This is a genomic window from Variovorax sp. J22P240, assembly GCF_030316855.1.
In the GTDB taxonomy this organism is placed as follows: Bacteria; Pseudomonadota; Gammaproteobacteria; order Burkholderiales; family Burkholderiaceae_C; genus Variovorax.
Map to the genome: position 1 here is coordinate 1 of NZ_JASZYR010000008.1, position 55,863 is coordinate 55,863.

Sequence of the window (55,863 nt, forward strand, 5' to 3'; positions counted from 1 at the left end):
AACGCCCACGCTTATCGGCTGTATATTTTTAACGAACTGCGCTCAACACTTCCCGTCTTGCGCCTTGCTCGCTGCGATCAGCGAAGCCTTCGATTATGCCACGTTTTTAGAAGAACAGGCAAACTTTTTTTCATCCTCTCGCTTCGATTTGCACCTGACTTCTTTTCAGAAACTTCAGCGCGCTTCGTTTTGAGCGGAGCCTTCGATTATGACACGATTTTTTCAATCCCGTCAAGCCCGAAGGACTTTTTCTCAACCTCTTCCGACTCCCCGCAACCCCCTCTTCAGGAGCCACTCAGCGAGTCGTTTTCTGCTGAGCCTTGGATTATGACCTGCTTTTGACGCCCCGGGCAACTACCTACGAAAAATTTCCGCGTACGGCTGCGCAGCCCTCATTGCCGCGCCGTACGCGTGTTCGCAGGAAGCGGCTGAGGCCAGCTCGTTCGAAACGGGTTGATGTCCAAGCCGCCCCTGCGGGTGTAGCGCGCATACACGGCCAGCTTGGTGGGCTGACAGCGACGCCAGATGTCCGTGAACATGCGTTCCGCACACGGCTCGTGAAACTCGTTGTGGTTGCGAAAGCTCACGATGTATGCGAGCAAGCCAGCTTGATCTATCGCGGGCCCGCTGTAGCGAATCTGGACGCTGCCCCAATCGGGCTGCCCAGTAACAAGGCAATTGCTCTTGAGAAGGCGGCTCGTCAGCGTCTCCGTCACAGGCGCCTGCGTCGCGTCGCTCGAGAGGAGTTCCGGCGTCGGCTGATACTGCGTGCACTCAATATCTAGGCGATCCAGGTCCAACCCCTCGAGTTCGTGCACCGGTTGGCGATCGAACTCACCTGGAGCGACAAGCCTGACGCCGATGCTGGCGGATCGATCACTGCCACGCCAAACCGCTTCGCTCAGATCGGCCTTCAGACGCTCTCGCACGGCTTCGACGTCAGTGAACACGGTGCCGTTGAAGCTATTGAGGTAGAGCTTGAAAGACTTGCTTTCGACGATGTTTGGCGTCTCGCACGGGATCGTGAAATGCGCGATGACCAATTGCGGCTTGCCGCGCGGATTGAGCCAGCTCAACTCGAAAGCAGTCCAGAGATCGGCGCCGAAGAACGGCAATGCATGGCCGGCGATACCGATGGCTTCGCGCTGCGTCGAGCGCGGAATCGGGAACAGCAGGCTGGCGTCGTAGTGATCGGCATACGTCGACTCACGGCCCAGTTGCGACTGTTCGGGGGTGTTATCGAGGCTCATGTGCGCTTTCGACTGTCTGCAGGAAGGGAACCATGTGCTGCAAGAGGATGTCCACGACCTGCGGCGGCAGGTCGTGGCCCATCCCCGGCACTGCGACAAAACGAGCGCCAGGGATGCGCCGCGCCGTGTCCTGACCGCAAGCCATGGGAACCAGTGGATCGGCATCGCCATGCAGCACGAGCGCGGGGCTGGCAATTCGCCCCAACATCGATGCGCGGCCGCTGTCGGCGCCGATGGCCAACATCTGGCGCACGACGCCGGCGGGGCGGTACGCACGACGCAGTGCGCGTCGGATACGTTCGCTCACCACATGATCGTCCTGTGGGTAGGCCGGACTGGAAATCAGGCGGACGAAACCCAGGCCGTGCGCCACGAGCGCCGCTTCCGTCCTGCTGGGTGGACGTCGAATGAGAGCGGCCGCCACATCGGGCCGCGGCCCCGGAAGATTGCGCGCACCGCTCGAACTCATGATGCTGACGAGACTCGCCATCCGCTCCGGCGCGCTGGCGGCGAGCCGCTGGGCGATCATTCCGCCCATGGAGACGCCGACCACGTGGGCATGCCGGACGCCCAGGGCGTCCAGCACACCCAGCGCGTCGTCCGCCATGTCTTGCAAGGTGTAGGCGGAACGCACCGGCAAACCGATGCGCTGCCGCACGCTCTGCCAGATCAGGTTGCCGGTCCCCGCCTCGTCGAAGCTCTGGCTCAGACCGATGTCGCGATTGTCGTGGCACACCACGCGAAATCCCGCGTCGACCAGCGCTTGCACGAACTCATCCGGCCAGGCGATCAGTTGCATACCGAGCCCCATGATGAGCAGGACCACCGGTCGGTCTTCACCTCCCCTGTCCTCGACCTCGATCTGGATGCCATTGGCGGTGATCTTCATAAGGATGTCCGGATGCTGGGTTGATTCAGATGAACTCGCGCTCGCGAAGCCACTTGGTCGCGACCCACTTCTCCCCCGCAAGCACAGGTGCTCCGCCGTGCAAGGTGCGCGTTGCCGGTTCGGGCCGGTCATAACTGAAGAAGACGCCGGTCCCGCGCTTGGGCGCCACTTCGAGCCCGACGTCAGGGAAGGTGGTGCCTCCGCCTTGTTCAGGTTCCTGCAGATACATCACCAGCGTTGCGACGCGCTGGCCGCCGCGACGCAGGATGGTCGGGGTGCCGGGCTCGCCAGGATCGAAGTAGTCGAAGTGCGGGCGGTATTGCGCGCCCGGCGAATAGCGCAGGATCTGCAGCCCTTCGCCGAATTCGAGCGGCCATTGCAGAAGCGCTGCGATACGTTGCTCCAGCCGGGCGACAACCGCGTTCTCGCCGCGTTCGAAAAACATGCCATCGCTGGTCCGATCGACGTTGAGCGCCTCGCCGCCCGTCTGCGTCTCGACCGTGAGCGAGCGCGCAAGCCGCAGGCGTGCAGCGGCGATCAGTGCCTCGCACTCGTCGTCGGAAACAAGATCACCGAACACGATGACGCGCGGGTGCCGCATCGTCTGAAGCACCTGGACCCGGCGATCGCCGGCATCTATATAGAGAGGCGAACCCGACAAGTCCGGCCCCGGCATGTTCTTGCGCGGCGGCTCCGCAACCGCAGCGATCCCGGCGGCACGCGCCTCGATCTCGCCCAAGACGACGTCTGCCACGTTGTCGTGCCACCCGGCGGCGCGCATCGATGCCCGCAGGTTCGGCACGGAATGACCGGCAGCGAGTTGGGCAGCAACCCATTCGCGCAACTCGGGACTGATTTCCTGACTCAGGCTCATGCGGATCTCCTGCGAAATACGAGTCGCTCGGGCTCCGATGCAGCGCTATCGAATGCGTAGCCCTCGAGGTCGAATTTTTCCAGTGCCTTCGGCGTGACGACCTTGTGCAGCACCGCCCAGCGCGCCATCAGGCCGCGCGCGCGCTTGGCAAAGAAGCTCACGATCTTGTAGCCTCCATGATCGCCCTTGGCACCGGTGGCGCCCTTCCATTCCTGGAATACGCATTCCACTACGCGGGCCTTGAGCACCGACTGGTCGACCGACTTGAAGTATTCCTGCGAGGCCAGATTGACGACCACCGGCGTGCGATCGGCAGCCAGCCGTTCATTGAGGTGCTCCGCAATCCGCGGCCCCCAGAAGGCATAAAGGTCCTTGCCATGGCGGTTGGCGAGTTGCGTGCCCATCTCCAGCCGGTAGGGCTGCAAGAGGTCGAGCGGACGCAACACGCCATACAGCCCGCTCAATATGCAGATGTGGTCCTGCGCCCAGGCCAGTTGCGCCTTGGTGAGCGTCTTTGCCTCGAGACCGCCATAGACGTCGCCATCGAAGGCCAGTGCGGCCTGCTTGGCATTCTTCTCGGTGCCTTTGGAGGTCCAGGCAGCGTAACGCGCCACATTGAGTGCCGAGAGCTTGTCCGACAGGTGCATGAGTTCGGCGATCTGCTGAGGCGACTTGTCACGCAGGATCTTGATGAGTTCGGCCGCGGGGCTCCTGGAGCCCTCGAAATGGGGCTGCGTGGCCGGCACCGCATCGGGCACCGCGGTCTCGTAGTCAAGTGATTTGGCAGGGGAAAGCAGAAAAAGCATCGCCGAATTATCTGCGGCAAGGGCTCTCGCGCTGGCAAACCGGGCGAAGCGCTCTGCAGTCGAATAAAATCGTCTCCACCTCCACCCCACAAGCGGCATCCTGCGGGATGCCGTTCGTCTTTGTACCGCCATGAGCGACACCTTGCCCCAACCCGGCCTCGAGAGCCTTTCCAAATCCTTCGAACCCGTTGCCATCGAGGCGCACTGGGGGCCCGAATGGGAGCGGCGCGGCTATTCGGCTGCGGGCTTCCGCGGCACACAGATACCCAAGAACGGCGCGCCCTCCTTCGCGATCCAGCTGCCGCCACCGAACGTCACCGGCACGCTACACATGGGGCACGCGTTCAACCAGACCATCATGGACAGCCTGACGCGCTACCACCGCATGGCCGGCGACAACACGCTCTGGCTGCCGGGCACCGATCATGCGGGCATCGCGACGCAGATCGTCGTGGAGCGCCAGCTGCAGGAACAGAAGGTCAGCCGCTACGACCTGGGCCGCAAGAACTTCGTCGCGCGGGTCTGGGAGTGGAAGGAAAAGTCGGGCGACACCATCACGAACCAGATGCGCCGCATGGGCGACACGGTCGACTGGAGTCGCGAGTACTTCACGATGGACGACAAGCTCTCGAAGGTCGTCACCCAGACCTTCGTGCAGCTTTATGAAGAGGGCCTGATCTACCGTGGCAAGCGCCTGGTGAACTGGGACCCGGTTCTCAAGACTGCGGTCAGCGACCTCGAAGTCGAAAGCGAGGAGGAAGACGGCTTCCTCTGGCACATCGCTTATCCGCTGGAAGACGGTTCCGGCTCGCTCACCGTGGCAACCACCCGCCCCGAGACGATGCTCGGCGACGTGGCGGTGATGGTCCATCCCGAAGACGAACGCTACAAGCACCTGATCGGCCACCGCGTCCGGCTGCCGCTGGTCGACCGGCTGATCCCCGTGATCGCCGACGACTACGTCGACAAGGAGTTCGGCACGGGCGTGGTCAAAGTCACGCCGGCGCACGACCACAACGACTATGCCGTGGGCCTTCGCCACGGCCTTCAGATCATCGGCGTGCTGACGCTCGACGCCGCCATCAACGACAACGCGCCCGAAAAGTACCGCGGCCTCGACCGATTCGTTGCACGCAAGGCAGTGGTCGCCGACCTCGAGGTCCTGGGCCTGCTGATCGAAACCAAGAAGCACAAGCTGATGGTGCCGCGCTGCGCGCGCACCGGCGCCGTGGTCGAGCCCATGCTGACCGACCAGTGGTTCGTCGCCATGACCAAGCCGGATGTCAACGGTCAGTCGATCGCGCAGAAGGCCATCGAAGCGGTTCGCTCGGGCGAAGTGAGCTTCGTCCCCGAGAACTGGGTCAACACCTACAACCACTGGATGGAGAACATTCAGGACTGGACCATCTCCCGCCAGCTGTGGTGGGGCCACCAGATTCCCGCCTGGTACGACGAGGACGGCAAGGTCTACGTCGCGCAGAGCGAAGCCGAGGCACAGGCCCAGGCACCGGGCAAGACGCTCAAGCGCGACGAGGACGTGCTCGACACCTGGTATTCGTCGGCGCTGGTGCCCTTCTCCTCGCTGGGCTGGCCCGATAAGACGCAGGACCTCGACCTGTATCTGCCTTCCAGCGTGCTGGTCACTGGCTACGACATCATCTTCTTCTGGGTCGCCCGGATGATCATGATGACCAAGCATTTCACCGGGAAGGTGCCGTTCAAGCACGTCTACATCCATGGCCTGGTGCGCGATTCGCACGGCAAAAAGATGAGCAAGTCCGAGGGCAACGTGCTCGACCCGGTCGACCTCATCGACGGCATCGCACTGCCCGAACTGCTCGACAAGCGCACCCAGGGCCTGCGCCGTCCCGAGACCGCGCCTGCCGTGCGCAAGAACACGCAGAAGGAGTTCCCGGAAGGGATTCCCGCCTTTGGTGCAGACGCACTGCGCTTCACCTTCGCATCGCTCGCATCGCTGGGCCGCAGCATCAACTTCGACCCCAAGCGCTGTGAGGGCTACCGCAACTTCTGCAACAAGCTGTGGAACGCCACCCGATTCGTTCTGATGAACTGCGAAGGCCAGGACTGTGGCCTCCGGGAGCACACGAAGGAAGAATGCGCCGTCGGCGGGCCGGCCCACGGCTACCTGAAGTTCAGCCAGGCCGACCGCTGGATCGTCTCGCAGCTTCAGCGCGTCGAGGCCGAGGTGACGAAAGGCTTCGAGGAATATCGCCTCGACAACGTCGCCAACGCCATCTACCAGTTCGCCTGGGACGAGTTCTGCGACTGGTACCTCGAGATTGCAAAAGTCCAGATCCAGCAGGGCGACGACGCGCAGAAGCGCGCCACACGCCGCACGCTGATCCGCACGCTCGAAACCCTGCTGCGCCTGGCGCACCCGGTCATTCCCTTCATCACTGAAGAGCTCTGGCAGAAGGTGGCGCCGGTCGCCGGCCGCGAGGGCGCGTCGGTCATGGTCGCGGCCTACCCCCAGAGCCAGCCAGAGAAGATCGACGAGGCCGCCGAGGCCCACGTCGCAAGGCTCAAGTCGCTGGTGGACGCCTGCCGAACGCTGCGCGGCGAGATGAACGTCTCGCCGGCCACGCGCCTGCCGCTCTACGCGGTCGCAGACGACGCAGCAAGCAGCGCGTTCCTGCGTGACGCGGCGCCCGTGCTCCAGGCACTGGCCAAGCTCAAGGAAGTGAAGGTCTTCGACGATGAGGCCGCATGGTCCGCCGCCGCCGAGGCGGCGCCGGTGGCCGTGGTGGGCGATGTCCGCGTCTGCCTGCACATGGAAATCGACAAGGCCGCCGAAAAGGTCCGCATCGGAAAGGAACTCGCGCGCGTCGAGGGCGAGATCGTCAAGGTCAATGGCAAGCTTGGCAACGAAGCCTTCGTTGCCAAGGCGCCGCCGGCGGTGATCGAACAGGAACGCAAGCGGCTGGCGGATTTCAGCGCCACTGTCGAGCGGCTTCGGGACCAGCTTGTGCGCCTCGGCTGACATACGACGAACACAGCGGCCTTTAGTATTCGGGTGCGGCGTTCGCAACGCCGCCCTTCTTCGATTCACCTCCCCTGATCTGACGAAAAACCCATGTCCACCTCCCCGACGCGCATTCGCAAGGCCGTGTTTCCCGTAGCCGGCTTTGGCACCCGTTTCCTCCCTGCCACCAAGGCGCAGCCCAAGGAAATGCTCCCGGTGGTGGACAAGCCGCTGATCCAGTACGCGGTCGAGGAAGCCTATGCCGCCGGCATCCGCGACATGATCTTTGTGACCGGGCGCAACAAGCGCGCGATCGAGGACCACTACGACACGGCCTACGAACTCGAATCGCAGCTCGAAGCCAGTGGCAAGCGCGAACTACTCGATATCGCCCGCTCGGTCATGCCCGACGACATGACCTGCTCCTATGTACGGCAGCCTCGCATGCTGGGACTGGGACACGCCGTGCTGTGCGCGGAGCATCTCGTCGGCGACGAACCTTTTGCGGTCCTGCTGGCCGACGACTTGATGGTCGGCCCGGACGGCGGCGAGCCGATCCTTGCGCAAATGACGCGCGCCTTCGACAAGCTGCGCAGTTCGGTGCTGGCGGTACAGGAAGTGCCACTGGAGCACGTCAAGCGCTACGGCATCGTGGCCGGCGACACGATCGAGGAGGGACTGGTCAAGGTCAATCGCATGGTCGAGAAGCCGAAGCCGGAGGATGCGCCCTCACGCCTCGGCGTTGCGGGCCGCTACATCCTCACGCCCGGTGTGTTCAGTGAGATCCGCAATCAGCCCAAGGGCGCCGGCGGCGAAATCCAGCTGACCGACGGCATCGCCGCGCTGATGAAGAAGGAATCGGTCTACGCCTATTCGTACAAGGGCATTCGCTACGACTGCGGCAGCAAGGAAGGATTCCTGCAGGCCACCGTCGAACTCGCGCTGGCCCACCCCGAAGTCGGCGGCCAGTTCCGCGACTACCTCAAGAGCCTGGAACTGTAGGCGGGCTGACCAGCGGATCGAGGAAGCGAAGCAGTTCTTCGTCGCTGACGGGCGTGAGCGGCAGGCCGAAGGCCTCCTTCAGGTAGGCCACCAGCGTCTGGGCCCACAAGGCGTTCGCGACCACCCCGACATGGTGATCTCCGAGCAGGAGATTGCTGGGCTCGTCTCCGGCAGTGTTCGTGATGCGAAGTGGCCCGAATGCAAAAGTCTTGTCGGAAGGCTTGCCTGACGCGTCGCGAGTGCCCCACCGACTCTCGAACCACGCGAAATCGTCGAAGAAGGCCACGTGCGGATTGCCTGCGGCAATGTCGCGAATCGCCGAATTGAAGTTGTCCAGTGCGATCCTGATGTTGGTCGTGTCCCCAGCAGAGCGCCAACGCTCGAAATTGGCCGGATCGTCTGCTTCGTTGGGGATGCCGATCAGCAGGATGCGCGTCGATGGGTGCGAGGCATGGATCATCTCCACGGCTTTGCGAATCTCGCCCGCGCAATAGGCGATGGTGGCGGGCAACTCCGGGGCCATGGGATCGGCAGCCTGGAGATCCAGCAGACCGGACCAACTGTTGATCCCGATTCGAATCACCACCACCCCGCGCGTCCAGCGCTCCGGATCCTCGTTCATCAGGTCGACAAGACGTGGACCCTGGCGAAAACGGCCGCCCATGAGGTTCGTGCACGCAGCACCGGAATTCGCGAAGTTGTAGAGGTAATCCTCTTTCTCGGGGGCTCGACCGCCGCTCAAGCCGATCCATTCGCGCGCACGTGCCACAACACCGGGCCGCCCCCAGCGAACCCAAGGGCCCAGATCCAGTTCATGCCCTCTCAGGCGGGCCAGCACCTCCGTCCATTGAAAGGTGCGTGCGCGCAAGGGGCCGCCGCGTTCGTTCGAAGTGGCGGGGAACCACTTGTAGTCCTGGTAGGCCTGGCTGTTGGAATCCCCCAGCACTGCAAGAGGGATGGAAGCCGAGGGCGGATTTGGATTTTTAGGGGCCGAACCCATTCCGTCGCTCCACATCGTCAGAGTCAGAACCGCAGCGAGCACGCTCAGCACGAGGGCGCAGGCAGCGATGCGATTGCGTCGCTTCATGGCGGCGGGCCACTTAACGGCGCCGCAGAACGTGAATGAAATCTGTACCGATGGTCTGCTGTTCGACGAGATCGTTGCCCGTCTGGCGCGCGAACGCCTGGAAGTCGCGCACCGAGCCTGCGTCGGTGGACACCACCTTCAGCAGTTCACCGCTTTGCATCTCGTTGAGCGACTTCTTGGCCTTCAGGATGGGCAACGGACAATTGAGTCCGCGGGTGTCGATTTCTTTGTGGATGTGCATGGCGAGTTCCTCCGGCGGCCGAATTCTAGGTGGCTGCCGCATCGGGCATGGGCGCGGCCGGACGCGGCCACTCCATGAATCGAGGCTCGTGGCCGCGCGTACGCAGCCAGTCGGCCAAAGCGTAGCCGGTTCCAGCCGGCCAGCACCGGAGCGCTTCGAGGTCGTAGAGCCGGTAGTCGACCAGTTCGGGCGAGAGCCGCACCTCGCCATCGGCGACCGCATGGTAGGCGATGATCACTTGGTTCATGCGCTGGAAGTCGTAGACGCCAACGAGGTTCAACGCGCTCGCATCGAGATTCGTTTCTTCCTTGATTTCACGCGCGATGCCTTCCTGCGGCGTTTCGCCCGCCTCCATGAAGCCGGTGATCAAGGCGTACATCTTGTGCGGCCATGCGGCGTTGCGCGCCAGAAGCACCTGGCCACGGTATTCGATGATCGCAGCCAGCACGGGCGTCGGATTGTTCCAATGGGTCCAGCCGCAGGAGGGGCAGCGCAGGCGCGACTTCGGGCCGCCGTCTTCCTGCAGTTGGATGTGCGCGAGCGGTGTTGCGCAAGCCGGGCAGAACTTGTGATCGCTCATGGCAGTCAGGCGGGGAACACGCCGGTCGACAGGTATCGGTCGCCGCGGTCGCACACCACGAACACGATGGTCGCGTTCTCGACGGTCTTCGCGATCTCCAGCGCAACCCACAACGCGCCCGCAGCGGAAATGCCGCCGAAGATGCCTTCCTCGCGGGCCAGCCTGCGGCACATTTCCTCGGCGTTGTCCTGGCTCACGTTCACGACCTGATCGACCCGGCTGGGGTCGTAGATCTTGGGCAGGTATTCCTCCGGCCATTTGCGAATGCCCGGTATGCGCGAGCCTTCGTCCGGCTGCGCGCCGACGATGCGCACCGAGGGATTCTTTTCCTTGAGGAAGCGCGAAACGCCCGTGATGGTCCCGGTCGTGCCCATGGCGCTCACGAAATGCGTGATCCGGCCCCGCGTGTCGGCCCAGATCTCCGGGCCGGTGGTCTCGTAGTGGATGCGGGGGTTGTCGGGGTTGGCAAACTGGTCCAGCACCCTCCCCTTGCCCTGCTGCACCATCTGCTCGGCCAGATCGCGGGCGTATTCCATGCCGCCGCTCTTGGGCGTGAGCACCAGTTCGGCGCCGAAAGCCTTCATGGTCTGCGCGCGCTCGACGGAGAGGTCCTCCGGCATGATGAGGACCATGCGGTAGCCCTTGATGGCTGCAGCCATGGCGAGTGCAATGCCTGTGTTGCCGGAGGTTGCCTCGATCAAGGTATCGCCGGGCTTGATCTCGCCGCGCTCTTCGGCGCGCTTGATCATGGAGAGGGCCGGCCGGTCCTTGACCGAGCCAGCGGGGTTGTTGCCTTCGAGCTTGCCAAGAATCACGTTGCCGCGCTTCGCATTGGCATCCGCATCGATGCGTTGCAACGCAACCAGGGGCGTCTTGCCGATCGCGTCTTCAATTGTCGGGTATTGCATGGAGCCACTGTGCCATAATTTTGGGCTGCCTTCCTTCCGTGCCCGGGTGGTGAAATTGGTAGACGCAGGGGACTCAAAATCCCCCGCCGCAAGGCGTGCCGGTTCGATTCCGGCCCCGGGCACCACGGTTCTCATGCCGTGACTCCAGGAAGTATTTCGCGCAAAGGGCGAGTCGCATGCCGGCTCGACGGCGCGGCGCGGCACTTGAATCGCGCGCAAATCTACAATCGTCCGATGGTTTTTCATGATCCCGATTACGCGCCGGACGCGTTCGAAGTCAAGGTTTCCGAACTGCTGGTCGCCACCCCCGAGGGCAGCGACGCACTCATCGACGAGTCGGTCTCCGAGGTCTTGCGCCTGCTACGTGAGCATCTGAGGATGGACGTGGTGTTTGTCTCCGAGTTCGTCGACGGACGGCGCGTTTTCCGGCGCGTCGATACGAGCCCGGAGTCCCGGGTCATCGAGCCGGGCCAGTCCTCGCCGCTGGAAGAATCTTTTTGCCAGCGCGTCATCGACGGGCGCCTGCCGCGCCTGGTCCGCGATGTGGCTGCGCTTCCGACGTTCAGGGAACTGCCGCCGACGGACTTTCCGCTGGGCGCCCATCTGAGCACCCCCATCATCCTCAATGACGGTCGAGTCTATGGCACGCTGTGCTGCTTCAGCTTCGCACCCAATGAGCAATTGACGCAGCGCGACCTCAAGAAGCTGGAAATGTCCGCCCAGCTCACGGCCAAGAAAATCAACGCGCGTCGCGCACGCGATGCAGAAAAGGCCATGGCCGACTGGTCACTCCAGCCGCAGGACGGATCAGCCCGCCAGCGCTGATTCAAGCCCTCGGACGCGGCCGATCAGGAGCCGGACCGAAGACCCGTCTCCACCGTCGGATGGCGCAGGTGCACGCGCAACTCGCGCTTGAGCCGCGTGTTGTCGAGGCGCCGCGATTCGCCCATGAAGCTCAATAGCGACAGTGGAAGCTGTGCCTGCGCCTCCGCGCGCGCGATGCGTGGCGGCCTCGGAAAACCGTACAGACGGGCGGCGAGATCAACGTAGTCGCCCATCTTGAGTTCGCTGTCGTCGCTTGCGTGAAAAACGCGCTGCGGGCCGCCGCGCCACAACGCCGCCACACACGCACGCGCGAGGTCGTCGGCGTGAATGTGATTCGTATAGACGTCATCCTCCGAGCGCAGCACCGGTGTGCCCTTCTTAAGCCGTTCGCGCGGTGTGCCCCCGTCGCGGTCGGGCGCGTAGATGCCGGGAATACGCAGGATGCGGGCCGATACGCCCGCCCGGCCGAGCCAGCGAACGGTGCGCTCGGCATCGACGCGACGGTGTGCCCGGGGCGTATCGGGCCGCACGGCACGCGTTTCGCTGATCCGCGCCCCTCCGCAGTCGCCATAGACGCCACTGGTCGAGCCATAGACGAATGTGGAAGGCAGCGAGCGCAAGCGCAGCACACGCGCCAGGGCCAGAGTCCGCGCATCACGCCACCACTGCGCACCTTCGACGCGAGCGGGCGGCGCGAGGTGCAGCACGCGGGTCGCGAGCCCTGAAAGACGCCTGAGCGTTGTCGGCGCGTCGAGATTCGCAATGATCGGCGTGACGCCCGCCTGTCGCAACAGCGGCGCGCGCGCTGGCGAAGACGTCAGCGCCATCAACCGCATACGGCCCCGCAGAAGGCTGACGGCCCGCAGCCCCACGTCGCCGCAACCGACGATGAGCACGCGCTCGCGGCGGAAGCGCGAGGGCCTCGCGCCGAGAGGGCTGTTGATTGAGGGCAAAATCCATCTCCCTTTTGAAGCAGATTCGAAGAATAACCATGACCAGCGCAGCGCCGAGCGAAGCGGGCTTTCACATTACCGTCGAGCCCAGCGGGCGCCATTTCACCGCACACGCGGACGAAACCATTCTCGCGGCCGGCATTCGCCAGGGCATCGGCCTTCCCTATGGCTGCAAGGACGGCGCCTGTGGTTCGTGCAAATGCAAGAAGCTGTCGGGCACCGTGACGCTGGGCCTGCACCAGAGCAAGGCCCTGAGCAACGAGGAAGAGCTGGCCGGTTTCGTCTTGACCTGCTGCGCGCGGGCAGAGAGCGACGTGGTGCTGGAATCGCGCCAGGTGACCGAAGCCGGGGCATTCCCGATCCGAAAGATGCCGGTCCGCGTGCTCGCACTCACACGACAGTCGCACGACGTCGTGATGCTGCGCCTGCAACTCCCGGCGGGCGAACCGCTGCAGTTCCATGCCGGCCAGTACATCGAGTTCATCCTTCGCGACGGGACGCGCCGAAGCTACTCCATGGCCAATGCGCCACACACGCTGCTGGAGCCTGGCACGGGCATCGAACTGCACATTCGACATCTGCCCGACGGCAAGTTCACGGACCACGTCTTCGGTGCGATGAAGGAAAAGGAAATCCTCCGCATCGAAGGCCCCTACGGCAGCTTCTTCCTGCGTGAGGAATCCGACAAGCCGCTGGTCTTGCTGGCGTCCGGCACGGGCTTCGCGCCGATCAAGGCCCTGCTCGAGCACATGAAGCTCAAGGGCATCGAACGGCCGGCGACCATGTACTGGGGCGGCCGGCGACCCGAGGACCTCTACATGGACGACTGGGTCCGTGCGCAACTCGCGGTGATGCCGAACCTGCGCTACGTGCCCGTGGTTTCGAATGCGGTGCCAGAGGACAATTGGCGGGGCCGCACCGGCTTCGTTCACCGCGCGGTGATGGAGGATTTCAGCGATCTGTCCGGCTATCAGGTATACGCCTGCGGCGCGCCGATCGTGGTCGATTCCGCCAAGCGGGACTACGTCGCGGAGCGCGGCCTGCCCGAGGATGAATTCTTCGCCGATGCCTTCACGACGGAAGCGGACAAAGCCTTGCCCTGACATCGCGCTCAAGCTCAGGGATAGCCATCGGCGCGACCCGGGCCGCACGAAGCACAATTGGAAACATGAAAGCCAGACATTTCCTCCTCAGCCTCGTCTCCACCGCTACGGTCCTTCTCGCCGCCCCAGCGCTTGCCCAGCAGCGCCCCATCCGTCTCGTGGTTCCGTACGCCGCCGGCGGTCCGATCGACGTCACGGCGCGCGTTCTGGCCGAGCGCGTGAAAGACTCGCTGGGTACGGTCATCATCGACAACAAGCCAGGTGCCGGCGGCAACATCGGCGCGGACGCAGTGGCGAAAGCGGCACCGGACGGCCTCACGATCGGCATCGCCGCGACGGCGACAAACGCGGTCAATCCCTGGCTCTACGCCAAGATGCCTTTCAATGCGGCCACGGACTTCGCGCCAATCACGCAGATGGTGCGCGTGCCCAACGTGCTGGTGATGAACGCCGAAACTGCACAACGCCTGAAGATCAATTCGCTGCCCGATCTCATCGCCTACGCCAAGGCCAATCCGGCCAAGCTCAACTACGGCAGCGGCGGCAACGGCAGCGCTGGACACCTCGCGGGCGAGCTATTCAAGAAGGAAGCGGGGATCTTCGCGGTCCACATCCCCTACAACGGCGGCAACCCCGCGCAGCTCGCGCTGCTGTCGGGGCAGGTCGACTTCAACTTCGACAACCTCGCCACCGCGGCGCCCAACATCCGCTCAGGCAAGCTCAAAGCCATCGCGGTGACCACCGCGGCGCGCAGCAGCACGCTGCCTGATGTGCCGACGGTCGCGGCCACGCTCAAAGGCTTCTCTATCGATACGTGGTGGGGTCTCGTGGCACCGGCCGGCACGCCGTCCGACGTGGTCGCCAAGCTCAATCACGCCTTCGTCGCCGCGCTCAACGCGCCGGAAACCAAGACGCGATTCGCGTCGCTGCTGGCTGAACCGGTCGCCAGTTCGCCCGAGCAGTTCGGCGCGTTCATGACGACCGAACTCTCCAAGTACGAGAAAGTCGTCAAGGCCACTGGCGCGAAGGTGGATTGACGCCCAGGCTAGCTCGCTGCGCGTAGCCGCCCCCCTTTCAGGGCGCAATACCTGCGGCCCGGCGGGAGCCGGTTCCGCGGTATTCCTGGACTGACTACTCTCCGAGGTACGCGGCTCTCACTTTGGGGTCGCTCAGCATGACCTTGGCGTCGCCGCTCATGGTGATCAGGCCTGACTCCATCACGTAGCCGCGATCGGCAAGTTGCAGCGCGCGGCTGGCGTTCTGTTCGACCAGAAGCACGGTGACTCCCTGGTCGTAGACCTGCTTCACCACCTCGAAGATCTTGTCGACCATGATCGGCGACAGGCCCATCGAAGGCTCGTCGAGCAACAGCACCTTGGGGCGCGCCATCAATGCCCGGCCCATCGCAAGCATCTGCTGCTCGCCGCCGGACATGGTGCCGGCGAGCTGGGTCGCGCGCTCCTTCAGGCGCGGGAAGGTCGCGAAAACCCGTTCCATGTCCTTCGCGATCTCGGCCTTGTCCTTGCGGATGAAGGCGCCGATCTGCAGGTTCTCGGTGATGGTCATGCGCGTGAAGACGCCGCGGCCTTCGGGCACCATCACCAGGCCTTCGCCGACCAGATCCCAGGCTCCGCGGCCCTTGATGCTCTTACCGAGAAACTCGATATCTCCGCCCAGGAAAGGCTGAGTGCCGGTGATGGCCTTCATCGTCGTGGTCTTGCCCGCGCCATTGGAGCCGATCAGCGACACGAGTTCGCCTTCGTGCACCTCGAAGTCCACACCCTTCACGGCCTGGATACCGCCGTAGGCCACCTTCAGGCCGCTGACTTTCAAAAGAGTTTGTGCCATCTCAGTGTCCTCCCGTGCCGAGGTAGGCCTCGATCACCTTTTCGTTTCTCTGCACGTCGGCAGGCGTTCCCTCCGCGATCTGCTTGCCATAGTCCAGCACCGTCACGCGATCGCACAGGCCCATCACGAGCTTCACGTCGTGCTCGATCAACAGGATGGTGCGATCGTCCTTGCGAATGCGGTCGATCAGCTCGCGCAGGAGCACTTTTTCGGTGGCGTTCATGCCGGCCGCGGGCTCGTCGAGCGCAATGAGCTGTGGATCGGTCGCCAGCGCGCGTGCGATTTCGAGACGGCGCTGATCGCCGTAGCTCAACGTGCGTGCCTTGTAGTCGGCAAACTTGCCGATCCCTACGTAGTCGAGCAACTGATGCGCGCGGTCGGCGATCGCCGCCTCCTCGGCCTTGAAGCCGCCGGTGCGAAAGATGGCGCCGAACACGCCCGAATGCGTGCGGATGTGGCGCCCGACCATCACGTTCTCGAGCGCCGTCATTTCCGAGAAGAGGCGGATGTTCTGGAACGTGCGCGCGATGCCGGCCTTGGCGACCTCGTGCACCGCCGTGGGTTGATAGGGCTTGCCGGCCAGTTCGAACGTGCCGCTGTCGGGCGTGTAGAGGCCCGTGATGACGTTGAAGAAGGTGGTCTTGCCGGCGCCGTTGGGGCCGATCAGTCCGTAGACCTGGCCGCGCTGGATCTTGATGCCGACATCGGACAGCGCCTGCAGGCCGCCAAAGCGCTTGGAGATGCCGTGAACGTTGAGGATGGTTTCAGTCATTGTCGTGCTCTCCTCGCTCACGGATTGATCGACATGGGACGCGACGCGGCACCCGGCACTTCATCGGCCGGAACCTCGATGCCCGGCGCTGCCGCCGGCATGCCGGATGCAGGAGCAGTCCCCTTGCGCGCCAACGACTTGCCATGCTCCGGCGAAGGCCAGAGGCCTCGCGGACGCACCAGCATGATGATGATCATCGCCAGTGCAATGAACAATTGCCGCAGGATCGAGGCGTCCAGGCGACCGTCGGTCATGGCCTGCAAAGGCCCTGCCACATAGCGCAGCACCTCGGGAAGCGCAGCCAGAAGAACCGCGCCGAGAATCACTCCGGGCAAGTGGCCGATGCCGCCCAGCACCACCATCGCCACGATCATCACCGACTCCATCAGGCTGAAGGATTCGGGAGACACGAAGCCCTGAAACGACGCAAACATCGCACCGGACACGCCGCCGAAGCTCGCGCCCATGGCGAAGGCCAGCAGCTTCATATTGCGGGTGTTGATGCCCATGGCCTTGGCCGCAATCTCGTCTTCGCGGATCGCCATCCAGGCGCGACCGATGCGCGACACCTGCAGGCGATGCGAAATGATGATGGTGAAGATCACCAGCGCCAGGAACAGGTAGTAGTACAGCGTCACCGAGGAAATGGTGAAGCCGTCGAACTTCAAGGGCTTGCCCAGGTTCAGGCCCCAGAAATGGATCGGGTCGATGGCGGTGATGCCCTTCGGTCCATTGGTGAGGTTGATCGGGTGGTCCAGGTTGTTCAGGAACACACGGATGATTTCGCCGAAGCCGAGCGTCACGATGGCCAGGTAGTCGCCGCGCAACTTGAGCGTGGGCGCACCCAGCAATGCGCCGAACAGCGCTGCCAGTCCGAGTGCCGCAGGAATCACCAGCAGCAGCGAACTGTGCAGCCCGTTCGGGAACATGGCCTTGACGGCAGGGAAGGTGTCGGTCAGGTGAGGCGACCCCAGCAGCGCGTACAGATAGGCGCCGATGGCAAAGAAGGCGACGTACCCCAGATCGAGCAGGCCCGCATAGCCCACCACGATGTTCAGGCCGAGCGCCAGCATCACGTAGAGCAACGCGATGTCCGCGATGCGAACCCAGGCGTTGCCCTGGCTTTGCAGCAGCAACGGCAGGACCAGCAGGCCGACCGCCGCAAGCAGGAAGAAGACGATGTTCTTGCTGTTCTTCATGGTGCGCTCCTCAAGCCCGGTCCGCCACACGCTCGCCGAGCAGACCCGAGGGCCGCAGCGTCAGCATGATGATCAGAACGATGAACGCGAAGATGTCGCTGTAGTGGCTGCCGAGCACATCGCCCGTGAGCGCGCCGATGTAGCCCGAGCCGATGGCTTCGATCAGCCCCAGCAGGATGCCGCCGACCACCGCGCCGGCGAGGTTGCCGATGCCGCCGAACACCGCGGCAGTGAAGGCCTTGAGGCCGGGTATGAAGCCCATCGCATGTTGCGCGATGCCGTAGTTGGAGGCGTACATGACACCCGCCACCGCGGCGAGCACAGCGCCAATGATGAAGGTGGCTGAAATGACCATGTCGGGCCGGATGCCCATCAGCGCGGCAACCCGCGGGTTCTCGGCGGTGGCGCGCATCGCACGGCCCAGCTTCGTGTAGTTGACCAGCCAGGTCAGGATGGCCAGGCAGATGGCGGTAACGCTCAGGATCATGACCTGCGTCGGCGAAATCACGGCGCCGCCCACGTGGATGGGGGTCGTCGGCAGCAGATTGGGATAGGCCTTGTTGGTGGGCTTCCAGATGATCATTGCGAGCGTCTGGAGCAGGATCGACATGCCGATCGCGGTGATCAGCGGCGCCAGCTTGGGGCTGTTGCGCAGCGGCCGGTAGGCCACCTTCTCGATGACGAAGTTCAGCGTCGCGGCGACCACGCAGGCGATGAGCAAGGCAATGATCAGAATGATCCAGCCGGGCGTGCCCGGCATTGACTCCTGCATGAGTCCGATGATGGTCCAACTGGTGAGTGCTCCGACCATGAGCACTTCACCGTGTGCGAAATTGATGAGATTGATGATGCCGTACACCATGGTATAGCCCAAGGCTATCAAGGCGTACATGCTGCCCAGAACCAGACCGTTGATGATCTGCTGCAGCAAGATGTCCATATCGAGAGTTCCCTAATTTGTGGCAGCACCCTTGAGGGGTGCCTCGACCCGGCGTACCGGATTGACGCCATGGTTTCACTTAGCAAAAAACCCGCCAGCATGTGACGACGGCGGGTTTGTGGGCGGGATTGTAGTCACGCCCGGTCGCCAATCTGGTGCGTTTGCGGCGGGGTTTTCCCGCTGGCGTGCGAGGGAAGGCAGGCGTGGAAAACGGCTAGTACTCGCCGGAGACTCCGTGGTTTCGTTTTCGCAATTCGCGCAGCTTTTCCGCAATGCGGATCTCGAGGCCGCGCTCCACGGGTCGGTAGAACGCCGGCGGGTTGAGGCCTTCGGGCATGTAGGTCTCGCCCGCCGCGAAACCGCCCTCCTCGTCATGGGCGTAGCGGTAGCCTTTCCCGTAGTCCAGTTGCTTCATGAGCTTGGTCGGCGCATTGCGCAGATGCATCGGCACCGGGCGCGTACCGTCCGACTTGATGAAGGCCCGGACCTCGTTGTAAGCCTTGTAGACCGCGTTCGACTTCGGCGCCATGGCGAGATAGACCACGCATTCGGCCAAGGCCAGTTCGCCTTCGGGGGAGCCGAGCCGCTCGTAGACCTCGGTGGCATCGAGCGCAAGGCGCAGCGCGCGCGGGTCGGCCAAGCCGATGTCCTCGCTGGCCATGCGCACCAGCCGGCGCGCCATGTACCGCGGATCGGCGCCACCATCGAGCATGCGCACGAACCAGTAGAGGGAGGCATCCGGATCGCTGCCGCGCACCGATTTGTGCAGCGCGGAGATCGTGTCGTAGAACTGCTCGCCGCCCTTGTCATAGCGCCGCATGCGCTCGCCGAGAACACGCAATAGCCACTCGTCCGCGATGTGGTCGAGCTTCTCCGCGCGGGCGGCGACAGCCAGCGTTTCAAGGGTATTGAGGAGTCGCCTGGCGTCGCCGTCGGCATAGGCCACGAGACGGTCGATGGCTTTCACCTCGATGGCTGGAACCGCCTGGATGTCCTGCGCGCGCACCACGATCTGCTTGAGATCTTCTTCGCCGAGAGGCTGCAGCACATAGACCGCCGCCCGGGACAGCAGCGCCGAGTTCACCTCGAATGAAGGGTTTTCGGTGGTCGCGCCGATGAAGGTGAAGAGGCCGGACTCCACGTGCGGCAGGAACGCGTCCTGCTGACTCTTGTTGAACCGATGAACCTCGTCGACGAAGACGATGGTGCGGCGCTGCTCGAGCCCGTCACGCGCCGCGGTGGCGCGATCGACCGCATCCCGAATGTCCTTCACGCCGCCGAGCACCGCACTGATGCTCAGGAACTGCGCATCGAACGCATCGGCCATGAGGCGCGCAATGGTGGTCTTGCCCACGCCGGGTGGGCCCCAGAGGATGCACGAGTGCGGCTGACCCGACTCGAAGGCAATGCGCAACGGCATGCCAGGGCCCAGCAAATGTTGTTGGCCGATGACCTCGCCCAGGTTCTTGGGTCGCAGGCGTTCGGCAAGGGGTTGGTGAGTGGAGGTAGCCATCGGAAGCGGATAGTTTCGCCCCGCATCCTAAGTTGCCGCGGACATGCCCGGGGTCAGGCGATTCGACGCTTCCTCATTGCCGGACCACGTCAGCGCCGGCGGGTGTCTTGAACACGAAGGTGCTGCCGGGGAGAGCGGGATTGACCTCTACGTTGCTGAACTTCAGCACCGAGCGTTGCCCGAAGCTGTCCAGGATTTCAAGCGATGCCAGCGCCTCGCCTTGAAAGCCGATCTGCACGCTCTGCAACTGCCCATCCTTGGTCTTGGGGGTCGCCTTGACCCACTGCAGACCATCACGCTCAGGAGCGGCATCCAGCGTGAAGTCGGCCTGCAACGCCCGCAGATCCGGAGCCGCGGCGATCAGCGCTGCCGGCGTCGAACCGAGTGCATGTGCCTGCTTGCGTTGCGTGACCTGGTTCAGGTCGGCGTCGTAGAGCCACAGGGTCTCGCCATCCGCAACGATGGTCTGGACAAAGGGCTTCTTGTAGTCGAACCTGAATTTCCCAGGCCGCTGGAATTCGAAGGTGCCCGTCGACACCTTGGCGCGCGAGGTCTGTCCGTCCTTGGGCGGCGAAGTCACGGTCTGCGTGAATTCGGCGCGGCCCGACTTCACTGATTTGACGAACGCTTCGAGGCTCTCCATTCCACCGGCCCAGACGACCGCCATCCCCAAGGCAAGCAAGCCACCTACGATCAGTTTCTTCATCACCATCGCAATTCTCCGAGGCCGATGTGGCCAGGCCCGATCATTCGGTCCGCGCGGGTACCAGGATCTCGCGCTGGCCGCTGCCGCTCATCGCGCTGACCAGGCCGGCGTTCTCCATGTCTTCGACCAGGCGCGCGGCGCGGTTGTAGCCAATCTTCAGATGACGCTGCACGAGCGAAATACTGGCCTTGCGGTTCTTGAGCACCACCTCGACCGCCTGGTCGTACATGGGGTCCTTTTCACCGCCATCGCCGCTGCCTTCGCCGAGCAGGTCGCCGTCACCGTCGACAGTACCGCCTTCGAGCACCCCTTCGATGTAGTCCGGTTCCCCTTGCGACTTGAGGTAGGCCACGACCCGATGCACTTCCTCGTCGCTCACGAATGCGCCGTGCACGCGGACCGGCAGGCCGGTGCCGCTCGGCATGTAGAGCATGTCCCCCATGCCCAGCAGCGCCTCGGCCCCCATCTGGTCGAGGATGGTTCGTGAGTCGATCTTGCTCGACACCTGGAAGGCGATGCGAGTCGGGATGTTGGCCTTGATGAGGCCGGTGATCACGTCCACGCTCGGACGCTGGGTCGCCAGGATCAGGTGTATGCCGGCCGCGCGCGCCTTTTGCGCCAGGCGGGCGATCAGTTCTTCGATCTTCTTGCCGACGACCATCATCAGGTCGGCGAGTTCATCGATCACCACGACGATGTGCGGCTCCCGCGCGAGCGGCTCGGGGCTGTCGGGCGTCAGGCTGAAGGGGTTGTAAATGAACTCCTCGCGCGCCTTCGCCTCGTCGATCTTGGTGTTGTAACCCGCCAGATTGCGCACACCCAGCTTGCTCATGAGCTTGTAGCGGCGTTCCATCTCGGCCACACACCAGTTGAGGCCGTGGGCCGCCTGCCGCATGTCCGTCACCACCGGCGCCAGCAGGTGAGGAATGCCCTCGTAGACCGACATTTCGAGCATCTTCGGGTCGATCATCAGCAAGCGAACATCGCGCGCCTCGGCCTTGTACAGCAGGCTCAGGATCATCGCGTTGATACCGACCGACTTGCCCGAACCGGTCGTGCCCGCCACCAGCACGTGCGGCATCTTGGCCAGATCTGCCACCACCGGATTGCCGACGATGTCCTTGCCGAGGCCCATCGTGAGCATCGACTTGCCTTCGTTGTAGACCTGCGAGCCGAGAATTTCGCTGAGCTTGATCGACTGCCGCTTGGCATTCGGGAGTTCGAGCGCCATGAAGTTCTTGCCGGGAATCGTCTCGACCACGCGGATCGACACCAGCGACAGCGAGCGCGCCAAGTCCTTCGCGAGGTTGACGATCTGCGAACCCTTCACGCCGGTGGCCGGCTCGATCTCGTAGCGCGTGATGACGGGGCCGGGCGAAGCGAGCACGACGCGCACCTCGACGCCAAAATCCTTCAACTTCTTCTCGATCAGGCGGGACGTCATCTCCAGCGTGTCGGCCGAGACGGTTTCTTGCCGCGCCTGCGCCGCATCGAGCAAGTCGACCTGCGGCAGCTTGCTGTCGGGCAGTTCGCGGAACAGCGGCTTCTGGCGTTCTTTGGCTACCCGATCGCTGCGCGGCACTTCGGCCAGGGCGGGTTCGATCTGCACCGGCGGAGAAGGCGCCCGGCGCTTAGCGCGCGGAATAACGCGGAGTTCCTCGTCCGGCGCATCGAGTTCGGGTCCCTCGTCGGTGGATGCCAGTTCCTCGCGTTCGCGCACGGCCCGCTTGCCCATGGCGATGTCCTGTGCAATCTCGCGCTTCTCGCGCCGGGACTCGAACAGCGAATACAGACGCGAACCGATGCGCTCGGCGATCTGGCCCCACGAAAAGCGGAACACAAGCGCCGACCCGATCACGCCGGCCGCAATGGCGATCAATGCCGATCCGGTGAAGCCCATCCACTTCACGCTCGCGGGCCCGACCAGATAGCCGAGTATTCCGCCGCCATGCCCCGGCAGGCGAAACTCAAGGCGATAGAGTCGCGACCATTCGAGCATCGCGCTGGCGCACAGAAGGAGGATCAAGCCAAACCAGAAGGCCAGCCGGCTGCGATTGAACGGGCCGCGGGCGGGCTGCTCGGCCGAGCTTGCTTCGCCTCCGCGCATCCATCCGGCGAGCGACGACAGCCAGACACGCAGTCCGGCCGCAAGACACCACCAGACCGAATAGCCGGCCAGAAAGTAGCTCGCGTCCGCCAGCCAGGCGCCGATGCGGCCGCCCCAGTTCTTGACCTCTCCGCCCGTCCCTGACGTCGACCAGGCGGCATCGGAGGGCGTGAAGCTCAGCATCGAGAGCAGCCAGAACAAAAGGGCGACGAAGCCGGCAATCAGGGTGATCTCGTGCGCAAAGCGCATGGCGCGAAGACGCACCGGTTGCGCTTCGTTCGACGAAGATTGAAGGGTGTTGAGCGAATAGGTCATGAACGGCACAACCACCGGTCCGCAGCATCGGGCCGGTGGTCCAGAGAAACTACAACGAGAAACATCGCAGCCGCGTTGTCAGGGCCGGCAACGTGAAGGCCAATGCGCGGCAGCGCGCTCGACCAGACGATCAGGTGAGCGATGAGAGTCGTTCCTTGACAATCATCGAACCGTCCGGCTGGGTCTGCACGAACCCGCGCTCCTCCAGATCCTTCATGACGCGGCTCACCATCTCGCGCGAAGCACCGACCATTTTGGCCAGATCCTGACGCGAAATCTTGTCGCGCACCTTGAGGTTGCCGGCTCCATCATCGACCGCGAACTCGAGCAGCGAACGCGCTACGCGCCCGTAGACGTCCATCAGCGCCAGCGACTCGATCTTGCGATCCGCATGCCGCAGACGCGCAACGAGGCCCCGCATGATGTTGTAGGACATCGAAGAGTTTTCAGGCAAGCACCGCGCAAATGCTTCGCGGCCGAGCATCAGCACGTCGGTCTGGATCTCGGTGCGTACCGTCGCCGAGTGCGGCTCGTCGTCGATCATGCTCATCTCGCCGATGTAGTCGCCCGGATGCAGCGTCGCAAGGATCACCTCGCGACCACGGCTGTCGGTGCTCATGACCCGGGCGCGCCCGGTGAGAATGATGTAGAGGGCATCTGACTTCTTGCCTTGTTCGACGACGACCTCGGCGCGCTTGAAGCGCTTTTTGACGATCGCATCGGCAATGCTCGCAGACTGAGTTGGCGTCAGCGCAGCGAACAACGGCACGCGGCGAAGCAATTCAAGATTGGACAGCATCGACATTCATCAATCCCCGGATTCGGCGCGATTTTCAGATCCATGGATTAATACAATCGCGCGCATTGAAAACAGCCCCCGCCCGGTCTTGAACCGAACGGTGATACTCCATATCTATCACCCTGAAAATGTACACGCTGCCGCAGCGTCAATCCTAGGTTTTCTACTCATGTCCTCCCCACGCCACGCGAAGGTTCTCATTCTCGGCTCCGGCCCTGCCGGCTATACAGCCGCAGTCTACGCGGCCCGCGCCAATCTCGAACCCATGCTCATCACCGGTATCGCCCAAGGCGGCCAGCTCATGACGACGACCGAGGTCGACAACTGGCCAGCCGACGTGCATGGCGTGCAGGGGCCAGAGCTCATGCAGCGCTTCCTGGAGCACGCCGAACGGTTCAAGACCCAGATCGTCTTCGACCACATCAACAAGGTCGACCTCAGCAAGCGCCCGTTCACGCTGACCGGTGACAGCGACACCTACACCTGTGACGCACTGGTGATCGCCACCGGCGCATCGGCCAAGTACCTTGGCCTCGAATCCGAACAGCACTTCATGGGCCGTGGCGTCTCAGGCTGCGCCACATGCGACGGCTTCTTCTACCGCGACCAGGAAGTCTGCGTGGTCGGCGGTGGGAACACCGCCGTCGAAGAGGCGCTGTACCTCTCGAACATCGCGAGCAAGGTCACTCTCGTGCATCGCCGCGACAAGTTCCGGGCCGAGCCGATCCTGATCGACAAGCTCCATGAAAAGGCCGCTGAAGGCAAGATCGAACTTAAGGTGCACAACACCCTGGATGAAGTGCTGGGCGACGACTCCGGCGTGACCGGCATCCGCCTGAAGAACATCCAGACAGGCGCTACCGAACAGCTGGACCTCAAGGGCTGTTTCATCGCGATCGGACATCATCCGAATACGGACATTTTCCAGGGCCAGGTGGACATGAAGGACGGCTACATCGTCACTCGCTCTGGCCTGCAGGGCTTTGCAACCATGACGAGCGTGCCCGGCGTGTTTGCAGCGGGCGACGTGCAGGACCACGTCTATCGCCAGGCCATCACCAGCGCCGGCACGGGCTGCATGGCGGCACTCGACGCACAGCGCTTTTTGGAGCAGGACGGTACGCTCTGAGCTGCCGCCGAGCGAAAAGGCTATAATCCAAGGCTTTGCCGAATCTTCCACTCCATTTTGGAGCCGGGTTGTTGCGGCAAGCCGGGGTACCGCCACCCGTTTCTGGCGAGGTCAAGCTGCAAACCACCCCGCAATCTCATTGCGCCCGGTGCCAGCTGTTCAAGAAAGAGTGTCCACATGGCACGCGTATGCGAAGTAACGGGCAAAGGCCCGATGGTCGGAAACAACGTTTCCCACGCCAACAACAAAACCAAGCGCCGGTTCCTGCCGAACCTGCAATACCGTCGTTTCTGGGTCGAAACGGAAAACCGTTGGGTTCGCCTGCGTGTTTCGAGCGCTGCCCTGCGCCTGATCGACAAGAACGGCATCGACGCCGTGCTCGCAGACCTGCGTGCACGCGGCCAAGCTTAAGGAGCTGAATCATGGCAACGAGCAAAGGCGGACGCGAAAAGATCAAGCTGGAATCCACCGCGGGTACCGGCCACTTCTACACGACCAGCAAGAACAAGAAGACGATGCCTGAAAAGATGTCGATCATGAAGTTCGACCCCAAGGCGCGTAAGCACGTCGAATACAAGGAAATCAAGCTGAAGTAATTCAGCCCAGATCCCGCCAAAAAACCCGCTGTGATCCAGCGGGTTTTTTTGTTGCCTGCGCTTCCGAAAAAAGAAGGTTCGTCCTAGACGCAAAAAAGCCGGCTCATGAGCCGGCTTTTTGTTGGGCGAGGGAGATACCCTGCGGGTCAGGCGCGAGCCGCACGCAGACGCGTCGAGAACTCGCGCAGGCCCGCAATGCCGCTGGCCTCCGCCCGATGACACCACGCGGCCAGATCGGCAGCCAGTTGCTCGCGCGACTGCGAGGTGTTGAGCCACATCTGGCGCAGCTCCTCGCGCATCGTCACCATCTTGTCGAGCACCGGATGCGCTGCGCGCGCCTGCACCAATTGCGAGCGAGCGGCGGCGGGCACTTTGTCGTCATCACGGTGCAGCCAGCGCTTGGAAGCCTTGAGAACCGACAGGTCCGCACCCTTGGCCTTCAGTTGAGCCAGCTCATCGCGAGTCGCACGGCGCATTTCGCGAGCGTAGCCGGCCATCACCTCGTAGCGATTGGCGATCAGGGCCTCGAGCGTCTTCTCGTTGGCCACGGGCACCACATCACCCATTTGCAGCTTCGGCGGCAGCTTCTTGACCTTGGCCCAGCCGATCTTTTGCATCAGGCTGATGTAGACCCAGCCGATGTCGAACTCGTACTTCTTGACCGAGAATTTGGCCGAGGTCGGATAGGTGTGATGGTTGTTGTGCAGCTCTTCACCGCCAATGACGACACCCCAGGGAATCAGGTTCGTGCTGGCATCCGTGGCTTCGAAATTGCGATAGCCCCAGAAATGGCCGATGCCGTTGACGACGCCGGCGGCCCAGAACGGAATCCACAGCATTTGCACGGCCCAGACGGTCAGGCCCAGACCGCCGAACAGCGCGACGTTGAGGATCAGCATCAGGCCGACGCCTTGCCAGCTGAAGCGCGAGTACAGGTTGCGCTCGAGCCAGTCGTTGGGCGTGCCGTGACCGAAACGCTCCATCGTTTCCTTGTTCTTCGATTCCTTGCGGTACAGCTCGGCGCCGCGCCACATGACTTCGTCGATGCCCTTGACCTGCGGGCTGTGCGGGTCTTCTTCGGTTTCGCACTTGGCGTGGTGCTTGCGGTGGATGGCCACCCACTCCTTCGTCACCATCCCGGTGCCGAGCCACAGCCAGAAGCGGAAGAAATGCGACGGGATCGGGCCCAGATCCATGGCCCGATGCGTTTGCGTCCGGTGCAGGAAGATCGTGACGCCCGCGATCGTGATGTGCGTGGTGACGAGCGTGTACAGCACGACTTGCCACCACGTGAGGTCCCACAAGCCGTGTCCGAGCCAGTCGATGGCCGCGCTCAGGACGGCAGAGTCAGGAAGCAACATTGAGTTCGGTACTCCATGGCCACACGAAGGTGCAGCCTTCAGGTAACCTGCGATTTTAAGGGTTCGGCCCTTAAAAGGGGGCTAAATCCTTGATGCATCGCAAGTTTTCCAGTCGTTTGGAGCTTCGTCCCTACTTTCGGTTCCACACGGCAGCAAAGAAGCCGTCGGTGGCATGGCGATGCGGCCAGAGGCGCAGGTAGCGCTTGCCGCTCGCCCCGCCCGCGCAAAGCGCCTCGGCTCCGGGGACCTTCACGCCGTCGAGCACGTCTGCGGCATCCTGCGCTTCGAAATCCGGATTGGCTGCACCAAAAGCCTCGGCGATGGCCTCGTTTTCCTCCGGCAGCACGCTGCAGGTCGCATAAATCAACCGGCCACCCGATTTCACCAGGCGCGAAGCGCTCTGCAGGATGGCGGTTTGCTTGGCCGTCAGTTCCTGGACCGACTGGGGCGACTGACGCCACTTCAGATCGGGGTTGCGCCTCAGCGTGCCGAGACCCGAACAGGGCGCATCCACCAACACCCGGTCGATCTTGCCGGCAAGTCGCTTGATGCGGTCGTCGCGCTCGTGGGCGATGGCCGCGGGGTGCACGTTCGACAGCTTGCTGCGTGCGAGCCGAGGCTTGAGGGCGTCAAGGCGGTGCGCCGACGTGTCGAAAGCGTAGAGACGACCCGTATTGCGCATCGTCGCCCCAATGGCCAGCGTCTTTCCGCCGGCGCCTGCGCAGAAATCCACCACCATCTCGCCGCGCTTGGCATCGAGCAGCAAGGCAAGCAGTTGCGAGCCCTCGTCCTGCACCTCGACCGCGCCGCGAGCGAATGCGTCGAGCTTGGTGAGTGCTGGCTTGCCGTCGATCCGAAGCCCCCAGGGCGAAAACGGAGTCGGAACAGCCTTGATGGCGGCCAGGGCCAGTTCCTTCTGCACCTCAGGCCGTTTGTCCGTGAGCGCATTGACCCGAAGATCGAGCGGCGCCGGCCGCTGCAGGCTTTCGACCAGCGGCCAGAACTGGTCGCCCAGTTGCGTCTTGAGCGGCGCGACCAGCCATTCCGGCAGGTTGTGGCGGTGGCGTTCGAGCAGATCGTCCTGCTTGACGGCGTCGCAGTTGTCGAGCCAGCGCTTTTCGGTGTCGTTGAGCGCGCTCTTCAGGAAATCACGGGGGCCATGGAAGCCAAGGATCGCCATCCGCCGTTCCTTCGGCCCGCTGCCAGACGGCGAGAGGTGGTCGAACAACAGCTTCTTGCGCAACACGGTGTAGACCGTCTCGGCCAGCGTGGCGCGTTCGCGCGGCCCCAGTTCGCGATGGTCGCGGAAGAAGCGGGAAACGACCTGGTCGGCCGGGTGATCGAATTTCAGGACGAGGCCGACCAGGTCGGCGCTGGCCTCAAGAATGGCTTTGGGGTGCATGCCCCATTGTCTCAGCCAAGGGCCAACCTAGACGGTTGTGCGCGTCCAGACCGGTCCGAAGGCTTGGCGCTCGACCTCCGCGAGCGTGGGCGAATGCCCCGCCCACAGCACCAGCCCAGCACCGGGAAGGCTCAGGGTGTCCTCCAACTGCCGGCAGAGATTCCAGCGCTCCTCATCTGCAAGCATAGGCAACTCCAGGAACACCACGTAGGCACGCCGCCACGGGAATTCGCGCAGGTTCTTGCGAACCACCCACGCCCGCGAAATCGCGCTGCACCGCACCAGATCGGCGCGAAGTTCGCCCAACTCGAATTCACTGAGGTCGTGGCGCGCGATCTGGCTGAAGAATGGCGTCGCGGTGATCTCCTCCCACGCGCGTTGCTCGGCCTCCTCCGCCGTTTTCGCCCGCTCGCGCCAGAGCTTGAGTGCTCGCTCGTCGTGCGCGCCAGTATCGGGATCCTCGAGCAGCGAAACCGCCGTCTTGGCAGCCCACCAGCGGCTGGCCGTGCTCGACTCGTGCAATTTCTCCAGCACCACGAGACGCGCCGGCCGATCGTTGGCCGGCAACATCTGGGCGAGCCCTCGCAATGCCCCAGGGTGATTCGCCGTCATCTGCAAGGCGCGTTCGTAGATCCCGCGCACGTCTGCCGCCGCGTTGACCCGGCGCGCGCAGTCCGCCCACTCGACCATTTCGTCGGCATTGTTGCGTCCGGCGCTGGCCGCGAGCGCGGCGACCCGCTCGCGCACCCGCACGAGGTAGGCGTGATGCTGCTTCCAGTCGTTCGCGTGGGCCCGGCACCATTCCGCATCGAAATGGGCCGTCCACTTTGGCGCATCACCCAGGAGGGCGAGCGCCGATTTCTCCGACCAGGAGGGCAATCCCGCCTTTTCATCGAGCGCTTCCAGCCGGTCGCGCAGTACGGGGTGGGTGTCGTCGACGTCGCTCACGCTGCGAAGCGCACCGCGAAGTGCCGTACGCGCAAAGTCGGCGTCAACAGGAGCGCTGAACTTCCGAGCCATGGCCGAGAAAGGCCCGGCGGGCAATGGCTCGTCGACTGCCCGCGACCAGTGCGACGGCCAGAACTCCTCCGCGTACCAGGAGCCCTTGACCGCGATCTCGGTCAATGCGCCGGCAACGACGCGTGTGCCCAGAAGGCGTGCGGCGACGCGATCGGCCTCGTACTCATCCTGACGCGCCAGGGCAAAGGTCTTGGCGGCAAAGCGCGGGAAGTACCAGCGAAAGAAGGCTTGCGACGCGAATGCCATCACGCCATCGTCGCGCTGGAAGCTCGCGTCCAGCTTGAGCCATGAAAGGCGAGTCCGGTAGATCCAGGCGCTCAGCTTTCCGTGGTTGCCGCGCAAGTGGCCGTACTCGTGCGCCAGCACGGAGAGCAGGCGACGCCGGTCGAGTGCCATGAGAAGCGGAAGCCCCACGCTGAGATAGTTGACCGCCCCGCCGAAGAGTCCGAAGCGCGGCAACTGCCGAATGCTCGCATTGAAATCGCTGTCGAGATAGACGCGGTGGACCGGTGGGCCGTCGATCTTGGCGCGGATCCGGTCGAGTGCTTCGAACAATGCGGGCGCGTCCTCGCGCTCCAGCGCAACGCCCTCGGGCTCATCGAATCGCACCCAGAGCGCGCGCAACGTGGCCCACAGCAGGCCGAGGGCAAAAAGCAGGAGCCAGCCCCGCCCCACGCTGAAACGCGTGCCCTGTCCCAGGGAAACCACGACCCACGCGATGATGCCGACCGCCAGCGCCAGGCAGGCGACCACCCACAGATAGCCCAATGCGGCGAATGCGGCTACTCCGCGGCGGTAGCCCGAGCTGTCGTCCGCGCTGGCATGCTCGCTCAGCCGTACGAGATGAACAAAATCCGCACGATCCATCCCGACCTTTCACCCTATTGAAGGAAACACCCGACGTGACAGACAACGACCTCCCGCCCCTGATCGAAACGCCGCCGGGCCGCTACCGCCACTACAAGGGCGGCGAGTACGAGGTGCTCGGCACGGTGCGTCATAGCGAAACGCTCGAGCCGATGACGCTGTACCGGGCGCTCTACGGCCAACGCGGCTTGTGGGTAAGACCCGCCGCAATGTTCGGGGAGACCGTGAAGGTGGGGGGCTCGTCACAATTGCGCTTCGTCAAACTCGACTAGAGATATCGAAGCGTAGATTGTGTCAGTTTGTTTCCAAAAGCCATGCAGCAATGGCTTGCGGGTAAACCCTATGTTCCTGTGCCAGAACTCGCGCCGCGAGACTTTCTTCGGTGTCATCGGCCATGACGGGGACCGCGGCTTGGGCCAGGATCGGCCCGTGGTCGAGTTCAACCGTGACCTCGTGCACGGTCACGCCTGCCACACGGCAACCCGCCTCGATGGCGCGGCGGTGCGTGTGAAGCCCCGGGAAGGCGGGCAGGAGTGAGGGATGAATATTGAGGAGCCGGCGCTCGTAGCGCGTCACGAAGCCGGGCGTCAGGATGCGCATGAATCCCGCGAGCACCACCAGCGTCGGCGAATGCACATCGATCGCCTTGGCCAGCGCCGCATCGAAGTCTTCCCGCGTCGAATAGTCCTTGTGCGAAACCACGGCGGTCGCGATGCCGTGCTCTCGTGCGATCGCCAGCCCCTGCGCGTCCGCCTTGTTGCTGATGACCGCCGCGACGCGCGCACCGAAGCGTGCAGCCCATCGCTCTTTCTCGGCAGCCCGAACGATGGCAGCCATGTTCGAGCCGCTGCCGGAGATCAGGATCACAATGTTTTTCATGGGACGCGGGATTATCTGTGCTCGTTTCCCCGAGGTCCGGTTTGTCGCGGCGCGGACACCTTGAACTAGCACGACCGTGCTAAAAATGCCGGTTCCGAAGATGCGCCGCGCCCGCGGCGGTCGATCAACACAGCGAGGCACGCATGGATTTGAGCTTCACGCCCGAAGAACAGAAGTTCCGCGAAGAGATTCGCGCCTGGGTCAAAGAGAACCTTCCCGCAGAGATTTCCCACAAGGTGCACAACGCCCTCGAACTCACGCGCGACGATCTTCAGCGCTGGGCCAAGATCCTTGGCAAGAAGGGCTGGCTGGGCTACGGCTGGCCCAAGGAATTCGGCGGCCCTGGCTGGACCGCTGTCGAGAAGCACCTGTTCGAGGAAGAAGCCGCCCTCGCCGGCGCGCCTCGGATCATCCCCTTCGGCCCCGTGATGGTCGCGCCGGTCATCATGGCCTACGGCAACCCCGAGCAGCACAAGCGATTCCTCCCCGGCATCGCGAGCGGCGAAGTCTGGTGGAGCCAGGGCTACAGCGAGCCGGGCTCCGGTTCCGACCTCGCCTCGGTCAAGACCAAGGCCGAGCGCAAGGGGGACAAGTACATCGTCAATGGCCAGAAGACCTGGACCACGCTCGGGCAGTACGGCGAATGGATCTTCTGCCTGGTGCGCACCAGCAGTGAAGGCAAGCCGCAGACCGGCATCAGCTTCCTGCTGATCGACATGAAGTCGCCCGGCGTCACCGTGCGCCCGATCAAACTCCTCGACGGCGGCCACGAAGTCAACGAAGTCTGGTTCGACAACGTCGAAGTGCCGGCCGAAAACCTCATCGGCGAAGAGAACAAGGGCTGGACCTACGCCAAGCACCTGCTCTCGCACGAGCGCACCAACATCGCCGACGTGAACCGCGCGAAGCGCGAGCTGGAGCGCCTCAAGCGCCTCGCAAAGAGCGAAGGCGTCTGGGAAGACCAGCGCTTCCGCGACGAGATCGCGAAGCTCGAGGTCGACGTCGTCGCGCTCGAAATGCTGGTCCTGCGCGTGCTCTCCGCCGCCACTACGGGCAAGAACTCGCTCGACATCGCCGGTCTTCTCAAGATCAAGGGCAGCGAAATCCAGCAACGCTATTCCGAACTCATGATGCTCGCCGGCGGCCCCTACTCGCTGCCGCTGGTCCGCGAGGCGATGGAAGCCGGCTGGCAGGGCGACTTCCCGGGCGGGCATCCGCAACTGGCCCCGCTGTCGTCGAGCTACTTCAACATGCGCAAGACCACCATCTACGGCGGCAGCAATGAAGTCCAACGCAACATCGTCGCCCAGACGGTCTTCGGCTGAGCGCAGGCAAACAAGGATCAAGCAATGGACTTCAATTTCAGCGACGACCAGCAACAACTTCGCGACGCGGTCGCCAAGTGGGTCGAAAAGGGCTATAGCTTCGAGCGCCGGCAGGCCACCGAGGCGGCAGGCGGCTTCTCCCGTGAAGCGTGGGACGAACTGGCCGAGCTGGGCCTGGGCGGCCTGTACATCCCTGAGGATGAAGGGGGCCTGGGCATGGGCCCGGTCGAAGGCATGGTCGTGATGGAAGAACTCGGCCGCGGCATCGTGCTCGAGCCGCTCGCGCAATCCTTCATCGCGGGCGCGGTCCTCGCCGGCCATGCCGACGAGGACACCAAGGACAACTGGCTGCCGCGCATCGCCGGCGGACAGGCGATGGTGGTGCTCGCCTACCAGGAGCGCGTGGCGCGCTACCGACTCGACGTGTGCGAGGCCCGGGCGGCCAAGGCCGGCAACGGCTGGACGCTGAACGGCACCAAGAGCCTCGTGCCCGCCGGTGACGAGGCCGATGCCTTTATCGTTCCCGCGCAGGTCGACGGCAAGATTGCCCTCTTCCTCGTGGAGCGCGCTGCCGACGGCGTCGCCGCACGCGGCTACGGCACCCAGGATGGCAGCCGCGCGGCGGAGGTCGTTTTCGACAAAGCCGCCGCCACGCTCATCACCCTCGATGGCCTGCCGGCCCTCGAGCATGCTGTCGATATCGGCATCGCCGCAACCTGTGCCGAAGCCGTCGGCGTGATGGACAAGACGCTCGCGATCACCGTCGAGTACATGAACACGCGCAAGCAGTTCGGCGTGGCGATCGCCACCTTTCAGGCGCTGCGCCATCGCGTCGCCGACATGAAGATGCAGCTCGAACTCGCCCGTTCGATGAGCTACTACGCGAGCCTGAAGCTCAACGCGCCGGCCGCCGAGCGTCGCCAGGCGCTGGCTCGCGCGAAATACCAACTGGGCGTGTCGATGCGCTTCGTCGGCCAGCAGGCTGTGCAGTTGCACGGCGGCATCGGCGTGACCGACGAGTACATCGTGAGCCACTACTTCAAGAAGCTGACGCAGCTGGAGATGACCTTCGGCGACACCCTGCACCACCTGGGCGAGGTGTCGGCGCGCATGCAGGACACCGCAGGGGTCTTCGCCTGACATCGACCTGCCGTCGCTTCCGATGGCACTCAGCGCCCGCCGGCTTCAAGCTGGCGGGCGTTTTTCTTGGAACGGAATTTGCCATGCACACTCGCCGCCATCTCATCGCCGCGGGCTTCGCCAGCACCTTGCTCGCAGCCTGCACCACTACGCCTGTGAACCAGGAGCGTCCGCCCATCGTGTTCATGCATGGCAACGGTGACTCGGCAGCGCTGTGGCAGACGACGATCTGGCGCTTCGAATCCAACGGCTGGCCGCGCGACAAGCTCATCGCAGTCGACCAGCCATTTCCCCTGGCGCGCGACGATGACACCGTCGTCCAGCCGGGACGCAGTTCGACCGCGGAATCGATGGCCTTCCTGAAGGCGGAAGTTGACCGAGCGCTAAAGACGACCGGCGCGAACAAGGTCATCCTCGTCGGCAATTCACGCGGCGGCAACACCATCCGGAACTACGTACAAAACGGCGGCGGCGATCAGGTTGTCAGCCACGTGGTGCTGGGCGGAAACCCGGCGCACGGCATCTGGGCGGTGAAGGGCCGGCAAGAAGGCAACGAGTTCTCCGGGCTGAGCCCGTTCATGCAGCAACTCAATGCGCCCAAGAACGGCAACGGAGACGAGGTCACGCCCGGCGTGAAGTGGCTGACGCTGCGTTCGGACAACAACGACAAGTACGCACAGCCCGACGGCATCTGGATCGGCGCCAAGGGCACAGCGACGAACATCGGCTTCGACGGACCGGCGCTGAAGGGCGCGACCAACGTCGTGCTGCCGCGCGTCGATCACCGCGAGACCTCGTTCTCACCGGCGGCCTTCGATGCCACCTGGCGCTTCCTGACGGGCGAAGCGCCGCGCACGCTTCAACCGGCCCCCGAAGCGCAGGTTGTCTTGTCGGGCAAGGTCACCGGCCTCGGGCTCGATTCGCGCGATCCGGTCAGCGGCGCATTCGTCAACAACCTGCCGCTGACCGGAGGCCGCCTGACAGTCTTCGCCGTCGACACCACCACTGGCGCTCGGCGCGGCCCGCCAGCATGGGAACAGACCATTGCGCAAGACGGTCGCTGGGGACCGTTCACGGCCCAACCGAACACACCCTACGAATTCGTCCTGGGTGCGCCCGGCTACGCCACCACGCACATCTATCGCAGCCCCTTCCCGCGCTCCAGCAACGTGATCCAGCTTCGGCCCGAGCGAATTCCCGAGGCGGATCGCGATGCCCGCGCCCTGGTGATCCTCACCCGGCCGCGCGGCTACTTCGACGCCGAGCGCGACACCATGCGCTTCGACGGTCAGGCCGTCCTACCGGGAGTCCCTCCGAAGGGATCGGGCGTGTCGAGTTCGAAAATCAAGCTGCCGAGCGACGTGCCCCGCGCCGTGGCATCCGAATTCAATGGAGAGCGCGTGACCGGCCAGGCCTGGCCCGCCGCGCAAGGCGACGTCAGCGTGCTGGAACTGACCTACTGAACTGCGCCCGCTACCCGTGCAGCCGGGAACTCTGCGGCAGGTGTGCCATCAGGAACTCCATCTGGTCCGCCAGGATCCGGCGGTTGCGCAAGATGAAGTCTTCCCACAGGCTCGGCACGTAAGGTGCGTACAACAAAGGCATGCCGGCCTGCTCGGGAGTGCGGCTGCTCTTGCGGTGATTGCAGGGTCGGCAAGCGGTGACCACGTTCATCCAGGTGTCGATGCCCTTTTGCGCAAACGGGATGATGTGTTCACGCGTCAGCTCTTCCTCGTGGAAATGGCCGCCGCAATAGGCGCAGACATTGCGGTCGCGCGCGAACAGCTTGCTGTTGGTGAGCCCGGGCCGCTGCGTGAAGGGGTTGATGCGCGGAACGCCCTTGGTGCCGATGATGCTGTTGATGGCAATCTGCGACTGCTGGCCGGTGACGGCGTTGTGCCCACCCCTGAACACCGCGACCTGCGCGCCCACCTCCCAGCGAACCTCGTCGGAGGCATAGTGGATCACCGCTTGTTCGAGCGAAATCCACGATTGGGGCAGCCCTTGGGCCGACAGCTTCAAGACCTTCACCACACGCCTCCTCGGGAAAAGAGAACCACGGAAAGACCAGGACATGATGCTCGCTTCAGAAGCTTGCATCTGACGCACTGCGTCACAATATACCGGCTTTATGACAAAACGCCCTGATGTGCCCATTCCGTGGGCACGAAGTGCTATCAAAAAGATACCAACCCATGCAGGTCTTTAGGGGATTCCGGCATCCGGGCGTGGCTCCGGCCTGCGCCCTGACCATTGGCAACTTCGACGGTGTGCACCGCGGCCACCAGGCCATGCTGGGCCTGCTCAACACCGAGGCGCGCCTGCGCGGCCTGCCCAGTTGCGTGCTGACTTTCGAGCCGCATCCGCGTGATTACTTCGCGGCGCTCACCAAGCGCCCGGAACTGGCGCCGGCCCGCATCGGCACGCTTCGCGACAAACTCACCGAACTCGCAGCAGGCGGCGTCGCGCAGACCATCGTGCTGCCTTTCGACGCCCGGCTGGCATCCCAAACGCCCGATGAATTCATCCAGCACGTCCTGACCGAAGGGCTCGGCGCGCGCTATGTGCTGGTCGGCGACGACTTCCGCTTCGGCGCCAAGCGCGCCGGCGACTACGCGATGCTCGACCGCGCCGGCGACGAGCAAGGATTCGACGTGGCGCGGATGAACAGCTACGAGGTCCACGGCCTGCGCGTGTCCAGTTCCGCCGTGCGCGAGGCGTTGGCCGAGGGCCGGATGAGCGACGTGCACGCCCTCCTGGGCAGGCCCTACGCCATCTCCGGCCACGTGGTGCACGGGCGCAAGCTCGGCCGCGCCCTGGGTGCGTCGTTCCCCGGCCGGAACGACGGCTTTCGCACGCTGAACCTGCGCTTCAAGCACTGGAAACCCGCCGCCAGCGGCATCTTCGCGGTGCTCGTGCATGGCTTGACCGAAGCCCCGCTGCATGGGGTCGCCAACCTGGGTGTACGGCCGTCGCTCGACGCCAACGACGTCAATGCCGGCCGGGTGCTGCTGGAGACCCACTGCCTCGATTGGCCCGCCCAGCTCGGCGCCGAAGGGGCCTACGGTAAAATCGTCCGCGTGGAACTGCTGCACAAACTGCACGACGAATTGCGCTACACCAGCCTCGAGGCCCTGACTGCGGGCATCGCGAAGGATGGCCGCGACGCGCGTGCGTTCTTTGCCTCCACCCACGCCGAGACCCATCGCCAGACCACGCGCGACCGAATTTAGAGCGGGACCTTCGCTTTCCGCCGCGTCCGGCCGCACCTTGCCTGCAAGGGCCGCACGCCCCATCGATCCCTCGAGCGTTGCACCGCAGCGCAGATTTCTGGAACCTTCCATGGCTGACAACAAGACTGACAGCGGTACCGACTACCGCGCCACGCTGAACTTGCCCGACACCCCCTTCCCGATGCGGGGCGATCTGCCCAAGCGCGAGCCGGGCTGGGTCAAGGAATGGAACGACGAAGGCCTCTACCATCGCCTTCGCGACGCGCGCCACGGCGCGCCCAAGTTCATCCTGCACGACGGCCCGCCCTATGCCAACGGGCAGATCCACATGGGCCATGCCGTCAACAAGATCCTGAAGGACATGATCACCAAGGCGCGCCAGCTCGAAGGCTACGACGCGCTCTACGTGCCCGGCTGGGACTGCCACGGCCTGCCGATCGAGAACGCGATCGAAAAGAAGTACGGCCGCAACCTCAGCCGCGACGAGATGCAGGCCAAGAGCCGCGCCTACGCGACCGAGCAGATCGCCCAGCAGATGAGCGACTTCCAGCGCCTCGGGGTTCTGGGCGAATGGGACCACCCTTACAAGACGATGGACTTCGCCAATGAAGCCGGCGAGATCCGCGCCTTCAAGCGCGTGATCGAGCGCGGCTTCGTCTACCGCGGCCTGAAGCCGGTGTACTGGTGTTTCGACTGCGGTTCCTCGCTCGCCGAATTCGAGATCGAGTACGCCGACAAGAAGTCGCAGACCCTCGACGTCGCCTTCAAGGCACACGACCCTGCGAAGCTCGCAGCCGCCTTCGGCCTGCCCGCCTTGACCAAGGACGCCTTCGCCGTCATCTGGACCACCACCGCGTGGACCATCCCCGCCAACCAGGCGATCAACCTGAACCCCGAGCTCGACTACGCGCTGGTTGATACCGAGCGCGGCCTCCTGGTGCTGGCTGCCTCGTTGGTCGAGATGTGCATGAACCGCTATGCGCTCGACGGCAAGGTGCTCGCCACGGTCAAGGGCGAGAAGCTGGGCGGCCTCGAGTTCGATCACCCGCTGTACGACGTCGATGCCGGCTACCGCCGCCTGTCGCCCATCTACCTGGCCGACTACGCAACCGCCGACGACGGCACCGGCCTGGTCCACTCCTCGCCCGCCTACGGCGTGGACGACTTCAACTCCTGTGTGGCGCACGGCGTGGCCTACGACGACATCCTGAACCCGGTGCAGGGCAACGGCTCGTATGCGCCCGACTTCCCGCTCTTCGGCGGCCAGAACATCTGGAAGGCCGTGCCGGTCATCATCCAGGCGCTGCGCGATGCCGGGCGGCTGATGACGACCGAGGCGATCACCCACAGCTACCCGCACTGCTGGCGCCACAAGACGCCGGTGATCTACCGCGCCGCGGCGCAGTGGTTCATCCGCATGGACGAGGGCGAAGGCGTGTTCACCAAGGACAAGGCGCCCCAGACCCTGCGCCAGACCGCGCTGCAAGCCATCGAGCAGACGAGCTTCTATCCGGAGAATGGCAAGGCGCGGCTGCACGACATGATCGCCAACCGGCCCGACTGGTGCATCAGCCGCCAGCGCAGCTGGGGCGTGCCGATCCCCTTCTTCCTGCACAAGGACTCGGGCGAGTTGCATCCGCGCACGATGGAATTCCTCGACCAGGCCGCCGACATCGTCGAGAAGGGCGGCATCGAGGCCTGGAGCCGCGTGACCGCCGAGGAAATCCTCGGCGCCGAAGACGCGCCGCACTACACGAAGAGCACCGACATCCTCGAAGTGTGGTTCGACTCCGGCTCGACCTTCTTCCACGTGCTGCGCGGTACCCACCCCAACGTGCACCACGAGACCGGGCCCGAGGCCGACCTCTACCTCGAAGGCCACGACCAGCATCGCGGATGGTTCCATTCGTCGCTGCTGATCGCCTCCGCGCTCGAAGGCCGCGCGCCCTACCGCGGCCTGCTCACGCACGGCTTCACGGTGGACAGCCAGGGCCGCAAGATGAGCAAGTCGCTCGGCAACGGCATCGACCCCCAGGACGTCAACAAGAAGCTGGGCGCCGAGATCACCCGCCTCTGGGTGGCCGCAAGCGACTACTCGGGCGACATCGCGGGCGACGACAAGATTCTGGCGCGGGTGGTGGACGCCTACCGCCGCATCCGCAACACGCTGCGCTTCCTGCTCGCCAACACCAGCGATTTCGACGTCGCCAAGGATGTGGTCCCACTCGACCAATTGCTCGAGATCGACCGCTACGCGCTGAGCCGCGCCGCGCAATTCCAGGCCGAGGTGCTCGCGCATTACAAGGTCTACGAATTCCACCCGGTGGTGGCCAAGCTGCAGGTGTATTGCTCGGAAGACCTCGGAGCCTTCTACCTCGACGTGCTGAAAGACCGGCTCTACACGACCGCGCCCGGCTCGCACGCACGCCGCAGCGCCCAGACGGCGCTCTGGCACATCACGCAAGCGATGCTGCGCTGGATGGCGCCTTTCCTGAGCTTCACGGCCGAAGAGGCCTGGAAGTTCTGCGGCGACGGCCAGTCGATCTTCGTCCAGACCTACAGCGATCTCGGCTCGCCCGATGAAGCGCTGCTCGGCAAGTGGACGCGCATCCGCGAGATCCGCGACGCGGTCAACAAGGAGATCGAGACCGTGCGCACGGCCGGCCAGGTCGGCTCGTCGCTGCAGGCCAACGTGACTCTCAGCGCTCCCGCCGAAGAGCACGCGCTCCTCGCATCGCTGGGTGACGATCTCAAGTTCGTCTTCATCACGTCGGCAGTCGAACTGGTCGCCGGCGAGGCGCTGTCCGCGACCGTGAAGGCAAGCACCGCGACGAAGTGCGAACGCTGCTGGCACTGGCGCGACGACGTGGGGCATGACCCGGCGCATCCGGCCATCTGCGGCCGGTGCACCAGCAACCTCTACGGTGCGGGCGAAGCAAGGACTGTCGCCTGATGGCCCGCCGTTCCTCCGCCTCGGGCCTCGGTATCTGGCCCTGGCTGGGCCTTGCGCTCGTCATCGTCATCGTCGATCAGTTCACCAAGACCCTGATCCTCGGCTACTACAAGCTCGGCGACGCGACCTACGTCACGAGCTTCTTCAACGTCGTGCGGGCCCACAACACCGGTGCGGCCTTCTCATTTCTTGCCGATGCGGCGGGATGGCAGCGCTGGTTCTTCATGGCCATCGGCATCGCAGCGGCGATCTTCATCATCTGGATGCTCAGGTCCCATGCGGGGCAAAAGCTGTTTTGCTTCTCGATGGCTGCCATCCTCGGCGGCGCCATCGGCAACGTCATCGACCGGATGATGCATGGCTACGTGGTGGACTTCCTCGACTTCCATCTGGCCGGCCGTCACTTCCCGGCCTTCAACGTGGCCGACAGCGCGATCACGGTCGGTGCGATCTGCCTGATCCTCGACGAACTGAGACGAGTCAAAAGAGGCAAGTAGGCCCGCATCAACCAGGCCGGCGGGAGGCACAGGTGCTCTATAGTGCCTGTCATCCATGAAGCACTTGTTGAATCTGCTGGCAGCCATCGCGCTGCTGGTGTGGGGTACCCATCTCGTTCGCACCGGCGTCTTGCGCGTCTTCGGCGCGAACCTGCGCAAGATCCTCGTGCACAGCATGCGCAACCGCTTCACGGCGGCCCTGTCGGGCATCGGCGTGACGGCGCTGGTGCAATCGAGCACGGCGACCTCGCTGATGACTTCATCGTTCGTCGGCCAGGGCCTGGTGACCCTGCCGGCGGCGCTCGCGGTCATGCGCGGCGCGGACATCGGCACCGCGCTGATGTCGGTGCTGTTCTCGGCGGATCTTTCATGGCTGTCGCCGCTCTTCATCTTCGTGGGCGTCGTGCTGTTCATCACGCGGCCATCCAGCGCGGCCGGCCGTGTTGGCCGCGTCCTGATCGGCCTCGGCCTGATGCTTCTCGCGCTCCAGCTCGTGGTCGAGGCCACCGGCCCGCTGTTCGACAGCCCGGCGATGCGTGCGGTGCTCGGTTCGATCAACAGCGACGTGTTGCTCGAGATCACCATCGGCGCCGGGCTCGCCATCCTGGCCTACTCCAGTCTTGCCGTCGTGCTTCTGGTCGCCGCCATGGCGAGTTCCAACGTGGTGCCGCTCGACGTGGCGCTGGGCCTGGTGCTCGGCGCCAACCTCGGCAGCGGCCTGCTCGCGGTGCTGACCACAGCCAAGTCAACCGTTGCCGTGCGTCAGGTGACCTTGGGCAACCTCGTCTTCAAGCTGCTCGGCGTGGCCATCGCGGCGCCCTTCGTCGGCCTGTGGCTGCGCGAGGTCAAACCCTTCATCTCGGACGCCACGCACCTGGTCGTGCTCTATCACCTCGCCTTCAACGTGATCGTGAGCGTCGGCTTCATCGGCCTCACCAATTCGGTGGCCCGGCTGGTCACGAAACTGCTGCCGGAGCCTGAAGAGCCCGCGGCGACGCGGCGGCCGCAGCACCTGGACCCTTCGGCACTGTCGACGCCCACGCTCGCCATCTCGAATGCCGCGCGCGAGGCACTTCACCAGGCAGACGTGGTCGAGACGATGCTGATCGGCATGCTCAACGTGATCCGGAACAACGACCTTCGGCTCGCGCAGGAACTGCGCAATCTCGATGACATGGTCGACGAGCTGTACTCCGCCATCAAGTACTACCTGACCAAGATCTCGCGCGAGGCCCTCGGCGAGGAAGAGAGCCGCCGCTGGACCGACATCATCAGCTTCACCATCAACATGGAGCAGATCGGCGACATCATCGAGCGGGTGATCATCGACATCGAGGACAAGAAGATCAAGCCGCAGCGCAACTTCTCCGAGGCCGGCATGAGAGAGATCGTCGAACTGCACGAGCGGCTGGTCGCGAACCTGCGGCTGAGCATGAGCGTGTTCCTCAACGGCAACGTGCGTGATGCGCAGAAGCTGCTGGAAGAAAAGGCGCGCTTCCGCGACCTGGAGCGGGCCTACGCCACGACCCACCTCGGGCGCCTGTCGGACCAGACCACACTGAGCATCGAGACGAGTTCGCTGCACATCGATCTGATCAGCGAGCTCAAGCGCATCAACTCGCACATCTGCTCGATCGCCTATCCGATCCTCGAGTCGGCCGGCGCGCTCGCGCCGACCCGGATGCGCGAATCGCGCCTGGGCGCGCTTCACTAGCTCGCCCCCAGGCTTCGCGCACTTCGTGTCGCTTCGCCTTCCCCCTGCCGGGGGCAATACCGGCGGCCCGGCGGAGCCGGATCCGCGGTATTTTTGGAACTGAGCGGCAGCGTCGGCTACAAGGTCAGGATGGTGCAGCCGGTGGTCTTGCGTGCTTCGAGATCGCGGTGCGCTTGTTGGACGTCTTCCAGTGCATAGCGCTGGTCGATCGGGATCTTTACCGCGCCGCTCTCGACCACCGCGAACAGGTCGTCGGCCATTGCCTGTGTGCTCTCGCGGTTCGAGATATGCGAGAACAGGGTGGGCCGGGTCACGTAGTACGAACCCTTGGCCAAGGTGCCCAGGTTGAAGGCCGCCACCGGCCCCGATCCGTTGCCGAAGACCGCGAGCAGACCGAAGGGCCGCAGGCAGGCCAGCGAGCCTTCGAAGGTGTCCTTGCCCACCGAGTCGTAGGCCACCTTCACGCCCTTGCCGCCGGTGATTTCCTTGACGCGCTCGGCGAAGTTCTCGGTGCTGTAGTTGATGGCGTGCGCAGCGCCATGGTCCAGCGCGATCTTGCACTTGGCATCGGTGCCCGCGGTGCCGATCAACTGCAGCCCCAACGCCTTGGCCCATTGGCATGCGATCAGCCCCACGCCGCCCGCAGCGGCATGAAACAGGATGAAATCACCGGGCTGCAGGCCTTCGGCCGGCAAGGTCTTCTTCAGCAGGTACTGCGCGGTCAGGCCCTTGAGCATCATGGCCGCGCCGGTCTCGAACGAGATCGCGTCGGGCAGTTTGCAGACGCACTTGGCCGGCATCACGCGCAGTTCGCTGTACGCGCCGGGTGGCTGGCTGGCATAGGCCGCGCGGTCGCCGACCTTGAGGTGAGAGACCCCCTCGCCCACCGCCTCGATGACGCCGGAGGCTTCCATGCCGAGTTGCAGCGGCATAGGGAACGGGTACAGCCCGCTGCGCTGGTAGGTATCGATGAAGTTGAGACCCACCGCCTTATGGCGAATGCGGATTTCGCCGGGTCCGGGATCTCCGACTTCGACGTCGACGATCTTCAGTTCCTCGGGACCGCCATGGCGGTCGATGCGGACGGCTTTGCTCATGAATCGTGGCTCCTTTTGTTGAATGTGCGATTCGGCTGGATCGAAACAAGGCGCCTATGCTGCCACGGACTTGAATCCAAGGCTCGCACCCCCGAATACGCCTCGCGGCCCGTTAAAGTCCAGCCCCATGCAGCAGCGTCTTACTCCGGGCACCGCCCTTCTTCTCACGGTGCCTCCCCTGCTGTGGGCCGGCAATGCGGTCGTCGGCCGCGTGGTGCGCGAACTCGTGTCGCCCATGTCGCTGAACTTCATCCGCTGGCTGCTGGCCTTCATCGTGCTGCTTCCCTTCGCGGTGTCCGTGCTGCGCCGCGAGAGTCCGTTGTGGATGCACTGGAAGCGATTCGCCGTGCTCGGACTCCTTGGCATCGGCTGCTACAACGCCTTCCAGTACCTGGCGCTGCAGACCTCGACACCGATCAACGTCACGCTCGTCGGCTCCAGCATGCCGCTGTGGATGCTGGCGACGGGTTCCTTGTTCTTCGGCGCGAAGGTGACAGGCCGTGCCATGGTGGGTGCTGTGCTCTCGATGATCGGCGTACTGTTGGTGCTCAGCCGCGGCGAGTGGAGGCAACTGCTCTCGTTGCGACTGGTCGCCGGCGATGTCTACATGATGCTCGCGACCATCTCGTGGGCGTTCTATAGCTGGATGCTGTCGCGGACCCATGAGCCATCCGAGGTGCGACGCGACTGGGCCTCGCTGCTCATGGCACAGATGGTGTTCGGGCTGGCATGGTCCGGCCTGTTCGCCGCAGGCGAGTGGGCGCTCGCGGATGCGCACGCGGACTGGGGCTGGCCGCTGGCGGCGGCGCTTGTCTTCATCACGCTCGGGCCTGCTCTCCTGGCCTATCGGTGCTGGGGAGCGGGGGTACAGCGAGCGGGCCCGCAGACGGCCGGCTTCTTCACCAACCTCACGCCCTTGTTCGCGGCCCTGCTGTCAGCGGCCTTCCTGGGCGAATTGCCGCACTGGTATCACGGTGCGGCCTTCGTGCTGATCGTGGGCGGGATCTGGGTGTCCTCGCGGCAATGACGCAAGTCACCCTCCACCCGTCACGTCAGTACGTCCCCGGATAGGCTCCACCGTCGGCCAGCACGTTCTGCCCCGTGAGGTACCCCGCCTGCACGCTGCAGAGGAAGGCGCAGATCGCGCCGAACTCGGACGGCGTGCCGAAGCGGCCCGCGGGAATGCTCTTCTCGCGAGCGGCCCGGACGGTGTCGATGTCCTGTCCCGACTTTTTGGCAGCGCCGGCCATCGTGCCCTTGAGCCGGTCGGTATCGAAGGAGCCCGGAAGCAGGTTATTGATCGTGACGCCCTTGCCGGCAATGTCCGAGCGGGCGACGCCGGCAACGAAGCCGGTCAAGCCGCTGCGTGCGCCGTTGCTCAGGCCCAGGATGCCGATCGGCGCCTTCACCGAGCTGGACGTGATGTTGACGATGCGGCCGAATCCGCGCGCGGCCATGCCATCGACGGTGGCCTTGATCAGTTCGATCGGCGTGAGCATGTTCGCATCGACGGCCTTGATCCATGCTTCGCGGTCCCATTCACGGAAGTCGCCGGGGGGCGGTCCGCCGGCGTTGGTGACCACGATGTCGAAATCCTTGTGGAGCGCGAAGGCGGCGGCGCGGCCTTCGGGCGTTGTGATGTCGGCCGCCAGGTGCTTCACGAAAGGCTTGGCGCCGCTCACACCGGCCGCCACGGCCTGCAAGGTCTTGGCCGCCGATTCCAACGCTTCGGCGCCGCGCGCGACGATCACCACGTTCGCGCCCTCGCGCACCAGCGCTTCCGCGCATCCGTAGCCCAGGCCCTTGCTCGCGCCGCACACCAGCGCGGTCTTTCCTGCAATTCCAAAATCCATGTTCTTTCCTTCGGGCTCAGCGCCCCATACGTGTGAATACGAAGATGCCGGCGATCACCAGCGCCGTCCCGGCCGCGATCCACGCGGTGAAGGGCTCGCCGAGGATCACCACACCCATCAGGATGGTCGAGATCGGCCCGACCATACCCGTTTGGGCTGCCATCGCGGGCCCGATGCGTTCGATCGCCATCATGACGGCAAGGACGGGCACCGCGGTACACACCGTGGCGTTGAGGATCGACAGCCAGATCACCTGCGGCGCCACATCGAAGGCTGCGCTCATCGGCCGCAGCAGCATGAACTGCACGATGCAAAGTACGCAGGCCACGCTGGTCGCCAATCCCACGAGGCGCAGCGAACCCAGCCGCTTGACGAACTCGCCGCTTGCGACGAGATAGATGGCATAGCTCACAGCGCTCAGGAACACCAGCAGTGCGCCCCACGCGGCGGCTGCGCTCTGGCCGAGCTGCACTTCGTGGCCGAACACCAGCAGCACGCCCGCATAGCTGATGCTCATGCCCACGAACTGCCAGCGGGTGATGCGCCGGCGATAGACGATCCAGCCGAACAACAGCACCAGCGTCGGGTTGAGATACAGGATGAGCCGCTCCAGACTGGCCGTGATGTGGGCCAGCCCGGCAAAATCGAGAAAGCTCGACAGGTAGTAGCCCGAGAACCCCAGGCCGAAGACGCCGATCCAGTCGCGCCGCGTGAGCGGCGGCTTGCCGCGCCCGGCCCACCAGGCCATCAGCGCGAACAGCGGCAACGCGAACAACATGCGCAGCATGATGAGCGTGACCGCGTCCACGCCGTAGCGGTAGGCCAGCTTGACGATGATCGCCTTGCCGCTGAACGCGATGGCGCCCAGCGTCGCAAGGATGAGGCCAGGCGCGATATTCTTGTGAGCGGAATGCTCCGACGTGGCCTGAAGTTGCATCTAGAGAATCAGAACCCGGCGGCAAGGCCGTCGCGGCGCGCGTCGCTCGCGGCCACGTAGCCCTCGACCGCCGGATCGCCCGCGCGCCAGATGAACTGGCCCGCACCGAAGTCCTGGTAAGAGTCGTTGATGACATCGACCTTGTGGCCGAGTTCGGTCAGGCCCTGGACCGTGTTCGGATCCATGGCCGCCTCGACGTTGATCTCGAGGCCCGAGTTGAAGCGCCAGCGCGGCGCATCGCACGCGGCCTGCGGGTTCTGCTTGTAGTCCAGCATGCGCACCAGCGTCTGCATGTGGCCTTGCGGCTGCATGTTGCCGCCCATCACGCCGAAGCTCATCACCGGCGCACCGTCCTTCGCGAGGAAGGCCGGGATGATGGTGTGGAAGGGGCGCTTGCCAGGTGCCACCACGTTCGGGCTCTTGGCGTCGAGGCTGAAGCCGTGGCCTCGGTTCTGCAGGCTGATGCCGAAGTCGGGCTCCACGCAGCCCGAGCCGAATCCCATGTAGTTGCTCTGGATGAAGCTCACCATCATGCCGCTCTCGTCGGCCGCGGTGAGATAGATGGTTCCGCCCTTGACCGGGTTGCCCGCCTTGAAGTCCTGCGCCTTGTTCACATCGATGAGTTTGGCACGCGATGCGAGGTACGCGCCATCGAGCATTTGCAGGGGCGTCACCTCCATCGACGATGGGTCGGACACGTAGCGGTAGGTGTCGGCAAAGGCGAGCTTCATGGCCTCGATCTGCAGATGCTGCGAGGCAACCGAGTCGACCGGGATCGAGCCGATGTCGAAGTGCTCGAGGATGCCCAGCGCGATCAGCGCGGCAATGCCCTGGCCATTCGGCGGGATCTCGTGCAGCGTGTGGCCGCGGTAGTTCTGCGCGATCGGCTCGACCCATTCGGGCTTCCAGTTGGCGAGGTCGCGCACCTTGAGGCTGCCGCCGTTTGCGTTGGAGAACTTCTCCAGTGCCTCCGCGATCTCGCCGCTGTAGAACGCATCGCCCTTGGTCGCAGCGATGGCCTTGAGCGCACGCGCCGCGGCCTGGAAGCGGAAGAGTTCACCGACCTCGGGCGCACGTCCCCACGGCAGGAAGCTCTGCGCAAAGCCCGGCTGCGATTGCAGGAGGGGCGTGGCCGCGGCCCACTTCTGCTGCACCACCGGCGGCATCAGGTACCCGCGCTCGGCGATCTCGATGGCCGGCGCCATGAGGTTCTCGAAGGGCAGCTTGCCGAAGCGCTCGGACATCGCGACCCAGGTGCCGACGGCGCCGGGCACGGTGACCGAATCGATGCCGCGCTGCGGCGGCGTCCGCGCATCTGCGCCGTACTTGCGGCTGAAGTAATCAGGCGTCCAGGACTGCGGCGCGGAGCCCGAGCCGTTCAGTCCGTGCAGCTTCTTGCCGTCCCACAGGATGCAGAAGGCATCGCTACCCAGGCCGTTGCTGACCGGTTCGAGCACCGTCATGGCGGCCGCCGTCGCGATCGCGGCATCGACGGCATTGCCACCTTGGTACAGGATGCGAAGGCCCGCCTGCGCGGCCTGCGGATGCGAGGTCGAAACGACGTTGCGCGCGAAGACCGGAATGCGGGTCGACGTGTAGGGGTTTGCGTAATCGAACTTCATGCTCAGTCCCCAGTGATTTTTCGTTCGGTGATGATCTTTTTCCACTTGGCAGCGTCTTCGGCCACCATGCTCGCGAATTGCGCCGGGGTGCTCGTCGTGGGCGAGATGCCCAGCCGCGCGAGCTTGTCGCGCACTTCCGGATCGGCGAGCGCCTGGTTGGCCGCCGTGTTGATGCGCGTCACCATCTCGGCCGGCAGGCCCTTGGGACCGTAGAGGCCGAACCACGTGTTGGATTCGAAGCCCGGAAGCGTGTCGGCGATCGGCGGCAGCTCGGGCGCCAGCGGGCTGCGCTTGAGCGAGGTCACGCCCAATGCGCGCAGCCGGCCGTCACGCACGTGCGGCATGCCGGTGGGAAGCGAGTCGAACAGCACATCGACCTTGCCGCTGATCAGATCGGGAATCGCGAGCGCCGTGCCCTTGTACGGAATGTGCGTGACGAAGATGCCGGCCTGGGACTTGAAGAGCTCCGCCGTGAGTTGGACGATGGTGCCGTTGCCGCTCGATGCGTAGTTGAGCTTCCCGGGGTTTTTCTTCGCGTAGTCGATCCATTCGCGCACCGTCTTGGCCGGCGAGCTGTTGGGCACCAGCATGATGCTGGGCGCGTCGCCGACGTGGGCGATCGGCGTGAAGTCACGCACCGTGTCGTAAGGCAGCTTGGGATTGATCCAAGGGCCGATCGAGTGCGTGCTCGTGGTGGCGAGCAGCAGTGTGTAGCCGTCGGGCGCAGCCTTGGCTGCCATATCGGAGCCGATCGCGCCGCCGGCGCCGGGCTTGTTGTCGATAACCAGCGTGGTGCCGAGCTTCTCGCCCATCTTCTGCGACAGCGTGCGCGCAAACAGGTCCGTCGCGCCACCAGCCGGGAAAGGCACGATGAGCCGGATCGGCTTGGTTGGATAGCTTTGCGCCAGGCTGGCGGAGGTTCCGGCCATGCAGAGCATGGCTGCGACGGCCTGAAGGAACTGGATTCGTTTCATGGTGCTGGATTTTGTCCCTGTGGAGGAGTACGAATGCTATGCAGGGCCCCTGTATCAAGCCAGATAATCCGGCTTATCGAATTATGAGCATTTCTTATGCCAAAGACCGGCGCTGAAGAGATCTCCCTGCAGCAGCTACGGGCCCTCGCGGCTGTCGCCGAATCGGGCAGCTTCACCCTGGCGGCGGAGAGCCTGCAGCTCACGCAGCCCGCGATCAGCCATCTGATCAAGCGCATGGAACTCGAACTCGGCCAGCCCCTGGTCGTGCGCGGCCGCCGCATCCGCATGACCAACGCCGGCGAGATGATGGTCGACACGGCCATGCGTGCGCTCCGGCTGATCGATGAATCGGTCGAGGCCTGCCGGTCCCAGTCGCAGCTTCGGGAGGGGCGCGTGGTGCTGGCGGTTGGCCATCTCACGGCGGGCGCGCTGCTGCCGCCATTGCTGAGCCGATTTTCGCAACAGCACCCCTCGCTGGCGACCGAACTCCTCGACAGCACGGCCGAGCAGATGATTTCGCGAATCCTCTCGCAGGAGGCCGACCTGGGCTTCGGGTCGGACATCGGGCAGAAGCATTCCGAACTCGCCACGGAGCCGCTCTTCACCGAGCGCATGAGCCTCTTCGTGCGTGACGATCATCCGCTGGCGCAGCGGGTGGTGATCGACGCCAGGCACCTGGACAGCCTGCCCTTCATCCACGTCAATCCTGACGCCAACATCTGGCGGTCCGTCAGCCGACAGCTTTCCAGCGTGGCCAATGTGTACCCGCGCGTAGTGCACCATGTGTCGATGCTGTCGACAGCCTTCGGGCTCATCCAGTCGGGCGCGGGCGTGGCGCTGCTGCCGCGCTATGTGGAGGTGCTGATGCCCGGAAACCTGCGCGCGGTAGCGGTGACGCGCCCCACATTGGAATACCCGGTCGTCGCCGTGCGGCTGGCGAAGCACCCACTCAATCCCGCGGCGATGGCGTTCCTCGCCATGGCCCGGCAGCACATGAAGCCGCCCCGCATCTCCAGGCCCTGAATGAAAACGGCACCCGAAGGTGCCGTTGAGAGATAGCGAGATACGCCTGTCGATCAGGCCTCTTCCTCGTGGAAGGCTTCCTCGCGCTTGGACTTCACGGCCGGCAGCAGCACGATCACCAGCAGCAGCAGCGCCGCGGCGAGCAGGCCCGCCGAAATCGGGCGAGAGACGAACACGGCCCAGCTGCCGCGCGACAGCAGCAGCGCGCGCCGCAGGTTCTCTTCCATCATCGGCCCCAGGATGAAGCCCAGCAGCAGCGGCGCAGGCTCGCATCCCAGCTTGAAGAAGCTGTAGCCGATGAAACCGAAGATCGCCACCATCCAGATGTCGAAGGTGTTGTTGTTGGTCGAGTACACCCCGATCGCGCAGAACAGCACGATGGCCGGGAACAGGTACTTGTAAGGCACCGACAGCAGCTTGATCCACATGCCGATCAGCGGCAGGTTCAGGATGATGAGCATCGCGTTGCCGATCCACATCGAGGCGATCAGGCCCCAGAAGAGTTCGGGGTTGCTGGTCATCACCTGCGGGCCGGGCTGGATGTTGTGGATCGTCATCGCGCCCACCATCAGCGCCATCACCGCGTTGGGCGGAATGCCCAGCGTCAGCAGCGGGATGAAGGAGGTCTGCGCACCGGCGTTGTTGGCCGACTCGGGCGCCGCGACGCCGCGGATGTTGCCCTTGCCGAAGGGCACTTCGCCCGGATGCAGCTTGGTCTTCTTCTCGATAGTGTAGGCAGCGAAGGCGGCCAACAGCGCACCGCCGCCGGGCAGGATGCCGAGCGACGCGCCCAGGGCGGTTCCGCGCAGCACGGCGGGCAGCATGCGCTTGAAGTCTTCCTTGGTCGGGAACAGGCCGGACACCTTGGCGGTGAACACTTCACGCTCGTGCTCGGGTCGCGACAGGTTGGCAATGATTTCGCCGTAGCCGAACACGCCCATGGCGATGGTCACGAAGCCGATGCCGTCGGTGAGTTCGGGGATGTCGAAGCTGAAACGCGCGACACCCGAGTTCACATCGGTGCCGACCAGGCCCATCAGCAGGCCCAGAACGATCATCGCGATGGCCTTGAGCAGCGAGCCCGAGGCCAGCACCACGGCGCCGATCAGGCCCAGGATCATCAGCGAGAAGTATTCGGCCGGGCCGAACTTGAAGGCCAGCTCGGTCAGCGGCGGTGCGAAGGCCGCCAGAATCAGCGTGCCGATGCAGCCCGCGAAGAACGAGCCCAGGCCAGCGGCAGCGAGCGCTGGACCGGCCCGCCCTTTCCGCGCCATCTGGTAGCCGTCGATCACGGTCACCACGGAGGACGATTCACCTGGCAAGTTGACCAGAATGGCAGTAGTGGAGCCGCCGTACTGCGCGCCGTAGTAGATGCCGGCCAGCATGATCAGCGCCGACACAGGGGGCAGCGCATAGGTGGCGGGCAGCAGCATCGCAATGGTCGCGACGGGGCCGATGCCCGGCAGCACGCCGATCAGCGTGCCCAGAATACAACCGGCCAGGCAGTACAGCAGGTTGGTGAAGGTGAAGGCGACGCCAAAACCCAGCGTGAGATTGTTTACGAGATCCATCTTGTCGTCCTCAACCCGTGATGAAGGTAGGCCACACCTGGATCTGCAGCTTCAGCGCCCAGATGAAGGCGATGTAGCTGCCGACGGCCAGCACCGTCGCGAGAATCAGCACTTTGCGCAGGTTGAACTCACTGCCCGCCAGGCTGGAGATGATCACGAGCGCATAGATGGCGATGATCATGCCCATGGCCGGCACGCCGATGCTCGGCAGGCCGCCGAGCAGCAAGCCGAAGGCGAGGTTGGCGCCGATGATGTAGATCACCTGCTTCCAGGCCCACTTGCCGATCGGCTCGCCGTCCTCGGTCTCGACCGTGAGTCCGGTGAACATGATGCCGAGCCCGATGACGGCCATCAGGATGCCGAGCATCAGCGGGAAGTATCCCGGACCCATGCGGGCGCCGCTGCCGACGTTGTACGTCGTTGCGCCCCAGGCGAATGCGACTCCGACGACGGTGAACATCACCCCCGAGAAGAAGTCTTTCTGACTCTTGATTTTCACGAATGGTCTCCACGAAAAAAATTCGATCGGAGATTGTGTGGTCAGCCAGAAGTCAGGTGGATGTGGATTCCACTAACCGTGAATTCAGGGTAATCCCGAGGGGGCTGTTGCTCGCCCCCAAGCTTCGCGCACTTCGTGTCGCTTCGCTAACCCCCTACCGGGGGGCAACACCTGCGGCCCGGCGAAGCCGGTTCCGCGGTGTTTCGCGAACGGGCCTGGCTGCGCCGGCCGAAGCTACTCCAGAGGCGGAGTTGCGCTCAGCACCTCTTCGATCGTCGTGACCCCTTCTGCGACGCGCAGCGCTCCGGCGAGGCGCAGCGGGCGCATGCCGTCGGCGACGGCCTGCCGCCTGAGCGAGACCATGTTCGGTTCCTTGGTGACCTCGCCCTTGAATGCCTCGGTGATGCTGAGCAGTTCGTACAGGCCCATGCGGCCCATGTAGCCGGTCATTCGGCAGTCGACGCAACCGACCGGCTTGTAGGCACGCACGGAGCCGTTGATCTGCCAGGGCGTCACGAACTCCGCGAGCTTCTCGCGGGTGACGGCTTCGTCGGGTTCCTTGCAATGCAGGCACAGCGTGCGCACCAGACGCTGGGCGAGCACGCCGAGCATCACCGCGTTGATCAGGTAGGACGGCACACCCAGCTCCATCAACCGCGTGATCGCACTGGGAGCATCGTTGGTGTGCAGCGTGCTGAAGACCAGGTGGCCGGTCAGAGCCGACTGCACCGCCATCTCGGCAGTGGCCAGGTCGCGGATCTCGCCGACCATGATGATGTCCGGGTCTTGCCGCATCAGTGCGCGCAAGCCCTCGGTGAATCCGAAATCGAGCTGCGGTTGCACCTGCGTCTGGTTGAAGGACGGTTCGATCATTTCGATCGGGTCCTCGATCGTGCTGACGTTGACCTCTTCCGTCGCTACCCGCTTGAGCGTCGAATACAGGGTGGTCGTCTTGCCAGACCCCGTCGGGCCGGTCACCAGGATGATGCCGTGCGGCCGCGTCACCAGTTGCTCCCAGCGCCGCGCGTCGTGCTGCGCGAAGCCGAGTGCGTCCAGGTCCTTCACCGCCGTGTCGGGGTCGAAGATCCGCATCACCATCTTTTCCCCGAAGGCCGTCGGCAATGTCGACAAGCGCATTTCGACTTCGTCGCCGCGGATGTTGCGGGTCTTGATGCGGCCGTCGAGCGGCCGACGCTTCTCGACCACGTCCATTCGGCCGAGCAGCTTGATGCGCGCGACCATCGCATTCATCACGCCCATCGGCATCTGGTAGGCGGGATGCAGCACGCCGTCGATGCGAAAGCGGATGACGCCCTGGTCGCGGCGCGGTTCGAGATGGATGTCGCTCGCGCGCTGGTCGAAGGCGTACTGCCAGAGCCAGTCGACCACCTGCACCACGCTCTGGTCGTTGGCGTCGAGCTGCTTGTTGCTCTTGCCGAGTTCGACGAGCTGCTCGAAGCTGGCCCCACCCGTGTTGCCGCCCGCCTTCTGCGCGGCCCGCACCGACTTGGCCAGTGCGAAGAATTCGGCCGTGTAGCGCTGAATGTCCGTCGGGCTCGCAACCACGCGTCGCACCGATCGGCGCGACTGGCGCTCGACCTCGGCGATCCAGTCGGTGAGAAAGGGCTCGGCCGTGGCAACCACCACTTCGCTCGGAGTTACCTGCACCGGCAATACCTTGTGCCGCTCGGCGTACGCGGCGCTCATGGTGTCTGCCACCTTGCCCACGTCGACCTTGAGCGGGTCGATCCGCAGATAGGAGAGCCCCGCACGACCCGCGAGCCACTGCGTGAGCATCTCGAGATCGAGCGGCTTGCCGTCGCCCTCGCGCGTCATCGCGACGTTCGCCAGGCGCACCAGCGGCGCCTGCCGGCTTTCGGCCTGCGCGCAGCGCGCCAGCGTGCGCTTTGCCTCCACAGGCGAGATCACGCCGTCCTTGGCCAGCCATTCGATCAGATGGCGCAGATCGAGCGGGCCTTCGTGGCGGGAAGCGGCGGATGCAGCGACGGAGACAGCACTCATGGATGAAATCAGTTCCGAGGTTTGAACACGCGCAGCCACTTGGGTGCGGGCAGGCCCCAGCGAGTCTGGATGGTTTGGGCGCGGTCGGCAAGCGCGGGGCGCTTCGGCCGGCTGGCAATGCGCTGGGCGACCACCACGGTGTTGCCCTCGCGCGTCGGCTTGAAGGCCCAGACCGCGTCCTCGCCGAACGCGGCGGAAATCTTCTCAAGACTGCGCTCGTAGCTGGACGATCGGCCGAACAGGTTGACCGTCATGCAGCCGTCGTCGGTGAGCAAGGCGCGGCAGTCGGCATAAAAGTCCTCGCTGTCGAGCACGGGCGCGGCGGCCTCATGGTCGTACAGGTCGACCTGCAGCGCGTCGACCGTGCCCAGCCACTGCGGCTTGCGGATCTCGGCGGCCGCATCGGCCACCACCACCTGGAGCTTGCCGTCATCCGCCGGTAGCTTGAACCACCCGCGACAGGCTGCGACCACCTGCGGATTGAGCTCGATCGCGGTCGTGCGCATGCGCAGCGTCTTGCGGCTGAACTTGGTGAGGCTGGCCGCGCCCAGGCCCAACTGCATGGCATGGCGCTTGGGCACGCTGGCGGCGTCGACGAAGAGCAGCCACGCCATCATGCGCTGCACGTATTCGAGTTCGATTTCGAAGGGCGCGTCCAGCCTCATCGAGCCCTGCACCCACTCGGTGCCCAGGTGCAGATAGCGAACGTCTCCCCAATCGGAGAAATTGACCTCGGGAAGGGAGACCTTCATGGAATGACCAGATACCTTTCAAACACCTCACGCCAGCCTTGGACCTTGCGCTCGAAGCTCCACGACGCATTGGCCGGGCTCGACGAAGGCAGGCGATGGACCGGCACACCCAGCGTGCGCGTGTGCCGCGCATGCCGGAAACTCTCGCCACCGTTGTGGGCGATGGCCACCAGCTTCGGCAAATGAAGGCTCGCAATGTCGTTGACGACCGCGTCGCGGATCGCGGAATCGAGACTGCCCTCCCGCTCGCAACTGGCGTAGACATCCCACACGCCCAGACCACGGTCCAACAACCACTTGCTACGCTTTTGATAGCTGCCTTCGCCCACTGGAAGCGGGTTGCCGGGCCACAGGGCCTCCAATATTTTCCAGAAGTGATTCTGCGGGTGCGCATAATACTGCTGCTGCGCGATCGACCGGGCTCCTGGAAAGCTGCCGAGTATCAACAAGGCGGTGTTGCCAGAAACGATTGGCGCAAGCCCCGTGAGCACAGCCTTCGCGTCGCCTGGGCGCAAAGCTGGCTTATCCATAACGCTTGCCGGTTCGCAGAAGTGCCGGCACCTGTGAGGAGAAGATCATGAATACGGAAGCGATCTGGATTTTCCTGACGACGCAAGGGGTGGATTTTGGCCTGAAAGTGATCGGCGCCCTGATCGCCTGGGGCATCGGCCGATGGCTCATCGGACTCGCGCAGCGGCTCGTTGCCAAGGCGCTCGAGCGCGGCAAGCGCATGGACCCGACGCTGAGCAACTACCTGGTCTCGATCCTCGGCGTGGTGCTCAACATCGTCCTGATCCTCGCGATCCTAGACATGTTCGGCGTGAGGACGACTTCGTTCGCGGTGCTGCTGGCAGGCGCCGGGCTGGCCATCGGCACGGCATGGGGCGGCCTGCTCACGCACTTTGCAGCGGGCGTGTTCCTTCAGGTGCTGCGGCCGTACAAGGTCGGCGACTACGTGACCGTCGGCGGCGGCGTCAACGGCACCGTCAAGGAACTCGGCTTGTTCGGTACGACGCTGGTCACGCCCGACAACGTGATCGCCACCGTGGGCAACAACAAAGTGCTGTCGGAGACGATCCAGAACTTCAGCCACCTGCCGTGGCGCCGGGTCGACACCACCGCGAAAGTCGCCAACGGCGTCGACGTGAACCAAGCCATCGAGTTGCTGAGGGCCGAGGTGAGCAAGATCTCGAACGTCTCGACCGAGCAGCCGCCCGACATCGAGATTCTCCAGTTCACTCCCGAAGGCCCCCTGCTCGCCGTGCGGCCCTACACGCACACGGACCACTACTGGCAGGTGTACTTCGACACGCACCGCGCGGTCGTCAAGACCTTCGGTGCGGCGGGCTACCCGACACCTGAAACGCCGCTCGTCCGGCGGGCGGTCGGGCCGGCGACCACCTAAGAAAAAAACCCGCCGAGGCGGGTTTTTTCATTTCGGAAGCGAACCGGAGATCAGGGCTTTTCGCCCTTTTTGACGGCTTCGTTCTGAACCGTGCCCGGGATCTTCTCGCCAATCTTGTCGCCGACCTTGCGCGTGCCGTCAGCGGCGTCGGTGGCCACGTTATCGACGGCCTTGCCGGTCGCCTTGGCGCCCTTCTCGGTCGCCTTCACGGCCTTCTTCGTGCCACTCTTGGTGGCGTCCCAGGCTTTTTCGGTGCCACTCTTGGTGGCATCCCAGGCCTTTTCGCCGGCGT

Annotated in this window: 53 protein-coding genes and 1 tRNA gene (1 of these 54 only partly in view); 21 read left to right on the forward strand and 33 right to left on the reverse strand. The window is 64.3% G+C overall.

What is annotated here, in order from left to right:
* A partial coding sequence (locus QTI24_RS19370) for a hypothetical protein (RefSeq protein ID WP_286602674.1) occupies positions 1–193 on the forward strand: 193 nt, incomplete at its 5' end.
* A gap of 199 nt (positions 194–392) precedes the next feature.
* On the opposite strand, the gene queF is transcribed toward QTI24_RS19370, so the two are convergent.
* From queF to yaaA, 4 genes are read right to left on the reverse strand one after another with little or no spacing between them, the layout of a single operon-like run.
* The gene (queF, locus tag QTI24_RS19375; protein WP_286602675.1) at positions 393–1,250 is read right to left on the reverse strand and encodes an NADPH-dependent 7-cyano-7-deazaguanine reductase QueF; all 858 of its coding nucleotides are present in this window, start codon (positions 1,248–1,250) and stop codon (positions 393–395) included.
* Positions 1,237–2,139 carry an alpha/beta fold hydrolase gene (locus QTI24_RS19380; protein WP_286602676.1) on the reverse strand — a complete coding sequence of 301 codons (903 nt, stop codon included), beginning with the start codon at positions 2,137–2,139 and terminating at the stop codon, positions 1,237–1,239. Before QTI24_RS19380 ends, queF begins: the two co-directional genes overlap by 14 nt.
* A 25-nt stretch (positions 2,140–2,164) precedes the next feature.
* Positions 2,165–3,007, reverse strand: a complete 843-nt coding sequence (locus tag QTI24_RS19385) for a 2OG-Fe(II) oxygenase (RefSeq protein ID WP_286602959.1) — start codon at positions 3,005–3,007, stop codon at positions 2,165–2,167.
* 2 nt (positions 3,008–3,009) lie between these two features.
* Positions 3,010–3,819, reverse strand: a complete 810-nt coding sequence (gene yaaA, locus QTI24_RS19390; RefSeq protein ID WP_286602677.1) for a peroxide stress protein YaaA — start codon at positions 3,817–3,819, stop codon at positions 3,010–3,012.
* Between the two features lie 130 nt (positions 3,820–3,949).
* On the opposite strand from yaaA, the gene QTI24_RS19395 reads away from it, so the two are divergent.
* Both QTI24_RS19395 and galU read left to right on the forward strand, forming a co-directional pair.
* Positions 3,950–6,820: a valine--tRNA ligase gene (locus QTI24_RS19395; RefSeq protein WP_286602679.1), complete on the forward strand. Its 2,871-nt coding sequence runs from the start codon at positions 3,950–3,952 to the stop codon at positions 6,818–6,820.
* A 93-nt stretch (positions 6,821–6,913) separates the two neighbouring features.
* Positions 6,914–7,804, forward strand: a complete 891-nt coding sequence (gene galU, locus QTI24_RS19400; protein WP_286602680.1) for a UTP--glucose-1-phosphate uridylyltransferase GalU — start codon at positions 6,914–6,916, stop codon at positions 7,802–7,804.
* Here the strand turns inward: galU and QTI24_RS19405 are convergent.
* The 4 genes from QTI24_RS19405 to cysM are packed head-to-tail and all read right to left on the reverse strand — an operon-like array spanning position 7,785 to position 10,620.
* Positions 7,785–8,891 (reverse strand): SGNH/GDSL hydrolase family protein, encoded by a 1,107-nt coding sequence (locus tag QTI24_RS19405; RefSeq protein ID WP_286602682.1) that lies wholly within the window; start codon positions 8,889–8,891, stop codon positions 7,785–7,787. The genes galU and QTI24_RS19405 overlap by 20 nt on opposite strands.
* Before the next feature lie 13 nt (positions 8,892–8,904).
* The gene (locus tag QTI24_RS19410; RefSeq protein WP_286602683.1) at positions 8,905–9,132 is read right to left on the reverse strand and encodes a sulfurtransferase TusA family protein; all 228 of its coding nucleotides are present in this window, start codon (positions 9,130–9,132) and stop codon (positions 8,905–8,907) included.
* Between the two features lie 25 nt (positions 9,133–9,157).
* Positions 9,158–9,712 carry an NUDIX hydrolase gene (locus QTI24_RS19415; RefSeq protein WP_286602684.1) on the reverse strand — a complete coding sequence of 185 codons (555 nt, stop codon included), beginning with the start codon at positions 9,710–9,712 and terminating at the stop codon, positions 9,158–9,160.
* A gap of 5 nt (positions 9,713–9,717) precedes the next feature.
* On the reverse strand, positions 9,718–10,620 hold the full coding sequence (gene cysM / locus QTI24_RS19420; RefSeq protein WP_286602686.1) for a cysteine synthase CysM: 903 nt from the start codon (positions 10,618–10,620) through the stop codon (positions 9,718–9,720).
* 40 nt (positions 10,621–10,660) lie between these two features.
* Between cysM and QTI24_RS19425 the strand changes: the two genes are divergently transcribed.
* Together QTI24_RS19425 and QTI24_RS19430 are read left to right on the forward strand one after the other, a co-directional pair.
* Positions 10,661–10,745 (forward strand) — tRNA-Leu (locus QTI24_RS19425).
* Between the two features lie 79 nt (positions 10,746–10,824).
* Positions 10,825–11,445, forward strand: coding sequence for a GAF domain-containing protein (locus tag QTI24_RS19430; protein WP_286602688.1), 621 nt, complete (start codon positions 10,825–10,827; stop codon positions 11,443–11,445).
* A 23-nt stretch (positions 11,446–11,468) separates the two neighbouring features.
* On the opposite strand, the gene QTI24_RS19435 is transcribed toward QTI24_RS19430, so the two are convergent.
* Positions 11,469–12,398: an NAD-dependent epimerase/dehydratase family protein gene (locus tag QTI24_RS19435; protein WP_286602690.1), complete on the reverse strand. Its 930-nt coding sequence runs from the start codon at positions 12,396–12,398 to the stop codon at positions 11,469–11,471.
* Between the two features lie 38 nt (positions 12,399–12,436).
* On the opposite strand from QTI24_RS19435, the gene QTI24_RS19440 reads away from it, so the two are divergent.
* Together QTI24_RS19440 and QTI24_RS19445 are read left to right on the forward strand one after the other, a co-directional pair.
* Positions 12,437–13,501, forward strand: coding sequence for a CDP-6-deoxy-delta-3,4-glucoseen reductase (locus QTI24_RS19440; RefSeq protein WP_286602692.1), 1,065 nt, complete (start codon positions 12,437–12,439; stop codon positions 13,499–13,501).
* 65 nt (positions 13,502–13,566) lie between these two features.
* Entirely contained in the window at positions 13,567–14,538 is a 972-nt protein-coding gene (locus tag QTI24_RS19445; RefSeq protein WP_286602694.1) for a Bug family tripartite tricarboxylate transporter substrate binding protein, read from the forward strand.
* A 94-nt stretch (positions 14,539–14,632) separates the two neighbouring features.
* On the opposite strand, the gene QTI24_RS19450 is transcribed toward QTI24_RS19445, so the two are convergent.
* The 8 genes from QTI24_RS19450 to QTI24_RS19485 all read right to left on the reverse strand — a co-directional run bounded on the left by QTI24_RS19450 (position 14,633) and on the right by QTI24_RS19485 (position 23,706).
* The gene (locus tag QTI24_RS19450) at positions 14,633–15,349 is read right to left on the reverse strand and encodes an ABC transporter ATP-binding protein (RefSeq protein WP_286602696.1); all 717 of its coding nucleotides are present in this window, start codon (positions 15,347–15,349) and stop codon (positions 14,633–14,635) included.
* Position 15,350: 1 nt separating this feature from the next.
* The gene (locus tag QTI24_RS19455) at positions 15,351–16,121 is read right to left on the reverse strand and encodes an ABC transporter ATP-binding protein (RefSeq protein WP_286602697.1); all 771 of its coding nucleotides are present in this window, start codon (positions 16,119–16,121) and stop codon (positions 15,351–15,353) included.
* Positions 16,122–16,138: 17 nt separating this feature from the next.
* Positions 16,139–17,320, reverse strand: coding sequence for a branched-chain amino acid ABC transporter permease (locus QTI24_RS19460; RefSeq protein WP_286602699.1), 1,182 nt, complete (start codon positions 17,318–17,320; stop codon positions 16,139–16,141).
* Positions 17,321–17,330: 10 nt separating this feature from the next.
* A complete protein-coding gene (locus QTI24_RS19465; protein ID WP_286602701.1) occupies positions 17,331–18,260 on the reverse strand; it encodes a branched-chain amino acid ABC transporter permease in 930 nt (309 codons plus the stop codon).
* Between the two features lie 214 nt (positions 18,261–18,474).
* Entirely contained in the window at positions 18,475–19,773 is a 1,299-nt protein-coding gene (locus QTI24_RS19470; protein ID WP_286602703.1) for a replication-associated recombination protein A, read from the reverse strand.
* Positions 19,774–19,846: 73 nt separating this feature from the next.
* On the reverse strand, positions 19,847–20,479 hold the full coding sequence (lolA, locus tag QTI24_RS19475; protein WP_503011286.1) for an outer membrane lipoprotein periplasmic chaperone LolA: 633 nt from the start codon (positions 20,477–20,479) through the stop codon (positions 19,847–19,849).
* 40 nt (positions 20,480–20,519) lie between these two features.
* Positions 20,520–22,901: a DNA translocase FtsK gene (locus tag QTI24_RS19480; protein WP_286602705.1), complete on the reverse strand. Its 2,382-nt coding sequence runs from the start codon at positions 22,899–22,901 to the stop codon at positions 20,520–20,522.
* Between the two features lie 130 nt (positions 22,902–23,031).
* Complete coding sequence (locus QTI24_RS19485) at positions 23,032–23,706, reverse strand: Crp/Fnr family transcriptional regulator (RefSeq protein ID WP_286602706.1); 675 nt, start codon at positions 23,704–23,706, stop codon at positions 23,032–23,034.
* Positions 23,707–23,869: 163 nt separating this feature from the next.
* On the opposite strand from QTI24_RS19485, the gene trxB reads away from it, so the two are divergent.
* The 3 genes from trxB to rpmG all read left to right on the forward strand — a co-directional run bounded on the left by trxB (position 23,870) and on the right by rpmG (position 25,425).
* A complete protein-coding gene (gene trxB, locus QTI24_RS19490) occupies positions 23,870–24,829 on the forward strand; it encodes a thioredoxin-disulfide reductase (protein ID WP_286602961.1) in 960 nt (319 codons plus the stop codon).
* Positions 24,830–25,006: 177 nt separating this feature from the next.
* A complete protein-coding gene (gene rpmB / locus QTI24_RS19495) occupies positions 25,007–25,240 on the forward strand; it encodes a 50S ribosomal protein L28 (RefSeq protein ID WP_028251282.1) in 234 nt (77 codons plus the stop codon).
* Between the two features lie 11 nt (positions 25,241–25,251).
* The gene (gene rpmG, locus QTI24_RS19500) at positions 25,252–25,425 is read left to right on the forward strand and encodes a 50S ribosomal protein L33 (RefSeq protein ID WP_007830291.1); all 174 of its coding nucleotides are present in this window, start codon (positions 25,252–25,254) and stop codon (positions 25,423–25,425) included.
* A 146-nt stretch (positions 25,426–25,571) separates the two neighbouring features.
* On the opposite strand, the gene QTI24_RS19505 is transcribed toward rpmG, so the two are convergent.
* The 3 genes from QTI24_RS19505 to QTI24_RS19515 all read right to left on the reverse strand — a co-directional run bounded on the left by QTI24_RS19505 (position 25,572) and on the right by QTI24_RS19515 (position 30,075).
* Positions 25,572–26,786 (reverse strand): DesA family fatty acid desaturase, encoded by a 1,215-nt coding sequence (locus QTI24_RS19505; RefSeq protein WP_286602707.1) that lies wholly within the window; start codon positions 26,784–26,786, stop codon positions 25,572–25,574.
* 130 nt (positions 26,787–26,916) lie between these two features.
* Positions 26,917–28,188: an RsmB/NOP family class I SAM-dependent RNA methyltransferase gene (locus tag QTI24_RS19510; protein ID WP_286602708.1), complete on the reverse strand. Its 1,272-nt coding sequence runs from the start codon at positions 28,186–28,188 to the stop codon at positions 26,917–26,919.
* 27 nt (positions 28,189–28,215) lie between these two features.
* Positions 28,216–30,075 carry a M48 family metalloprotease gene (locus QTI24_RS19515; protein WP_286602709.1) on the reverse strand — a complete coding sequence of 620 codons (1,860 nt, stop codon included), beginning with the start codon at positions 30,073–30,075 and terminating at the stop codon, positions 28,216–28,218.
* Positions 30,076–30,110: 35 nt separating this feature from the next.
* Between QTI24_RS19515 and QTI24_RS19520 the strand changes: the two genes are divergently transcribed.
* On the forward strand, positions 30,111–30,347 hold the full coding sequence (locus tag QTI24_RS19520) for a DUF1653 domain-containing protein (protein ID WP_286602711.1): 237 nt from the start codon (positions 30,111–30,113) through the stop codon (positions 30,345–30,347).
* Positions 30,348–30,369: 22 nt separating this feature from the next.
* Here QTI24_RS19520 and purN read toward each other — a convergent pair whose 3' ends face one another.
* Positions 30,370–30,954, reverse strand: coding sequence for a phosphoribosylglycinamide formyltransferase (gene purN, locus QTI24_RS19525; RefSeq protein ID WP_286602713.1), 585 nt, complete (start codon positions 30,952–30,954; stop codon positions 30,370–30,372).
* A 143-nt stretch (positions 30,955–31,097) separates the two neighbouring features.
* Between purN and QTI24_RS19530 the strand changes: the two genes are divergently transcribed.
* The 3 genes from QTI24_RS19530 (at position 31,098) to QTI24_RS19540 (ending at position 34,882) form a co-directional block, all read left to right on the forward strand.
* Positions 31,098–32,279: an acyl-CoA dehydrogenase family protein gene (locus QTI24_RS19530; protein WP_286602714.1), complete on the forward strand. Its 1,182-nt coding sequence runs from the start codon at positions 31,098–31,100 to the stop codon at positions 32,277–32,279.
* A gap of 24 nt (positions 32,280–32,303) precedes the next feature.
* The gene (locus QTI24_RS19535; protein WP_286602715.1) at positions 32,304–33,419 is read left to right on the forward strand and encodes an acyl-CoA dehydrogenase family protein; all 1,116 of its coding nucleotides are present in this window, start codon (positions 32,304–32,306) and stop codon (positions 33,417–33,419) included.
* A gap of 83 nt (positions 33,420–33,502) precedes the next feature.
* Positions 33,503–34,882: an alpha/beta fold hydrolase gene (locus tag QTI24_RS19540; protein WP_286602717.1), complete on the forward strand. Its 1,380-nt coding sequence runs from the start codon at positions 33,503–33,505 to the stop codon at positions 34,880–34,882.
* Between the two features lie 10 nt (positions 34,883–34,892).
* On the opposite strand, the gene QTI24_RS19545 is transcribed toward QTI24_RS19540, so the two are convergent.
* On the reverse strand, positions 34,893–35,450 hold the full coding sequence (locus tag QTI24_RS19545) for an HNH endonuclease (protein ID WP_286602718.1): 558 nt from the start codon (positions 35,448–35,450) through the stop codon (positions 34,893–34,895).
* A gap of 164 nt (positions 35,451–35,614) precedes the next feature.
* On the opposite strand from QTI24_RS19545, the gene QTI24_RS19550 reads away from it, so the two are divergent.
* From QTI24_RS19550 to QTI24_RS19565, 4 genes are all read left to right on the forward strand, one after another.
* On the forward strand, positions 35,615–36,652 hold the full coding sequence (locus QTI24_RS19550; protein WP_286602719.1) for a bifunctional riboflavin kinase/FAD synthetase: 1,038 nt from the start codon (positions 35,615–35,617) through the stop codon (positions 36,650–36,652).
* Between the two features lie 109 nt (positions 36,653–36,761).
* Positions 36,762–39,605, forward strand: coding sequence for an isoleucine--tRNA ligase (gene ileS / locus QTI24_RS19555; protein WP_286602720.1), 2,844 nt, complete (start codon positions 36,762–36,764; stop codon positions 39,603–39,605).
* Positions 39,605–40,102 carry a signal peptidase II gene (gene lspA / locus QTI24_RS19560; protein ID WP_286602721.1) on the forward strand — a complete coding sequence of 166 codons (498 nt, stop codon included), beginning with the start codon at positions 39,605–39,607 and terminating at the stop codon, positions 40,100–40,102. Before ileS ends, lspA begins: the two co-directional genes overlap by 1 nt.
* A gap of 55 nt (positions 40,103–40,157) precedes the next feature.
* The gene (locus QTI24_RS19565) at positions 40,158–41,816 is read left to right on the forward strand and encodes a Na/Pi cotransporter family protein (protein WP_286602723.1); all 1,659 of its coding nucleotides are present in this window, start codon (positions 40,158–40,160) and stop codon (positions 41,814–41,816) included.
* A 116-nt stretch (positions 41,817–41,932) separates the two neighbouring features.
* Here the strand turns inward: QTI24_RS19565 and QTI24_RS19570 are convergent, their stop codons facing one another.
* Positions 41,933–42,913: a quinone oxidoreductase family protein gene (locus tag QTI24_RS19570; protein ID WP_286602725.1), complete on the reverse strand. Its 981-nt coding sequence runs from the start codon at positions 42,911–42,913 to the stop codon at positions 41,933–41,935.
* A 127-nt stretch (positions 42,914–43,040) separates the two neighbouring features.
* Here QTI24_RS19570 and QTI24_RS19575 point away from each other — a divergent pair, with 127 nt between their 5' ends.
* Positions 43,041–43,940, forward strand: a complete 900-nt coding sequence (locus tag QTI24_RS19575) for a DMT family transporter (RefSeq protein ID WP_286602727.1) — start codon at positions 43,041–43,043, stop codon at positions 43,938–43,940.
* Between the two features lie 25 nt (positions 43,941–43,965).
* On the opposite strand, the gene QTI24_RS19580 is transcribed toward QTI24_RS19575, so the two are convergent.
* From QTI24_RS19580 to QTI24_RS19595, 4 genes are read right to left on the reverse strand one after another with little or no spacing between them, the layout of a single operon-like run.
* Positions 43,966–44,766: an SDR family oxidoreductase gene (locus QTI24_RS19580; protein ID WP_286602728.1), complete on the reverse strand. Its 801-nt coding sequence runs from the start codon at positions 44,764–44,766 to the stop codon at positions 43,966–43,968.
* A 16-nt stretch (positions 44,767–44,782) separates the two neighbouring features.
* On the reverse strand, positions 44,783–45,703 hold the full coding sequence (locus tag QTI24_RS19585; RefSeq protein WP_286602730.1) for a DMT family transporter: 921 nt from the start codon (positions 45,701–45,703) through the stop codon (positions 44,783–44,785).
* 8 nt (positions 45,704–45,711) lie between these two features.
* Positions 45,712–47,325, reverse strand: a complete 1,614-nt coding sequence (locus QTI24_RS19590; protein WP_286602732.1) for a gamma-glutamyltransferase family protein — start codon at positions 47,323–47,325, stop codon at positions 45,712–45,714.
* A 2-nt stretch (positions 47,326–47,327) separates the two neighbouring features.
* The gene (locus tag QTI24_RS19595; RefSeq protein WP_286602733.1) at positions 47,328–48,299 is read right to left on the reverse strand and encodes a Bug family tripartite tricarboxylate transporter substrate binding protein; all 972 of its coding nucleotides are present in this window, start codon (positions 48,297–48,299) and stop codon (positions 47,328–47,330) included.
* A 96-nt stretch (positions 48,300–48,395) separates the two neighbouring features.
* Here QTI24_RS19595 and QTI24_RS19600 point away from each other — a divergent pair, with 96 nt between their 5' ends.
* On the forward strand, positions 48,396–49,322 hold the full coding sequence (locus QTI24_RS19600; RefSeq protein WP_286602734.1) for a LysR family transcriptional regulator: 927 nt from the start codon (positions 48,396–48,398) through the stop codon (positions 49,320–49,322).
* A 53-nt stretch (positions 49,323–49,375) separates the two neighbouring features.
* Here QTI24_RS19600 and QTI24_RS19605 read toward each other — a convergent pair whose 3' ends face one another.
* The 5 genes from QTI24_RS19605 to QTI24_RS19625 form a co-directional block, all read right to left on the reverse strand.
* Entirely contained in the window at positions 49,376–50,893 is a 1,518-nt protein-coding gene (locus QTI24_RS19605) for a tripartite tricarboxylate transporter permease (protein ID WP_286602735.1), read from the reverse strand.
* Between the two features lie 10 nt (positions 50,894–50,903).
* Entirely contained in the window at positions 50,904–51,392 is a 489-nt protein-coding gene (locus QTI24_RS19610) for a tripartite tricarboxylate transporter TctB family protein (protein WP_286602736.1), read from the reverse strand.
* A gap of 234 nt (positions 51,393–51,626) precedes the next feature.
* Complete coding sequence (gene tfpB, locus QTI24_RS19615; RefSeq protein WP_286602737.1) at positions 51,627–53,414, reverse strand: type IV pilus assembly ATPase TfpB; 1,788 nt, start codon at positions 53,412–53,414, stop codon at positions 51,627–51,629.
* Between the two features lie 8 nt (positions 53,415–53,422).
* On the reverse strand, positions 53,423–54,166 hold the full coding sequence (locus tag QTI24_RS19620) for a class I SAM-dependent methyltransferase (protein WP_286602738.1): 744 nt from the start codon (positions 54,164–54,166) through the stop codon (positions 53,423–53,425).
* Positions 54,163–54,696, reverse strand: a complete 534-nt coding sequence (locus QTI24_RS19625) for a DNA-deoxyinosine glycosylase (RefSeq protein ID WP_286602739.1) — start codon at positions 54,694–54,696, stop codon at positions 54,163–54,165. The genes QTI24_RS19620 and QTI24_RS19625 overlap by 4 nt, the downstream gene beginning before the upstream one ends.
* A gap of 47 nt (positions 54,697–54,743) precedes the next feature.
* Between QTI24_RS19625 and QTI24_RS19630 the strand changes: the two genes are divergently transcribed.
* Positions 54,744–55,571 (forward strand): mechanosensitive ion channel family protein, encoded by an 828-nt coding sequence (locus QTI24_RS19630; RefSeq protein ID WP_286602740.1) that lies wholly within the window; start codon positions 54,744–54,746, stop codon positions 55,569–55,571.
* A gap of 50 nt (positions 55,572–55,621) precedes the next feature.
* On the opposite strand, the gene QTI24_RS19635 is transcribed toward QTI24_RS19630, so the two are convergent.
* Positions 55,622–55,863, reverse strand: the 3' portion of a protein-coding gene (locus tag QTI24_RS19635; RefSeq protein ID WP_286602741.1) for a hypothetical protein. It continues 103 nt past the right edge of the window; only the last 242 of its 345 coding nucleotides appear in the window; its start codon lies off the right edge, out of view; it ends in the stop codon at positions 55,622–55,624.

What these genes read in the sequence shown, in the direction of transcription:
- queF (WP_286602675.1), bottom strand. Translation starts at nt 1,250, where the DNA reads ATGAGCCTCGATAACACCCCCGAACAGTCGCAACTGGGCCGTGAGTCG.
- QTI24_RS19380 (WP_286602676.1), bottom strand. Translation starts at nt 2,139, where the DNA reads ATGAAGATCACCGCCAATGGCATCCAGATCGAGGTCGAGGACAGGGGA.
- yaaA (WP_286602677.1), bottom strand. Translation starts at nt 3,819, where the DNA reads ATGCTTTTTCTGCTTTCCCCTGCCAAATCACTTGACTACGAGACCGCG.
- QTI24_RS19395 (WP_286602679.1), top strand. Translation starts at nt 3,950, where the DNA reads ATGAGCGACACCTTGCCCCAACCCGGCCTCGAGAGCCTTTCCAAATCC.
- galU (WP_286602680.1), top strand. Translation starts at nt 6,914, where the DNA reads ATGTCCACCTCCCCGACGCGCATTCGCAAGGCCGTGTTTCCCGTAGCC.
- QTI24_RS19405 (WP_286602682.1), bottom strand. Translation starts at nt 8,891, where the DNA reads ATGAAGCGACGCAATCGCATCGCTGCCTGCGCCCTCGTGCTGAGCGTG.
- QTI24_RS19410 (WP_286602683.1), bottom strand. Translation starts at nt 9,132, where the DNA reads ATGCACATCCACAAAGAAATCGACACCCGCGGACTCAATTGTCCGTTG.
- QTI24_RS19415 (WP_286602684.1), bottom strand. Translation starts at nt 9,712, where the DNA reads ATGAGCGATCACAAGTTCTGCCCGGCTTGCGCAACACCGCTCGCGCAC.
- cysM (WP_286602686.1), bottom strand. Translation starts at nt 10,620, where the DNA reads ATGCAATACCCGACAATTGAAGACGCGATCGGCAAGACGCCCCTGGTT.
- QTI24_RS19440 (WP_286602692.1), top strand. Translation starts at nt 12,437, where the DNA reads ATGACCAGCGCAGCGCCGAGCGAAGCGGGCTTTCACATTACCGTCGAG.
- QTI24_RS19445 (WP_286602694.1), top strand. Translation starts at nt 13,567, where the DNA reads ATGAAAGCCAGACATTTCCTCCTCAGCCTCGTCTCCACCGCTACGGTC.
- QTI24_RS19450 (WP_286602696.1), bottom strand. Translation starts at nt 15,349, where the DNA reads ATGGCACAAACTCTTTTGAAAGTCAGCGGCCTGAAGGTGGCCTACGGC.
- QTI24_RS19455 (WP_286602697.1), bottom strand. Translation starts at nt 16,121, where the DNA reads ATGACTGAAACCATCCTCAACGTTCACGGCATCTCCAAGCGCTTTGGC.
- QTI24_RS19460 (WP_286602699.1), bottom strand. Translation starts at nt 17,320, where the DNA reads ATGAAGAACAGCAAGAACATCGTCTTCTTCCTGCTTGCGGCGGTCGGC.
- QTI24_RS19465 (WP_286602701.1), bottom strand. Translation starts at nt 18,260, where the DNA reads ATGGACATCTTGCTGCAGCAGATCATCAACGGTCTGGTTCTGGGCAGC.
- QTI24_RS19470 (WP_286602703.1), bottom strand. Translation starts at nt 19,773, where the DNA reads ATGGCTACCTCCACTCACCAACCCCTTGCCGAACGCCTGCGACCCAAG.
- lolA (WP_503011286.1), bottom strand. Translation starts at nt 20,479, where the DNA reads ATGAAGAAACTGATCGTAGGTGGCTTGCTTGCCTTGGGGATGGCGGTC.
- QTI24_RS19480 (WP_286602705.1), bottom strand. Translation starts at nt 22,901, where the DNA reads ATGACCTATTCGCTCAACACCCTTCAATCTTCGTCGAACGAAGCGCAA.
- QTI24_RS19485 (WP_286602706.1), bottom strand. Translation starts at nt 23,706, where the DNA reads ATGTCGATGCTGTCCAATCTTGAATTGCTTCGCCGCGTGCCGTTGTTC.
- trxB (WP_286602961.1), top strand. Translation starts at nt 23,870, where the DNA reads ATGTCCTCCCCACGCCACGCGAAGGTTCTCATTCTCGGCTCCGGCCCT.
- rpmB (WP_028251282.1), top strand. Translation starts at nt 25,007, where the DNA reads ATGGCACGCGTATGCGAAGTAACGGGCAAAGGCCCGATGGTCGGAAAC.
- rpmG (WP_007830291.1), top strand. Translation starts at nt 25,252, where the DNA reads ATGGCAACGAGCAAAGGCGGACGCGAAAAGATCAAGCTGGAATCCACC.
- QTI24_RS19505 (WP_286602707.1), bottom strand. Translation starts at nt 26,786, where the DNA reads ATGTTGCTTCCTGACTCTGCCGTCCTGAGCGCGGCCATCGACTGGCTC.
- QTI24_RS19510 (WP_286602708.1), bottom strand. Translation starts at nt 28,188, where the DNA reads ATGCACCCCAAAGCCATTCTTGAGGCCAGCGCCGACCTGGTCGGCCTC.
- QTI24_RS19515 (WP_286602709.1), bottom strand. Translation starts at nt 30,075, where the DNA reads ATGGATCGTGCGGATTTTGTTCATCTCGTACGGCTGAGCGAGCATGCC.
- purN (WP_286602713.1), bottom strand. Translation starts at nt 30,954, where the DNA reads ATGAAAAACATTGTGATCCTGATCTCCGGCAGCGGCTCGAACATGGCT.
- QTI24_RS19530 (WP_286602714.1), top strand. Translation starts at nt 31,098, where the DNA reads ATGGATTTGAGCTTCACGCCCGAAGAACAGAAGTTCCGCGAAGAGATT.
- QTI24_RS19535 (WP_286602715.1), top strand. Translation starts at nt 32,304, where the DNA reads ATGGACTTCAATTTCAGCGACGACCAGCAACAACTTCGCGACGCGGTC.
- QTI24_RS19540 (WP_286602717.1), top strand. Translation starts at nt 33,503, where the DNA reads ATGCACACTCGCCGCCATCTCATCGCCGCGGGCTTCGCCAGCACCTTG.
- QTI24_RS19550 (WP_286602719.1), top strand. Translation starts at nt 35,615, where the DNA reads ATGCAGGTCTTTAGGGGATTCCGGCATCCGGGCGTGGCTCCGGCCTGC.
- ileS (WP_286602720.1), top strand. Translation starts at nt 36,762, where the DNA reads ATGGCTGACAACAAGACTGACAGCGGTACCGACTACCGCGCCACGCTG.
- lspA (WP_286602721.1), top strand. Translation starts at nt 39,605, where the DNA reads ATGGCCCGCCGTTCCTCCGCCTCGGGCCTCGGTATCTGGCCCTGGCTG.
- QTI24_RS19565 (WP_286602723.1), top strand. Translation starts at nt 40,158, where the DNA reads ATGAAGCACTTGTTGAATCTGCTGGCAGCCATCGCGCTGCTGGTGTGG.
- QTI24_RS19570 (WP_286602725.1), bottom strand. Translation starts at nt 42,913, where the DNA reads ATGAGCAAAGCCGTCCGCATCGACCGCCATGGCGGTCCCGAGGAACTG.
- QTI24_RS19575 (WP_286602727.1), top strand. Translation starts at nt 43,041, where the DNA reads ATGCAGCAGCGTCTTACTCCGGGCACCGCCCTTCTTCTCACGGTGCCT.
- QTI24_RS19580 (WP_286602728.1), bottom strand. Translation starts at nt 44,766, where the DNA reads ATGGATTTTGGAATTGCAGGAAAGACCGCGCTGGTGTGCGGCGCGAGC.
- QTI24_RS19585 (WP_286602730.1), bottom strand. Translation starts at nt 45,703, where the DNA reads ATGCAACTTCAGGCCACGTCGGAGCATTCCGCTCACAAGAATATCGCG.
- QTI24_RS19590 (WP_286602732.1), bottom strand. Translation starts at nt 47,325, where the DNA reads ATGAAGTTCGATTACGCAAACCCCTACACGTCGACCCGCATTCCGGTC.
- QTI24_RS19595 (WP_286602733.1), bottom strand. Translation starts at nt 48,299, where the DNA reads ATGAAACGAATCCAGTTCCTTCAGGCCGTCGCAGCCATGCTCTGCATG.
- QTI24_RS19600 (WP_286602734.1), top strand. Translation starts at nt 48,396, where the DNA reads ATGCCAAAGACCGGCGCTGAAGAGATCTCCCTGCAGCAGCTACGGGCC.
- QTI24_RS19605 (WP_286602735.1), bottom strand. Translation starts at nt 50,893, where the DNA reads ATGGATCTCGTAAACAATCTCACGCTGGGTTTTGGCGTCGCCTTCACC.
- tfpB (WP_286602737.1), bottom strand. Translation starts at nt 53,414, where the DNA reads ATGAGTGCTGTCTCCGTCGCTGCATCCGCCGCTTCCCGCCACGAAGGC.
- QTI24_RS19620 (WP_286602738.1), bottom strand. Translation starts at nt 54,166, where the DNA reads ATGAAGGTCTCCCTTCCCGAGGTCAATTTCTCCGATTGGGGAGACGTT.
- QTI24_RS19625 (WP_286602739.1), bottom strand. Translation starts at nt 54,696, where the DNA reads ATGGATAAGCCAGCTTTGCGCCCAGGCGACGCGAAGGCTGTGCTCACG.
- QTI24_RS19630 (WP_286602740.1), top strand. Translation starts at nt 54,744, where the DNA reads ATGAATACGGAAGCGATCTGGATTTTCCTGACGACGCAAGGGGTGGAT.